The 57671-nt window shown below is 60.7% G+C and carries 52 protein-coding genes (1 of these 52 running past the window's edge); 26 read left to right on the top strand and 26 right to left on the bottom strand.

Translation table 11 applies throughout. The features are described from left to right. From bufB to BW33_RS21820, 7 genes are all read right to left on the bottom strand, one after another. Positions 1-145: the start of an MNIO family bufferin maturase gene (bufB, locus tag BW33_RS21850; protein ID WP_047601147.1), read on the bottom strand. 743 nt of this gene lie to the left of the window's left edge; the window shows 145 of its 888 coding nt (coding positions 1-145); its start codon is at positions 143-145; the stop codon falls past the left edge of the window. A gap of 25 nt (positions 146-170) precedes the next feature. After that, positions 171-479, bottom strand: coding sequence for a BufA1 family periplasmic bufferin-type metallophore (locus BW33_RS21845; RefSeq protein ID WP_047601146.1), 309 nt, complete (start codon positions 477-479; stop codon positions 171-173). Between the two features lie 269 nt (positions 480-748). After that, a complete protein-coding gene (locus tag BW33_RS21840) occupies positions 749-1450 on the bottom strand; it encodes an ABC transporter ATP-binding protein (protein WP_047601145.1) in 702 nt (233 codons plus the stop codon). Next, positions 1451-2218 (bottom strand): high-affinity branched-chain amino acid ABC transporter ATP-binding protein LivG, encoded by a 768-nt coding sequence (gene livG / locus BW33_RS21835; protein ID WP_025110759.1) that lies wholly within the window; start codon positions 2216-2218, stop codon positions 1451-1453. Further along, positions 2215-3471: a high-affinity branched-chain amino acid ABC transporter permease LivM gene (locus BW33_RS21830; RefSeq protein WP_007969481.1), complete on the bottom strand. Its 1257-nt coding sequence runs from the start codon at positions 3469-3471 to the stop codon at positions 2215-2217. Before BW33_RS21830 ends, livG begins: the two co-directional genes overlap by 4 nt. Then, positions 3468-4391 (bottom strand): high-affinity branched-chain amino acid ABC transporter permease LivH, encoded by a 924-nt coding sequence (livH, locus tag BW33_RS21825; RefSeq protein WP_047601144.1) that lies wholly within the window; start codon positions 4389-4391, stop codon positions 3468-3470. The genes BW33_RS21830 and livH overlap by 4 nt, the downstream gene beginning before the upstream one ends. Before the next feature lie 230 nt (positions 4392-4621). Beyond that, the gene (locus tag BW33_RS21820) at positions 4622-5749 is read right to left on the bottom strand and encodes a branched-chain amino acid ABC transporter substrate-binding protein (RefSeq protein ID WP_047601142.1); all 1128 of its coding nucleotides are present in this window, start codon (positions 5747-5749) and stop codon (positions 4622-4624) included. A gap of 352 nt (positions 5750-6101) precedes the next feature. Here BW33_RS21820 and BW33_RS21815 point away from each other — a divergent pair, with 352 nt between their 5' ends. Continuing rightward, a complete protein-coding gene (locus BW33_RS21815) occupies positions 6102-6422 on the top strand; it encodes a DUF2288 domain-containing protein (protein WP_047601141.1) in 321 nt (106 codons plus the stop codon). A 279-nt stretch (positions 6423-6701) separates the two neighbouring features. On the opposite strand, the gene BW33_RS21810 is transcribed toward BW33_RS21815, so the two are convergent. Continuing rightward, positions 6702-8900, bottom strand: coding sequence for a hypothetical protein (locus tag BW33_RS21810; protein ID WP_047601140.1), 2199 nt, complete (start codon positions 8898-8900; stop codon positions 6702-6704). A 196-nt stretch (positions 8901-9096) separates the two neighbouring features. Here BW33_RS21810 and BW33_RS28665 point away from each other — a divergent pair, with 196 nt between their 5' ends. Beyond that, positions 9097-9993 carry an NAD(P)-dependent oxidoreductase gene (locus BW33_RS28665; RefSeq protein WP_177327517.1) on the top strand — a complete coding sequence of 299 codons (897 nt, stop codon included), beginning with the start codon at positions 9097-9099 and terminating at the stop codon, positions 9991-9993. Here the strand turns inward: BW33_RS28665 and BW33_RS21800 are convergent. Both BW33_RS21800 and BW33_RS21795 read right to left on the bottom strand, forming a co-directional pair. After that, complete coding sequence (locus BW33_RS21800) at positions 9884-12166, bottom strand: putative bifunctional diguanylate cyclase/phosphodiesterase (RefSeq protein WP_047601139.1); 2283 nt, start codon at positions 12164-12166, stop codon at positions 9884-9886. The two genes, BW33_RS28665 and BW33_RS21800, sit on opposite strands and share 110 nt — an antisense overlap. Positions 12167-12313: 147 nt before the next feature. Beyond that, positions 12314-12682, bottom strand: a complete 369-nt coding sequence (locus BW33_RS21795; protein WP_047601137.1) for a YkgJ family cysteine cluster protein — start codon at positions 12680-12682, stop codon at positions 12314-12316. Between the two features lie 301 nt (positions 12683-12983). Here BW33_RS21795 and BW33_RS21790 point away from each other — a divergent pair, with 301 nt between their 5' ends. Beyond that, positions 12984-14333 carry a spinster family MFS transporter gene (locus BW33_RS21790; RefSeq protein WP_047601136.1) on the top strand — a complete coding sequence of 450 codons (1350 nt, stop codon included), beginning with the start codon at positions 12984-12986 and terminating at the stop codon, positions 14331-14333. A 150-nt stretch (positions 14334-14483) separates the two neighbouring features. Here BW33_RS21790 and rapA read toward each other — a convergent pair whose 3' ends face one another. Further along, positions 14484-17330, bottom strand: coding sequence for an RNA polymerase-associated protein RapA (gene rapA / locus BW33_RS21785; protein WP_047601135.1), 2847 nt, complete (start codon positions 17328-17330; stop codon positions 14484-14486). 251 nt (positions 17331-17581) lie between these two features. Between rapA and BW33_RS21780 the strand changes: the two genes are divergently transcribed. From BW33_RS21780 to ccoM, 3 genes are all read left to right on the top strand, one after another. Continuing rightward, positions 17582-17923 (top strand): hypothetical protein, encoded by a 342-nt coding sequence (locus tag BW33_RS21780; RefSeq protein ID WP_003222394.1) that lies wholly within the window; start codon positions 17582-17584, stop codon positions 17921-17923. 108 nt (positions 17924-18031) lie between these two features. Next, complete coding sequence (locus BW33_RS30045; protein WP_177327516.1) at positions 18032-18193, top strand: hypothetical protein; 162 nt, start codon at positions 18032-18034, stop codon at positions 18191-18193. Between the two features lie 148 nt (positions 18194-18341). Further along, a complete protein-coding gene (ccoM, locus tag BW33_RS30375; protein ID WP_003222396.1) occupies positions 18342-18455 on the top strand; it encodes a cytochrome c oxidase subunit CcoM in 114 nt (37 codons plus the stop codon). 953 nt (positions 18456-19408) lie between these two features. On the opposite strand, the gene BW33_RS21765 is transcribed toward ccoM, so the two are convergent. After that, positions 19409-20884: an inorganic phosphate transporter gene (locus tag BW33_RS21765; protein WP_047601133.1), complete on the bottom strand. Its 1476-nt coding sequence runs from the start codon at positions 20882-20884 to the stop codon at positions 19409-19411. 374 nt (positions 20885-21258) lie between these two features. Further along, a complete protein-coding gene (locus BW33_RS21760) occupies positions 21259-21459 on the bottom strand; it encodes a hypothetical protein (protein ID WP_003222398.1) in 201 nt (66 codons plus the stop codon). A gap of 654 nt (positions 21460-22113) precedes the next feature. On the opposite strand from BW33_RS21760, the gene pcaR reads away from it, so the two are divergent. The 11 genes from pcaR (at position 22114) to pcaC (ending at position 33127) form a co-directional block, all read left to right on the top strand. Beyond that, positions 22114-22956 carry a pca regulon transcriptional regulator PcaR gene (gene pcaR / locus BW33_RS21755; RefSeq protein WP_047601131.1) on the top strand — a complete coding sequence of 281 codons (843 nt, stop codon included), beginning with the start codon at positions 22114-22116 and terminating at the stop codon, positions 22954-22956. 300 nt (positions 22957-23256) lie between these two features. After that, entirely contained in the window at positions 23257-24603 is a 1347-nt protein-coding gene (locus BW33_RS21750; RefSeq protein WP_047601129.1) for an MFS transporter, read from the top strand. 264 nt (positions 24604-24867) lie between these two features. Next, positions 24868-25725, top strand: coding sequence for a CoA transferase subunit A (locus tag BW33_RS21745; protein ID WP_003222404.1), 858 nt, complete (start codon positions 24868-24870; stop codon positions 25723-25725). After that, complete coding sequence (locus BW33_RS21740) at positions 25725-26504, top strand: CoA-transferase subunit beta (RefSeq protein WP_027614392.1); 780 nt, start codon at positions 25725-25727, stop codon at positions 26502-26504. Before BW33_RS21745 ends, BW33_RS21740 begins: the two co-directional genes overlap by 1 nt. After that, complete coding sequence (gene pcaF / locus BW33_RS21735) at positions 26501-27706, top strand: 3-oxoadipyl-CoA thiolase (RefSeq protein WP_177327515.1); 1206 nt, start codon at positions 26501-26503, stop codon at positions 27704-27706. The genes BW33_RS21740 and pcaF overlap by 4 nt, the downstream gene beginning before the upstream one ends. Positions 27707-27743: 37 nt before the next feature. Further along, complete coding sequence (pcaH, locus tag BW33_RS21730; RefSeq protein WP_027614394.1) at positions 27744-28448, top strand: protocatechuate 3,4-dioxygenase subunit beta; 705 nt, start codon at positions 27744-27746, stop codon at positions 28446-28448. Between the two features lies 1 nt (position 28449). Then, a complete protein-coding gene (gene pcaG, locus BW33_RS21725) occupies positions 28450-29016 on the top strand; it encodes a protocatechuate 3,4-dioxygenase subunit alpha (RefSeq protein WP_047601126.1) in 567 nt (188 codons plus the stop codon). Positions 29017-29213: 197 nt separating this feature from the next. After that, the gene (locus tag BW33_RS21720; RefSeq protein WP_047601125.1) at positions 29214-30509 is read left to right on the top strand and encodes an MFS family transporter; all 1296 of its coding nucleotides are present in this window, start codon (positions 29214-29216) and stop codon (positions 30507-30509) included. A 46-nt stretch (positions 30510-30555) separates the two neighbouring features. After that, on the top strand, positions 30556-31920 hold the full coding sequence (locus BW33_RS21715) for a 3-carboxy-cis,cis-muconate cycloisomerase (RefSeq protein WP_047601124.1): 1365 nt from the start codon (positions 30556-30558) through the stop codon (positions 31918-31920). A 12-nt stretch (positions 31921-31932) separates the two neighbouring features. After that, entirely contained in the window at positions 31933-32724 is a 792-nt protein-coding gene (pcaD, locus tag BW33_RS21710) for a 3-oxoadipate enol-lactonase (protein ID WP_047601122.1), read from the top strand. Between the two features lie 10 nt (positions 32725-32734). Further along, positions 32735-33127, top strand: coding sequence for a 4-carboxymuconolactone decarboxylase (pcaC, locus tag BW33_RS21705; protein ID WP_027614399.1), 393 nt, complete (start codon positions 32735-32737; stop codon positions 33125-33127). Between the two features lie 93 nt (positions 33128-33220). Here pcaC and BW33_RS21700 read toward each other — a convergent pair whose 3' ends face one another. The 7 genes from BW33_RS21700 to emhA form a co-directional block, all read right to left on the bottom strand. Beyond that, complete coding sequence (locus tag BW33_RS21700; RefSeq protein WP_047601121.1) at positions 33221-34039, bottom strand: methyltransferase domain-containing protein; 819 nt, start codon at positions 34037-34039, stop codon at positions 33221-33223. A 21-nt stretch (positions 34040-34060) separates the two neighbouring features. After that, positions 34061-34417 carry a DUF1641 domain-containing protein gene (locus BW33_RS21695; protein WP_047601120.1) on the bottom strand — a complete coding sequence of 119 codons (357 nt, stop codon included), beginning with the start codon at positions 34415-34417 and terminating at the stop codon, positions 34061-34063. A 26-nt stretch (positions 34418-34443) separates the two neighbouring features. Continuing rightward, entirely contained in the window at positions 34444-35634 is a 1191-nt protein-coding gene (locus tag BW33_RS21690) for an NAD(P)/FAD-dependent oxidoreductase (protein ID WP_047601119.1), read from the bottom strand. Between the two features lie 188 nt (positions 35635-35822). After that, entirely contained in the window at positions 35823-37082 is a 1260-nt protein-coding gene (locus BW33_RS21685) for an OprD family porin (protein ID WP_047601118.1), read from the bottom strand. A 364-nt stretch (positions 37083-37446) separates the two neighbouring features. After that, a complete protein-coding gene (gene emhC, locus BW33_RS21680; RefSeq protein WP_047601116.1) occupies positions 37447-38907 on the bottom strand; it encodes an efflux RND transporter outer membrane subunit EmhC in 1461 nt (486 codons plus the stop codon). Next, entirely contained in the window at positions 38904-42053 is a 3150-nt protein-coding gene (gene emhB / locus BW33_RS21675; RefSeq protein WP_047601115.1) for an efflux RND transporter permease subunit EmhB, read from the bottom strand. The genes emhC and emhB overlap by 4 nt, the downstream gene beginning before the upstream one ends. A 3-nt stretch (positions 42054-42056) precedes the next feature. Beyond that, complete coding sequence (emhA, locus tag BW33_RS21670; RefSeq protein ID WP_047601113.1) at positions 42057-43211, bottom strand: efflux RND transporter periplasmic adaptor subunit EmhA; 1155 nt, start codon at positions 43209-43211, stop codon at positions 42057-42059. A 267-nt stretch (positions 43212-43478) separates the two neighbouring features. On the opposite strand from emhA, the gene emhR reads away from it, so the two are divergent. Next, positions 43479-44111, top strand: coding sequence for an efflux system transcriptional repressor EmhR (emhR, locus tag BW33_RS21665; RefSeq protein WP_045122322.1), 633 nt, complete (start codon positions 43479-43481; stop codon positions 44109-44111). A gap of 215 nt (positions 44112-44326) precedes the next feature. Here emhR and BW33_RS21660 read toward each other — a convergent pair whose 3' ends face one another. The 3 genes from BW33_RS21660 to BW33_RS21650 are packed head-to-tail and all read right to left on the bottom strand — an operon-like array spanning position 44327 to position 46899. Further along, a complete protein-coding gene (locus BW33_RS21660) occupies positions 44327-45376 on the bottom strand; it encodes an alkene reductase (RefSeq protein ID WP_047601112.1) in 1050 nt (349 codons plus the stop codon). Positions 45377-45406: 30 nt separating this feature from the next. Then, positions 45407-46573, bottom strand: coding sequence for an MFS transporter (locus tag BW33_RS21655; RefSeq protein WP_047601111.1), 1167 nt, complete (start codon positions 46571-46573; stop codon positions 45407-45409). A 5-nt stretch (positions 46574-46578) separates the two neighbouring features. Beyond that, positions 46579-46899 (bottom strand): ArsR/SmtB family transcription factor, encoded by a 321-nt coding sequence (locus tag BW33_RS21650; RefSeq protein WP_003222436.1) that lies wholly within the window; start codon positions 46897-46899, stop codon positions 46579-46581. 169 nt (positions 46900-47068) lie between these two features. Here BW33_RS21650 and BW33_RS21645 point away from each other — a divergent pair, with 169 nt between their 5' ends. Then, a complete protein-coding gene (locus tag BW33_RS21645; protein ID WP_047601110.1) occupies positions 47069-47641 on the top strand; it encodes an acyl carrier protein phosphodiesterase in 573 nt (190 codons plus the stop codon). Positions 47642-47722: 81 nt separating this feature from the next. Here the strand turns inward: BW33_RS21645 and BW33_RS21640 are convergent, their stop codons facing one another. Both BW33_RS21640 and olsB read right to left on the bottom strand, forming a co-directional pair. Beyond that, positions 47723-48517: a lysophospholipid acyltransferase family protein gene (locus BW33_RS21640; protein ID WP_047601108.1), complete on the bottom strand. Its 795-nt coding sequence runs from the start codon at positions 48515-48517 to the stop codon at positions 47723-47725. Continuing rightward, the gene (olsB, locus tag BW33_RS21635) at positions 48517-49272 is read right to left on the bottom strand and encodes an L-ornithine N(alpha)-acyltransferase (protein ID WP_047601107.1); all 756 of its coding nucleotides are present in this window, start codon (positions 49270-49272) and stop codon (positions 48517-48519) included. The genes BW33_RS21640 and olsB overlap by 1 nt, the downstream gene beginning before the upstream one ends. A 153-nt stretch (positions 49273-49425) precedes the next feature. Here olsB and BW33_RS21630 point away from each other — a divergent pair, with 153 nt between their 5' ends. The 5 genes from BW33_RS21630 to BW33_RS21610 all read left to right on the top strand — a co-directional run bounded on the left by BW33_RS21630 (position 49426) and on the right by BW33_RS21610 (position 53719). After that, the gene (locus BW33_RS21630; RefSeq protein WP_047601106.1) at positions 49426-50307 is read left to right on the top strand and encodes an acyl-CoA dehydrogenase family protein; all 882 of its coding nucleotides are present in this window, start codon (positions 49426-49428) and stop codon (positions 50305-50307) included. 137 nt (positions 50308-50444) lie between these two features. Continuing rightward, on the top strand, positions 50445-51524 hold the full coding sequence (locus BW33_RS21625) for a serine hydrolase domain-containing protein (protein ID WP_047601105.1): 1080 nt from the start codon (positions 50445-50447) through the stop codon (positions 51522-51524). After that, the gene (locus BW33_RS21620) at positions 51521-51826 is read left to right on the top strand and encodes a hypothetical protein (protein ID WP_047601103.1); all 306 of its coding nucleotides are present in this window, start codon (positions 51521-51523) and stop codon (positions 51824-51826) included. Before BW33_RS21625 ends, BW33_RS21620 begins: the two co-directional genes overlap by 4 nt. 143 nt (positions 51827-51969) lie before the next feature. Next, on the top strand, positions 51970-52560 hold the full coding sequence (locus BW33_RS21615; RefSeq protein ID WP_047601102.1) for a YceI family protein: 591 nt from the start codon (positions 51970-51972) through the stop codon (positions 52558-52560). Between the two features lies 1 nt (position 52561). Then, positions 52562-53719 (top strand): phospholipase D-like domain-containing protein, encoded by a 1158-nt coding sequence (locus BW33_RS21610; protein ID WP_047601100.1) that lies wholly within the window; start codon positions 52562-52564, stop codon positions 53717-53719. A gap of 104 nt (positions 53720-53823) precedes the next feature. Here the strand turns inward: BW33_RS21610 and bglX are convergent, their stop codons facing one another. Then, on the bottom strand, positions 53824-56115 hold the full coding sequence (gene bglX, locus BW33_RS21605; RefSeq protein ID WP_047601098.1) for a beta-glucosidase BglX: 2292 nt from the start codon (positions 56113-56115) through the stop codon (positions 53824-53826). Between the two features lie 258 nt (positions 56116-56373). Between bglX and BW33_RS21600 the strand changes: the two genes are divergently transcribed. Continuing rightward, complete coding sequence (locus BW33_RS21600; protein ID WP_007963199.1) at positions 56374-56982, top strand: LemA family protein; 609 nt, start codon at positions 56374-56376, stop codon at positions 56980-56982. 13 nt (positions 56983-56995) lie between these two features. Continuing rightward, the coding region (locus tag BW33_RS21595; protein WP_047601097.1) for a TPM domain-containing protein at positions 56996-57671 on the top strand (676 nt) is incomplete at its 3' end.

Here is a 57671-nt window from a genome sequence, read left to right as displayed (position 1 = left end):
CGTGGACTTCGAAGAAACCGATGTCCGGTCGGGTGCCGAGCACTTCACGAAAGTGCCCGGTCTTGAGCCCCAGCCCCGCGCGGGACGGGAGCCCGCAGAGGGCTGCCCGAGTGCGCGGTGGGACAGGTTCGCTGGTTGAGAACATGAGCGTCACTCGGGCAGGCAATGGATCAGGACTTGGCTTTGAAGGCTTCCATCTGACCGAAACCGGTCGGCGAGGTCTTGCTCTCGGTGGTCGCGCAGGTGCCTTTTGGCACGAACTTCCACGCGTTGGCCTGGTAGTCCATCTTCGCTGTGCCGGCACACGTGGTGCCTGCGCCCGCGGCGCAATCGTTGTGACCCTTCATGGCCACGCCGAAGCATTTTTCCATGTTGCTGTTGTCGGCGGCATTGGCGCTGGAAACAGCGGTCATGCTCAGGGCGGAACCAAGAGCCAGAACCAGTGCAGCGGCGGACAGGGTACGAGTGGTAGCAGTCATGATGTTTCTCCAGATTTGAGCTTGGGTTTTACAAGCGAAGTGCGCTTGCTTGTCCCACTAGAGAACGCTCATGGCGATGCGTTACAGCGCAGCCGGAAATTTTCAGAAAAAAATGCAAGACCCTGTAGGAGCTGCCGCAGGCTGCGATCTTTTGATCTTGCTTCTAAAAGGCGAAGTCAAAAGATCGCAGCCTGCGGCAGCTCCTACAAGGGATATTCGTAAAGTACAAAAAAACGGCCCGAAGGCCGTTTTTTATTGGGCAAAAGGACTCAACCGCCGAGGTACGCCTCGCGCACTTTCGGGTCGGTCAGCAGCGCTTCACCGGTGCCTTGCATCACCACGCGGCCGTTCTCCAGAACGTACGCACGGTCAGCGATTTTCAGCGCCTGGTTGGCGTTCTGCTCGACCAGGAACACCGTCACACCGTCCTTGCGCAGCTGTTCGATGATGTCGAAGATCTGCTGGATGATGATCGGTGCCAGGCCCAGCGACGGCTCGTCGAGCAGCAGCAGTTTAGGCTTGCTCATCAACGCCCGGCCGATGGCGAGCATCTGCTGTTCGCCGCCGGACATGGTGCCGCCGCGCTGGTTGAAGCGTTCTTTCAGGCGCGGGAACAGGTCGAGAACCTTGTCCATTTGCTCCTGATAGTCGCCCTTGTCGGTGAAGAAACCGCCCATGGACAGGTTTTCTTCAACGGTCAGCCGGGCAAACACCCGACGGCCTTCCGGCACCACCGCGATGCTCTTGCGCATGATCTGCGACGAGTCCTGGCCGACCAGTTCCTCACCCATGTAGCGGATGCTGCCGCTGTGCGCCTGCGGCGAACCGCAAAGCGTCATCAGTAGCGTGGACTTGCCGGCACCGTTGGCGCCGATCAGGGTCACGATCTCGCCCTGACGGACTTCGACGTTGACGCTGTGCAGGGCCTGGATCTTGCCGTAGAAGGTGGAAACGTTTTCGAACTGCAGCATTTACGCTTCCCCCAGGTAGGCTTTGATCACTTCAGGATTGTCGCGGATCTGTTCCGGCGTGCCGTCAGCCAGAGGCGTGCCCTGGTTGATCACGACGATGTGGTCGGAAATGCTCATGACCAGTTTCATGTCGTGTTCGATCAGCAGCACGGTGACGTTGTGCTCTTCACGCAGCACGCTGATCAGCGCCTTGAGGTCTTCGGTTTCCTTCGGATTCAGACCGGCGGCCGGTTCGTCGAGCATGAGGATCCGCGGGCGGGTCATCATGCAGCGGGCGATTTCCAGACGCCGTTGCTGACCGTAGGCCAGGGTGCCGGCGGTACGGTTGGCGAACTCTTTCAGGTTGACCTTTTCCAGCCAGTATTCGGCATATTCCATGGCCTCGCGTTCGCTCTTGCGAAACGCCGGGGTCTTGAACAGGCCGGCCAGGAAGTTGGTGTTCAGGTGACGGTGCTGGGCGATCAACAGGTTCTCGACCGCCGTCATGTCCTTGAACAGCCGCACGTTCTGGAAGGTGCGTACCACGCCCTTGAGGGCGATCTTGTGCCCCGGCAGACCCTGGATCGGCTCGCCGTCCAGCAGGATGCTGCCGCCCGATGGCTGGTAGAAACCGGTCAGGCAGTTGAACACGGTGGTCTTGCCCGCGCCGTTCGGCCCGATCAGTGCCACCACTTGTTTTTCCTTGACGGTCAGGGCCACGCCATTGACCGCCAGCAAGCCGCCGAAGCGCATGCTCAGGTTTTCGACTTTAAGAATCTCGCGGCTCATTTTCGCAACTCCATGTGTGGGCGTTGCATCGGCAGCAGACCTTGTGGACGCCAGATCATCATCAACACCATCAGCGCACCGAACATCAACATCCGGTATTCGCTGAACTCACGCATCATTTCCGGCAACAGGATCATCACCACGGCCGCGAGAATCACGCCCAGTTGCGAGCCCATGCCACCCAGCACGACGATGGCTAGGATGATCGCCGACTCGATGAAGGTGAACGATTCCGGCGTCACCAGACCCTGACGGGCGGCGAAGAAGCTACCGGCGAAACCGGCGAAGCTCGCCCCCAGGGTGAACGCCGACAGCTTGATGATCGTCGGATTCAGGCCCAGCGCACGGCAGGCGATTTCGTCTTCACGCAACGCTTCCCACGCACGACCGATCGGCATGCGCAGCAGGCGATTGATGATGAACAGCGCTGCCAGCGCCAGCAACAGGGCAACCAGGTAGAGGAAGATCACCTTGTTGATCGAGTTGTATTCGAGGCCGAAATATTCGTGGAAGGTTTGCATGCCTTCCGCCGCTTTGCGTTCGAAGGTCAGGCCGAAGAACGTCGGTTTCTCGATGTTGCTGATGCCGTTCGGGCCGCCGGTGATGTCGGTCAGGTTACGCAGGAACAGACGAATGATCTCACCGAAACCGAGGGTCACGATTGCCAGGTAGTCACCGCGCAGACGCAACACCGGGAAGCCCAGCAGGAAGCCGAACGTCGCCGCCATCAGGCCGGCAATCGGCAGGCAGATCCAGAAGCTCAGGCCGTAGTAGTGCGACAGCAACGCGTAGCTGTAGGCGCCGACGGCGTAGAAGCCGACGTAACCCAGGTCGAGCAGACCGGCCAGACCGACGACGATGTTCAGACCGAGGCCGAGCATCACGTAGATCAGGATCAGCGTGGCAATGTCCACCGCGCCACGGGAGCCGAAGAACGGCCACACCAGTGCACCGAGGATCAGCGCAATGATGATGTAGCGTTGCGTGGTCGGCAGGGTCAGGAAGTTGCTGGCCTTGGCAGGGATCAACGGCAGGCCCGGCGAGGATTTCCACGCCTTGCTGATCTGCTGGTTGAACAGCACGCGCAGGAACATCAGCACCGAGCACACGGCGATGGTCGCCAGAATGGCCGGGCTGGTGCCGTGCACTTCGAGGTTGATGCCGACGATGGTCAGTTTCAGACCGAGTACCGGGTAGGCCACGGCCCACACCAGCAAGGCACTGAACAGTGCCTGTTTAAGATTCCTAGTCATACTTTCTCAACCTCCGGACGGCCCAGAATGCCGGTCGGACGGAACAACAGCACCAGAACCAACAAGCCGAAAGCCACGACGTCCTTGTACTGGTCGCCGAAGATATCGGCACCAAAGGCCTCAGCCACCCCAAGCACCAACCCGCCGAGCATGGCGCCGGGGATGCTGCCGATCCCGCCCAGTACCGCGGCGGTGAAGGCCTTGAGACCGACGAGGAAACCGGCGTTCGGGTTGATCACGCCGTACTGCATGCTCAGCAGCACAGCCGCAACGGCTGCCAGCGCAGCACCGATGACGAAGGTCAGGGCGATGATGTTGTTGGTGTTGATGCCCAGCAGGTTGGCCATCTTGATGTCTTCGGCGCAGGCGCGGCAGGCGCGACCCAGGCGAGAGCGGGAGATGAACAGCGTGAGGCCGAGCATGGCGATCAGGGTCACCACGAACACCACGATTTGCATGTAGGAAATCAGCACTTCATGTGCACCACCTGGCCCGATGGAGAAGTTGCCGGGGATCAGGTTGGGGATGGATTTGTCCTTGGAGTCTTGCGCGAGCAGAACCGTGTTCTGCAGGAAGATCGACATACCGATCGCGGAAATCAGCGGGATCAGACGGTTGCTGCCGCGCAGGGGGCGGTAGGCGATCCGTTCGATGCTGTAACCGTAGGAGCTGGTGACGACGATGCTCGCGATGAACGCGGCGGTCATCAACAGCGGGACGTTGTCGATTCCCATCATGGCCAGCCCGGCGATGGCGATGAACGCCACGTAGGAACCGATCATGTACACCTCGCCGTGGGCGAAGTTGATCATTCCAATGATGCCGTAGACCATCGTATAGCCGATGGCGATCAGGGCATACGTGCTGCCAATGGTCAGGCCATTAACCAGCTGTTGGAAGAAGTGATAGATGTCAGGCATTACAACGCTCCTAAAAACCTGATACGCATTTCACTGGTGGAGTCATTTTCCCGCCCGGCCCCGTGGATCTTTATCCACTTCGAATCCGGGTTTTGCCAGCGAACCGCTGATGACGGTTTTGAGATTTTCAGGTGGGGAGACTGGCGGATCACGCCAGTGCGGCCCATACATTCGTAAAACAAAGCCCACGGCACGCCGTGGGCTTTATTGGCAGTCAGTCAGGGCGCGCCTTACTGAGGCGAAACTTCAGTTTTCGGTTTGCCGAAGTGCCACTCGTAAACCACAAACTTGAAGTCCTTCAGGTCGCCCTTGGCGTCGAAGCTCAGGTCGCCGGTCGGGGTCTTGAAAGTGCCCGCGTGAATGGCTTCGGCCACTTTCGCTGCGTCTTCGGACTTGGCTGCCTTGATGCCTTCGGCAATCACTTCAACCGCCGAGTAGGAAGGGAACACGAACGGGCCGCTCGGGTCTTCTTTCTTGGCTTTGAAGGCATCAGCCAGGGCGACGTTGGCCGGATCCTGGTCGAAGGATTTCGGCAGGGTCACCAGCAGGCCTTCGGAGGACTCCTTGGCGATCTGCGAAATGGAGTCGTTACCCACGCCTTCCGGACCCATGAACTTGGCTTTCAGGCCCTTTTCCTGGGATTGACGCAGGATCAGACCCAGCTCCGGGTGGTAGCCGCCGTAGTAGACGAAGTCGACGTTGGCTTGCTTGAGTTTGGCGATCATCGAGGAGAAGTCCTTGTCGCCGGCGTTGACGCCTTCGAACACGGCGACTTTCACGCCTTTCTTCTCCAGGGTCGCTTTGACTGCGGTGGCGATGCCTTCACCGTATTGCTGCTTGTCGTGCAGTACGGCAACGATTTTCGGCTTCACGTGGTCGGCGATGTAGTTACCGGCGGCAGGGCCCTGGGCGCTGTCCAGACCGATGGTGCGGAAGACCATTTTGTAACCACGGGCGGTGATGTCCGGGCTGGTGGCAGCCGGGGTGATCATGATCACGCCTTCGTCTTCGTAGATGTCCGAAGCAGGCTGAGTGGAGCTGGAGCACAGGTGACCGACCACGAACTTGACGCCGTCGTTGACGACCTTGTTCGCGACCGCTACGGCTTGTTTAGGATCGCAGGCATCGTCGTATTCAACGGCTTCGAGTTTCTTGCCGTCGACGCCGCCCTTGGCGTTGATCTGCTCGATGGCCATTTTCGCGCCACTGAACTGCATGTCGCCGTATTGGGCTACAGGACCGGTTTTAGGGCCGGCGATACCGATCTTGATGGTGTCAGCGGCGAACGAATGGCTGGCAACCCCGGCCAGAACCATAGCGGCAAACAGTTTGGAAATCTGCTTAGTAGCCTTAGTCATAGTGCTCCACTCTTACTGTTGTAATTTTTTTGAGTTCTGGCGCCGTAGCAGCAGAACCGGGTCAGATATCTTTGCGATACCCTCCGGAAATGCCCCCGGCAACTGTACCGGTACAGTGTAGAGCGCCGGTTGTTGGCCTGGGAAGCAGGCGCCGAGGGGCAAAACTTGTGGGTGTCGCATTTTTGAATGAAAAAGACAGAATTGCGGCGGGGCTTTCGGGGGGCTTATGCCCCAAACAGCAGCATTCCTTGGCGTTCCTGCTCTTTTCGTTCGGTGAAGCCTTTTGCAACCGGGTTTTTCTGCCGAACCACCGACGTTATCATTCGCGTCGATTTCTTTTCCGGACAGTCCCATGAATCAAGAACCTAGCACCCTCTATGCCAAGCTGCTTGGTGAAACCGCATCAATTACCTGGAAAGAGCTGGAGCCGTTCTTCGCCAAGGGTGCCCTATTGTGGGTCGACCCGGCCCTGGATTTGATCGCCGCCGCCGAGGCCGTGGCCTCGGATGATGGCGAGAAAGTCGCCGCCTGGCTGGCCGAAGACAAGGTCGCCAAGCTGTCTGAAACGCGGGCGCTGGATATTTTCGAGCGTGATCCGCAGTTGTGGGCGGTGGTGGTGAGTCCGTGGATTCTGATCCAGGAAAGGGCAGTCGATTCCGATGTTGCACCTTGATGGTGCGAACGATTGTCAGTGGAAAGTGTGTAGCGGAGTAGCGTGATGGCACGTTGCCGTAGAGAAAGGCCACAAGCGTGGGTGGCATCACGGTGACGTAAACGTAACGGGAACAGTTTATTGAGCAGCCTGAGGGCTGCTTAATTGTTTCTGGATATTGGCAATGAAGGTTTTGCAGTGTTTAAAGTGGCCTCTTCGCGAGCAGGCTCACTCCCACATTTGGAATGCATTCCCCAGTGGGAGCGAGCCTGCTCGCGAATGGGGCGACTCGGTCTTCAATCAGACCGAGTAAGTCTTCCCGGTATGGTTATTCAGGGAAATAACCTTGGTCTTGCCGATCCGGTGACGGTAGATCTCGCGCAGGTACTTGATCGACTTCTTCACGCAATCGCGCGACAGGCGAATGTCGTTGATCGAGACGAACTTGTCCTTGTCGTTGATCAGTTCGCGGTACTTCTTCTCGTACATCGGTTTGATCGCATACCAGTTGGTATCGAGGATCTTCGCCGGGTTTTCGAACTCGTTGAGCAAGTCGTCGATGCGGTCTTCGTCGAAGTCTTCGTTGATGATGAAGTCGAGGATCGAGTTGTCCAGGGTCTCATCGAAACGGTACGGGGTCTTGGCGAAGCAGCGCTTGATGAACGCCACGATCAACGTCAGGAAGTCGTCCGACAGGCACGGGCTCTTGGCGATCAGGGTGGTCAGCGACAGGTTGGCCGAAGCGCCGATCACCAGCGCATAGCGCTTGAGCGTGGTGTTGGGGAACAGGCTGTTGAGGTGGGTCTTCAACCGGTTCAGATCCATGTAAGACAGCTTGTAGTCTTTGGGCAGCGAGACGATCGACACCACCGACGAGCAGTTCTTGAAGAAGTGCAGGTCGTGCAGCGCGGCGGCGTCGTAGCCGGAATTCTTGTACTGCTCCAGCGAGGCGCGATAGCGCTTGGATTCGATCGGCAGCAGGCTGATGCCTTCGATCGCCTGGGTGACTTTGTTGAAGTGCGGCAGGTCGATCGAGCGGAAGAACAGGTCGTCGATGTTCAGACGCTGCGGCTCTTTGTCGAAGACCTTGAACTTGTCGCTGCTCGGCGGCGGGGTTTCCGGCACCACCGATTCGGCGTAGGCAATCGCCACCGGGCCGGCCAGGCTCATGAACAAGTCGTTGGCATCGAGGCGAATGGTTTCGCCGATGTCGATGCCGGCGCGCCGGAAGTAGTTCTGGTCGTAGTCGGTGGTCACCGCCTGCGCCGTCAGGATGTTGAAGATCTGCTGCGAGATGTACTGGTTGGCGTGCTTCTCCATCGCATTGACATCAATGTTCTGGATGTTGCCGTCATCGCTCTCTTCGGCGTAACGCATGATGTCGTTGGAGATCAGCATCATCGCGTTCCATGGGCGGATACGGCCCATGACGCTGGCTTCGCTGCTGTCTTCATTGGCGAAGTTGTAGGAGAAATCCCATTCCTCCGACAGGTATTTGCACAACAGGCGTCCGGCGTTGATGTGCAGCGCCTCGGACATTTCACTGCGGTGATCGGAAATGTTCGGCAGCACGCAGATGCCGCTGGTGAAGATCGGCTCGAACACGAACGAATGCCCGCTCTTGCCGTCATGCTCGTCCATCGGCTTGGTGTCGAACGTCTTGTTCATGTACGAGTGCTGCTGGGCCAGACCGAATTCCGAAGCCATGCCCGAACCGGTACCGCCGCCGGCACTGAAGATCGAGAAGTACAGGCGTGACTGGTTGGCCTTGATGCCGCAGCTGTCGATCAGGTACGAGTGGATCATTTTCCAGTCAGGGCTGGAGAAGCGTTGGGTATCCTTGTTGAGGATGATCTTCGCCAGGTACTGACCGAGGATCGGCGCGTTACCGGCGCCACCGGCGTGGACTTCGGACAAGTCCATGATCTTCATTTTGCTGTAGTCACGCAGGAAGCCGCTTTTCTCGCCCTTGCGCGAGAAACGGATGCGTCCGGCGATGTCCTTGTCGAGGTCGCCGAGCATCACCAATGGCTCGACGAGGAACACCGGTTTGCTCGACTTGTTCGGGCCGATCCGCAGATTCTGCTTGATCCACTGGGCTGGGCTGTAGCCCTTGTCGGCCAGACGCCGATCTGCCGCGCGGTCTTCGTTGTTGAATTCATTGAGGTAGAACTTGCGCGCGTTGTACACCAGCTCCGCGACGTCGAGGGCGATGTTCGAGCCGCAGCGACCGAGGCCGATCAGGCACACCGACGGAAATTCCTGATCGTTGTGCTGTTCGTTGTCGCCTTCCAGGTGCGGCGGGCGCGGGAACACCAGATCACGCAGGCCATCGAGGTTGTCGAGGATGCGGTCGGTATTGGTTTCGGTGTAGTACAGATATTGCTGAGTGCCCAGCGGGCGCGACGGAGGCAATGGCTTCGATGATGACGGGCTGTTTGCGGCAGGGCTCAGGGTCAGATCGGATACCGCAGTGGCGGGATTGTTTTTAGAAGTCATTGTGCGCCATATACCTGGACTGGTTGGTCCGCTGACCAGTGTCAGCGAGCCTCACGGAATAAGATCTCGCGTCTTTTTATTGCGCGAATTTGGCCCGGGCGTCAGGGGTTTGGCCTGATTGTCGCGCGGGGGAATCCTTTCCTGATCGCTCATGAATCGGCCATTATTCAGTGATCTTTAATCGAAAAGAGGCAAAATGATGTCAACGCTACCTTCGTTGGGTTTTGCCGGAATCGGCTTGATGGGCCTGCCGATGTGCCGCCGTTTGCTGGCGGCGGGTTACCCGCTGACCGTGTGGAACCGCAACCCGGCCAAGTGCGCGCCACTGGTCGAAGCCGGCGCCCGGCAGGTGGCGAGTCCCGCAGAACTGTGTGAACACGCGGACGTGGTGATGCTCTGTCTGGCCGACACGGCGGTGGTGCGTGAGGTGGTGTTCGGCGCCGCTGGTGTTGTTGAAGGCGCGAAAAAGGGCCAGTTGCTGGTGGACTTTTCCAGCCTCGAACCGACCGCTACCCGCGAGATGGCAACCGAGTTGGCCGACAAGACCGGGATGAGCTGGCTCGATTCACCGGTGTCCGGCGGCGTGGTGGGGGCCGAGGCCGGCAGTCTGGCGATCATGGTCGGCGGTGCAGCAGCGGATCTGGATCGGGTGCGCCCGGTGCTGCTCAACCTTGGTCAGCGCGTCACGCACATGGGTGGCATCGGCGCCGGGCAAGTGACCAAGGCCTGTAACCAGATGATCGTCGCCTGCAATGCGCTGGTGATTGCCGAGGTAGTGGCGCTGGCCGAACAGGCCGGAGTCGATGCGCGCCTGATTGCCGAGGCGCTGGCCGGTGGTTTTGCTGATTCGAAACCGTTGCAGATCCTCGCCCCGCAAATGGCCGAGAGCCGTTTTGAACCAGTGAAATGGCACGTGCGCACGCTGCTCAAGGATCTTGATACCGCGGTCAAATTCTCCCGCGAACAAGGCTCGGCAACGCCGATCAGCGGATTGGCCGCACAACTGATGCGCCTGCATGGGGCGCAAGGCTTTTTGCAGAAGGATCCAGCGACAATGGTACAAATGTACCGTGCGCCAGACTCAACGGATTGACCGCATGTGAGTGTTTACGCTGATTGATTTCCTCCAGCACCGGGCGTAACTCGTCCAGCGGCACCGGGCGGCTCAGCAGGTAGCCCTGAATGAAATCGCAGCCCGAGCGCTCAAGAAATTCGTACTGCTCCAGACTTTCCACGCCCTCGGTCACCACCTGCAGATGCAGGGTGTGGGCCATGACGATGATCGCCTGGACGATTTCCATGTCGGCGGTCGCCCTGGGGATGTCGAGGATGAAGGAACGGTCGATCTTCAGTGTGTTGAGCGGCAGGCGCTTGAGGTAGGCCAGCGATGAATAGCCGGTGCCGAAGTCATCGATCGACAGCGACACCCCGAGGGCGCGGATCTGCCGCAGCAACACCAGGGTGTTGGCGATGTTGCCCATCAACGCGTTTTCGGTGACTTCCAGTTCCAGCCGTTCGGGCGCGACGCCAGCGGTGCGCAGCGCACTTTCGATTTCATCGGCGAGTTCTTCCCGGGCAAGGTTGAGCGGCGAGCAGTTCCAGGCGATTTTCAGTTCGTCGCAGCCGTGGCGCGTCAGTTCGCCAAGGTCGGTGCAGGCTCTGCGCAGCACCCAGTTATCCAGTTCGGCAATCAGGCCGTTGGTTTCGGCAATCGCGATGAAACGATCCGGGGCCAGCAAGCCATGCACCGGGTGTTGCCAGCGAATCAGCGCTTCGAGTTTGGTCACCCGCCCGGTTTTCAGTTCGAAGATCGGCTGGTAGTAGAGCATCAGCCCGTTTTCCTCACGCAGGGCGTGGCGCAGTTCTTCTTCCAGTTGCAGTTCGAGGCTGGCGCGGGTCTTCATGTTGGAACTGAAAAAATGCAGGCCGTTACGCCCGGCACCCTTGGATTGATACAGTGCCAGATCCGCGTGCTTGAGCAGTTCTTCGCAGGTGGTGCCGTCGTCGGGGAACAGACTGATGCCGATACTGGTGGTCATCACCATGCGCCGCCCGGCCAGTTCGATCGGCTCCTTCATTTTCTGCATGATCCGTTGCGCCATGCTGCGCGCCTCTTCGCGCTCATTCAGACCGATCAGGATGCAGAATTCGTCACCGCCGAAGCGCGCAACCACGTCTTCATGGCTGCGCACCGAGCCTTTGATGTGATTGGCGATGACTTTGAGCAGAGCGTCACCGGCGTCATGGCCGAGGCTGTCGTTGATCCTTTTGAAGTGGTCGATGTCGAGAAACATCACCGCGAGCATGCCGCCTTCGCTGGTTTTCTGGTTGAGTTTCTCGGCGAAGATCTGGTTGAAACCGCGGCGGTTGATCAGGTTGGTCAGGGCGTCGTAGTTGGCCACTTGTTGCAGCGACATCCGCGCCTGATCGAGCTGGCTGAGCAGGGCGTTGACCCGGCGCAGGTCGTGCTCCTTGCTTTGCAGTTTCTTGTCGGCCAGTGCCGCGCTGATCGCGCTGCCGAGAATCAGCAGGATGATCAATGCGACTGTCAGGCCCAGTTGCAGGTAATTGGTTTCGCCGCTCAGGGTCGGTGCGACGCCCTCGGGCAACACCAGATGCAACGCGGCCATGCCGGTGAAATGCATGCTGATGATGCCAGCGCCGAGGATCATTGCGGCGGTGTATTTGAGCAGTTGATGAAACCGTCCACTGCCTTCACGTAGATAACCGGCGACCCACAGCGCGGCGAAGCTGGCGCCGATGGCAATCAGGATCGACAGGCAGAACAACAGCGGCTGGTAATACGCGGTGGCTACCGAATGCATCGCCGCCATGCCGACGTAATGCATGCCGGCGATGCCCAGGCCAATAACAATGGCGGTTTTCAGGTATTGCATCAGCGAGGGATGAGGCTCGCTCAGAGTGTGCATCGCCAGCCACGAGGCGAGCAGGGCGATCACCAGGGAAAACAGGGTGGTGGCCAGTTCGTAATGGATTTCCAGCGGCGCCTGGAATGCCAGCATGGCGATGAAGTGCATGGCCCAGATGCCGCCGGCCAGGCAAGTGGCACCGATCCAGCGCCAGACCCGTTGCGAACCCGGATCTTCGGCGTGGCCAACCCGCTCGGCCATGTCGAGGGTGGCAAAACTCGCGGCGCAGGCGACCAGATAGGCCACCAGCACCAGCAAGGGATTGTGTGTGCAATCGAGAATGACCTGCCCGCTCTCCGGCAGCTCGGTAACAAACTGCAAACCAAGCCACTCCATAGCATCCCCGTCTCTGAAGTCGTCCCTGCTGCCTCAGCAACGCAGGCGAATGACTGGAGTATAGAGGCGGTTTTTATCGTGCAAGCGGTAGTGGCATATTGGCGCCAACGATTTCGGCATGAGCCTTATAGCGATTGGCGCTAAACCTCAGGCGCTTTGCTCGTAAGGGATCTGATTCCAGTCAGGCTCAAGCGGTGGCAAGCCGAAGCGGGCGCGTGCCTTGTCGCAATCGACATTCTGTTCGCCGTTTTCCCAGGACGATTCGAATTCGCGGCAGGGGCTGGAGCGTTGCTCATAAATCGAGCACTGCACGTTACTGCCCACCTCACCGACCAACGCCGTACAACGCGGCGATTTGCAGTCGGTGCCGTTCATCGCCACCCGACTGGGGCTGATCTGCGTTACCAGTTCATCGGGCACTGTGCCGCCGGAGGAGGCGCATTCACCCCAGAAAAAAGACACGCGAAAATGGGAACAGCAGGCACCGCAATTCAGACACGGACTGACTTCGGACATTAGGAGGGCATCAAAGGGGTTGATCGGCGAATCCGGACGGATCCGGCGGCTATTCTAGGCTTCGCCAAGAACTTGGGAAGGGGGGTGCGAAAGTATTTTTTTGTAGCCGGGTTTTGCCGCAAAACCCCCGGTTTACGGGGGATTGCTGACTTATCAAGGGCTTACGTTTCTTTACAGTGCCATGGCTCATTATCAGGCTGACGAATGATCACAGACAGCGTCGGCAGGCGTGTCTAGATTGCAGGTTCCGGGCTCGGATGCGTCGGCAGTGAAGCCCTCATAACAATAAAGAGACGGACCCATGCAGAACTCGACCCAAGCGGCGAATGCCTGGCGCATTCTGTTCCTGTTGTTCCTTGCCAACCTGTTCAATTTCTTCGACCGCACCATTCCGGCGATCATCATCGAGCCGATCCGCATGGAATGGCACCTCAGCGACTTTCAACTGGGGATCGTCGGCACCGCGTTCACCCTGGTTTATGCGATCGCCGGCCTGCCGTTGGGGCGCATGGCCGATACCGGTTCGCGCAGCAAACTGATGGGCTGGGGCCTGGCGACCTGGAGCGCGCTGACGGCGGTCAACGGTCTGGTCGGCAGCTTCTGGAGTTTTCTGCTGGTGCGCATGGGCATCGGCATTGGCGAGGCCAGTTATGCACCGGCGGCCAACTCGCTGATCGGTGATCTGTTCCCGGCGCACCGTCGTGCGCGGGCCATGGGTATTTTCATGCTCGGCCTGCCGTTGGGCCTGCTGCTGGCGTTCTTCACCATCGGCGCGATGGTCAAGGCATTCGACAGCTGGCGCGCGCCGTTCTTTATCGCGGCGGTGCCGGGACTGATCCTCGCGGTGTTCATGTTTTTCATCAAGGAACCCAAGCGCGGCGCGGCAGAAACCGTCCAGGTGTCTCAGGAGAGAGTCGACAAGCCCATCCGCCGGGTGCTCGCGGTGCCGACATTCTTGTGGCTGGTGATGGCCGGTTTGTGCTTCAACTTCGCCACCTATGCCTGCAACTCGTTTCTGGTGCCGATGCTGCAGCGCTACTTCCTGATGCCGTTGCAGGAAGCGGCGGTGGCGACCGGGGTGATTGTCGGTATCACCGGGTTGATCGGCCTGACCCTCGGCGGCTGGATTGCCGACAAGATTCACCAGCGGGTCGCCAACGGTCGGCTGCTGTTTGCCGGCTTCAGTCTGATCATCTCGACCCTGTGCACAGCGTGGGCGCTGCATGCCGGACGGGTCGAGATCGGCGTGTTCGTCGCGGTGTTCAGCGTCGGCTGGCTGTTTGCCTATAACTTCTATACCTGCGTGTACACGGCGATTCAGGACGTGGTCGAACCACGCCTGCGGGCCACGGCGATGGCGCTGTTCTTTGCCGGGTTGTACCTGCTAGGCGGCGGCTTGGGGCCGGTGGTGGTGGGAGCCTTGTCCGATCACTTTGCCAAATCGGCGATGCTCTCGGCGGGGGCTGAGCAGATGACCGAGGCGTTCAAGGCTGTGGGGCTGCATGACGCGATGTATCTGATTCCGGTGGCGCTGTTCTTCACCATGGTGTTTCTGTTTCTGGCAGCGCGCTGTTTTGTGCGGGATGCGCAGCGGATGAAGGAGGGGTTGGTGGCGGTGGTTGAGCCAGAGGTTGCAGCGGCGACAGCTTAAGATCAAAAGATCGCAGCCTTCGGCAGCTCCTACAGAGGAGCGCATTCCAATGTAGGCGCTGCCGAAGGCTGCGATCTTTGTTTTTGCCCCTGAACAAAAAGGCCCGCATCGCTGCGGGCCTTCTTGTTTTCAGCGCTGAAGCAGGGCGGTTTAACCCGCCACCAACACCCGGATCGCTTCCAGACGCAGTGCCGCTTTATCCAGCATCGCCAGACCCAGTTCACGTTGCTTGCGCAACGCATCCAGTTCGCTGTCGCGTACGGTCGGGTTGACCGCTTGCAACGCGGTCAGGCGCGCCAGTTCTTCCTCGGTGTCCGCCGCCAGACGACGACGGGCCTCGGCCACGCGCTCGGCGTGACGCGGGGTGATCTTGTCTTCACCGGCGTTGATCCGTGGCGTCAGTTGATCGCGCTGAGCCTGGATGAACTTGTTGGCGCTGGCGCGTGGCACGCTTTCCAGTTGATCGTTCAAGGTTTCGAACGAGACGCGGGCCGACAGATCGTTGCCGTTGGCGTCGAGCAGGCAGCGCAGGGCGGCCGGTGGCAGGTAGCGGCCCAGTTGCAGCGAACGCGGGGCAACCACTTCGCTGACGTAGAGCAGTTCCAGCAGCACGGTGCCCGGCTTCAGTGCCTTGTTCTTGATCAGCGCGACGGCGGTGTTACCCATCGAACCGGACAGCACCAGATCCATGCCGCCCTGCACCATCGGGTGTTCCCAGGTGATGAACTGCATGTCTTCGCGCGACAGCGCCTGGTTGCGGTCGTAGGTGATGGTCACGCCTTCGTCGTCGCCCAGCGGGAAACTGGCGTCGAGCATCTTTTCGCTCGGCTTGAGGATCAGGGCGTTTTCCGAATGGTCTTCGCTGTCGATGCCGAACGCGTCGAACAGGGTTTCCATGTAGATCGGCAGGGCGAACTGATCGTCTTGCTCAAGGATGTCCTCGACCAACTGATCGCCTTCGCCCGAACCGCCGGAGTTGAGTTCCAGCAGACGGTCGCGACCGGTGTGCAGCTCAGCTTCCAGACGCTCGCGCTCGGTGCGCGCTTCGTCGATCAGCGCTTGCCACTCACCGTCGTCGGCTTCTTCAAGCAGCGGCAGCAGGCGCGGGCCGAACTGATGCTGCAAGGCGTTGCCGGTCGGGCAGGTGTTGAGGAACGCGTTCAGCGCTTCGTGGTACCACTGGAACAGGCGCTCCTGCGGGCTGGTTTCCAGGTACGGCACGTGCAGTTCGATGATGTGCTTCTGGCCGATCCGGTCGAGACGCCCGATACGTTGCTCGAGCAGGTCCGGGTGCGACGGCAGATCGAACAGCACCAGGTGGTGGGCGAACTGGAAGTTGCGACCCTCACTGCCGATTTCCGAGCAGATCAGCACCTGTGCGCCAAATTCTTCGTCGGCGAAGTAAGCGGCGGCGCGGTCTCGCTCGAGGATGTTCATGCCTTCATGGAACACCGTGGCCGGGATGCCGGAACGCACGCGCAGGGCGTCTTCCAGGTCCATCGCAGTTTCGGCGTGGGCGCAGATCACCAGCACTTTGGTGCGCTTGAGCATTTTCAGCTGATCGATCAGCCACTCGACACGCGGGTCGAATTTCCACCAGCGCTCTTCTTCGCTGGCGTCCGGCTGAGCCTGGAAGCTGACTTCCGGGTATAGCTCGGCGTGATCGCCCAGCGGCAGTTCGAGGTACTCGTCCGGGCATGGCAGCGGGTACGGGTGCAGTTTGCGCTCCGGGAAACCCTGCACCGCGGCGCGGGTGTTACGGAACAGCACGCGGCCGGTGCCGTGGCGGTCGAGCAGCTCGCGTACCAGACGGGCACTGGCTTCGGTATCGCCATCGTTGACCGCGGTCAGCAGGGCTTCGCCTTCGTTGCCGAGGAAACCGTGGATGGTCTTGTGAGCTGCGGGCGACAGACGCCCCTTGTCGAGCAGTTCCTGAACGGCTTCGGCCACCGGGCGATAGTTCTCGCTCTCGGCGCGGAACGCGGCCAGGTCATGGAAACGGTTCGGGTCGAGCAGGCGCAGACGGGCGAAGTGGCTGTCCTGACCGAGTTGTTCCGGGGTCGCGGTGAGCAGCAGCACGCCGGGAATCACTTCAGCCAGTTGTTCGACCAGCGAATACTCAGGGCTGGCCTTGTCTTCGTGCCACACCAGGTGGTGGGCTTCGTCGACCACCATCAGATCCCAGCCGGCGGCGAACAAGGCGTCCTGCGCCTTCTCGTCTTCGACCAGCCACTCCAGGGCAACCAATGCCAGTTGGGTGTCTTCGAATGGGTTGGTGGCATCGCTTTCGATGAAGCGTTCTTCGTCGAACAGCGCAACCTGCAGGTTGAAGCGGCGGCGCATTTCCACCAGCCACTGGTGTTGCAGGTTTTCCGGCACCAGGATCAGCACACGGTTGGCGCGGCCCGAGAGCAGTTGGCGATGGATCACCAGACCGGCTTCGATGGTTTTCCCCAGACCCACTTCGTCTGCCAGCAGAACCCGTGGCGCGATACGGTCGGCGACTTCACGGGCGATGTGCAGTTGGTGCGCGATCGGTTGCGCACGCACGCCACCCAGGCCCCAGAGCGAGGACTGCAATTGGCGGCTGGTGTGTTCCAGGGTGTTGTAGCGCAGGGAGAACCACGGCAGCGGGTCGATCTGCCCGGCGAACAGACGGTCGCTGGCCAGACGGAACTGAATGAAGTTCGACAGCTGGGTTTCCGGCAGGGTGACGGCTTCGTTCTGCCCGTTGAGACCGTGATAGACCATCAACCCGTCGACATCGTCGACTTCGCGCACGGTCATCTTCCAGCCTTCGAAGTGAGTAATGGTGTCACCCGGCGAGAACCGCACGCGGGTGAGGGGCGCATTCCGTAGCGCGTACTGGCGGGTTTCGCCAGTGGCCGGGTAAAGCACGGTCAACAAGCGGCCGTCCTGTGCCAGAACGGTGCCTAAACCAAGCTCTGCTTCGCTGTCACTGATCCAGCGTTGCCCCGGTTGATACTGCTGCGCCATGCTGCCTGACTCCCACCTTGAAAAAGCGGGCTATCTTAACGGAATGCAGGCTTCAGGGCCAAAGATTACTGGGTAGGAGCTGCCGCAGGCTGCGATCTTTTGATCTTCGGGAACGCTTGCGTTCTACGGTGTTCCATTAAAGATCGCAGCCTTCGGCAGCTCCTGCAGTGCCAACCAGGTCACAAGTTTGCGACCAGTGGCTCAAGGCGCCTTTGCCGCAGCCGATAGCCTGCTGACAGGAGACCCTTTATATGCTGCCACCGATGCTCCCCCTGAGCGCTGTGCCGATCACTTCCCAGCAGGATCCGATTCGCCAGCGGCCGGATATTCCTCCGGTGGTGCCGGTGCAGGAAAGCTCCAACGAAAGCACGATCGATCTGCAAAAGCGCGATCCGGAAGAGGATCGACTGCTGGCGCGCGAAGAACAGCGCCGCCAGCAGGAGCGTGATCGTCGCCGTCGCGAAGCCGACGAAGATCCGGAAGAACACCTCGCCGTGCCGGGCACCGAGCTGAATGCCGACAACACGGTGCCGGTGGTGCCGCTGATGGAGGATCAGCCGCGTCAGGGCTTGTGGGTCGATATCGAGATCTGAGTCCGGAGGTTTACACGAATTGTTGTAGAGCGCTGGCGTCAGGCGGCATGATTGGCGCAGCCCTGCCGCCGATGTGGCAGTTTGATTCTTTCAAGTGATGCACCCGCCATGAGCCAAGACGACAAACTGATCGACCTCAGCACCGAGCGCGCCAAGCGTGTGCATGACCTCAACGAGAAACGCCTGAACGAAGTGCGCAAGGCCTTCGAACAGGCAATGCCGTTGGGAAAAGCCAAGAAAAAGTCGAAAAACAAGCCGAAAAAGCGTTGATCTCCCCCTGCATCCTTTGATGCAGGTCAGTTATTTTCCTGCCTTTACCTTCTGTGTTGACCGGACTTGATCCTGGTCAATTTCTGCGCCTGCGCGATTGGTTAACTTAGCTCCATCGCAGCAAAGCAGGGGCCAGGAGGCCACAGTCATGTTTTTCGATAACGTGGTGTTTGCCGGGGTTCTGACCGTAGGTCTCATGGTTCTGTTTTTTGCAGGGTTTGGATTTTTTATCTGGAAGGATGCGAATAAGCGCAAGAAGTAGTCTTTCTGGGTTTGATGAGCACGCAAGGCATTTTGGGCGACTTCGGTTGCCCTTTTTTTTGTGTTCTTGGCGGCCTTTGGGCCGACCATGTTGTGGGTTGTTGGGTGTGCATATCCGTTGTTTCGGGTGCTGTCGCTGACGGTTTCGCTCTTACAGCGAGTCCCTTTTGACAAACGCCTCAAAAGGAACCAAAAAGTCTTGCCCCAACGTTCGGCCCGCTCGCTAAGGCTCGGGGTTCCTTCGCTGCGGGATCCATCCGGGCGCATCGCCTCCGGTTTGCTTCGCTGCACCTCCTCTCGCTGTGTTTGGCTTCGCCAAACGGTCGCTGCGCTCCCACCCCCGGATGAATCCCTCCACTCAGCCTGCCGACGGGGCCTTGAAGATCAATAGCTGCAGCCGAGCTAACGCTCATCCTGTTGAGTGGGGCGGCTTTGCCGCATGGGTTGTGCGCTTTCAGCCTGCTGGCGATGGCTGAACGCATCCAGTCCCATGTAGGAGCTGCCGAAGGCTGCGATCTTTTGATCTGGCTCTGGCTCTGGCTCTGGCTCTGGCTCTGGCTCTGGCTCTGGCTCTGGCTCTGGCTCTGGCTCTGGCTTTTGATGTGGCTTTTGATCTCCAGCCCCTTCGGCAGGCCGAGCTTAGGTGCCCATCAGGGGGTTAGGCGCGTCGCGCCATGCGGCGAAGCCGCATACATCGAGAGGAGGTGCAGCGAAGCAAACCGGAGGCGATGTCCCCTGATGGACACCGTAGCGAGGGAACACTGAGCCTCAGCGAAGTGCCGTACGCCGGGGCAAGACTTTTTGGTTACTTTTGAGGCGTTTGTCAAAAGTGACCCGCCGTAAGGGCGGAACCGTAATCAGCAACACCCGCAGCAACGGATATGCTCACAAAACCAAACCCAAAAAAAAGGCGCGATCCTCAAGAATCGCGCCTTTCTCATGTGCTGCGGTCTATCAGCTACCCAGCGCTTTGGACGCCAACCAGAACAACCCGGCCGACAACGCCACAGTCGCCGGCAAGGTCAGAACCCACGCCAGCAAGATGGTGCGAACAGTCCCACCCTGCAGGCCGCTCTTGTTGGCGACCATGGTGCCAGCCACGCCCGAGGACAGCACGTGAGTGGTCGATACCGGCAGACTGAAGATGTTGGCCATACCGATCAGACTGGCGGTAGTGATCTGCGCCGACATGCCTTGGGAATAGGTCATGCCTTGCTTGCCGATCTTCTCGCCGATGGTCAGTACCACGCGTTTCCAGCCGACCATGGTGCCTAGGCCGAGGGCCAGGGCGACCGCCAGAATCACCCAGAACGGGGCGTATTCAGTGGTGGTGGTCAGGTCTTTGCGCAGCTTGTCCAGGTCAGCCTTTTCACGGGCTTCAAGGCCCGGCAGCTTGCCGACTTTCTTCGCGGTGTCGTCCAGGCACAGCAGGTAACGACGGACTTCGATGCGGCTTTCCGAGGACAGCGAATGGTAGTCCGCTACACCTTTAAGGGTGCCAAGCAGGGCGTCGATGGTCGGTTCGGTCTGCTGCGGGTTGCAGCGGAATTTCTCCGGCAGGTCGCCTTCAACGCTTTTGCCCAGGGCCAGGAATTCGCCCAGGGAATCGGCATTGCGCTTGTAGAACTGGCTCAGGTGCAGAGTCGCGTCGCGGGTGCGCTCGATCTGGTAGGTGGTGCTGCTCAGGTCGAGGACGAACTGCGCAGGGACGATACCGATCAATACCAGCATGATCAGGCCGATGCCTTTCTGACCATCGTTGGAGCCGTGTACGAAGCTCACGGCCATGGCCGAGATCACCAGGACCAGGCGGTTCCAGAACGGCGGGTGTTTCTTGTCGTCGATCTTGCGGCGCTGTTCCGGGGTCTTGTGCATCTTCGACAGCGGGCGCCACCACTTGAGGCCGATCAGGATCAGCGCGGCGATCAGGAAACCGGCCATTGGCGAGAACACCAGCGAGGCGCCGATGTCGATCGCTTTCTGCCAGTTCACGCCGTCGGCCAACGGGATGTTGTTGATCAGGGCGTTGGCCAGGCCGACACCGAGGATCGAGCCGATCAGGGTGTGGGAACTGGAGGCCGGGATACCGAAGTACCAGGTGCCCAGGTTCCAGGTGATCGCCGCGGCGAGCAACGAGAACACCATCGCCAGACCATGGCCGGTATTCACATTGATCAGCAGTTCTACCGGCAGCAGGTGAACAATGGCATACGCCACGCCAACGCCGCCCAGCAACACGCCGAGGAAGTTGAACACACCGGAGAAGAACACCGCCAGGTGAGGCGGCATGGCTTTGGTGTAGATAACAGTGGCTACCGCGTTAGCGGTGTCATGAAATCCATTGATGAACTCGAAGGCGAGGACAAACGTCAGGGCGAGCAAGAGGCTCACAAGCACCCAAGCATCCAGTCCGCTGAATAAATCGATCATGAAGGTTTTCTGACCCGGTCATAAGGGGGCGCGATTATGCCAGAAAAGACTGGAAATCGATCCCCTACCTGCTCATCGGTAGCAATCAATGTCGAATTAAATTGTTGCAAGGTGCAAAGCCCCAGCGTGATGCAGGGTTTTTCAACTCCTTGATTAGCTTGAAAAAACCTTCAGGCAGCAGGCAATTTGTCGAGCGCGCGAGGGCCTCAAACGCTTGTGTGAAATATCTCTGAAACGAGTCAGACACGCTCCTTTCCCGTGCAGGACGGTGGAGGTGGGCCGCCGCCCGCGGGTAGCGGGCGCACAAGGCACGGTCGGGTCACCGCTTGTAGCCGGTGGCGACGCAGACTCTCGAAAAACTCAGGATCGCCCGTTCATGGCTCTTCGGTTTTGAGTTCTTCTTCCATCTTTTTCAGTTCTTGCTGGAAAACCTGATCCTGAACGGTCGGGCGTTTACGCCATGCCTTGCGTTCCGGTTCGGGTTGAGCGGCGTAGGTGGTGACTTCCCCGCCGTAAACTTCCTTGTAACGTTGTTCCTGGCGCTCAAGTTCCGCGCGCAGTTCGTCTTTCGTCACAGTGCTACCTGTTTGAGTTGAGATAAATATCTGGTGAAACGCACGGCAACGAGTCGATTGAACACGTCCACCGAAGGGCAATGCCGGTTCAGGCATTGGGGTTATCGGCAGGGCGATCAAGACTTCCATGTTGCAGGCGGCTACGGCACCAGATTAAAACTGACGCAGCATCAGTTTCCTGTTTCAGCAAGCGCGCTGGCGGTGCATGAATAATGAGCGTCAGGCGCTGGCCGGGGCTGACGGCAATAGGCATCGGGTCAGCGGGCGGCACCCTCGGCCAATGAAAACGCGGCGCCACTGAGGTGCATTATAGCGGTCGAATCGGGAATGACTATCTTTGCCAAGTTAAAAACGGTTCGGGATGTGTGATCGTTTTGTTACTGACAAGTTTTATCGCTAGTTGAAATTCGCCGAAACCTTTTAAGGGCACGCGTTCAGTTTCTGGCGCCATTAAGTCGAACAACTAAGGGGCCATGCAAAGTTTGACGAACAGGTCAGGCGAACGATTGAAGATGCCGTGAAGGACACCGGTTCACGGATTGCGATAATCGGTCGGCGGTTCGATAATCGCCCAATCTTGGTGTCTCGACTCTTGTGCATCTGCTGGCGAGCCGCTTGTATAGCCATTGATCCGTGCCGGAAAAAGGACAAGAAATGAACGATCAAATGCGCAACTCCTTCACCTCCGTGGCGCCGCCGATCGTCGCTTCGCCCGCCAAGCGTATCCAGGCATTGACCGGCGATCCGGATTTCATGACTTCGCTGGCCCGCGGTCTGGCGGTGGTGCAGGCGTTTCAGGAGCGCAAGCGACACCTGACCATCGCCCAGATCAGCCACCGCACGGAAATTCCCCGCGCCGCCGTGCGCCGTTGTCTGCACACCTTGATCAAACTGGGTTACGCCACCACCGATGGCCGTACTTACTCGTTGCTGCCCAAGGTGCTGACACTCGGCCACGCGTATCTGTCTTCGACGCCGCTGGCGGTGTCGGCCCAGCCGTACCTCGACCGCATGAGCGAGCAACTGCACGAAGCCTGCAACATGGCGACGCTCGAGGGCGACGACATTCTGTACATCGCCCGCTCGGCGACCACGCAACGGCTTATCTCGGTGGACCTGTCGGTGGGCGGGCGTCTGCCGGCCTATTGCACATCGATGGGCCGCATCCTTTTGGCGGCGCTGGACGACACCTCGCTGCGCGAATACCTCGACCATGCCGAACTGGTGGCCAAGACCAGCCGCACGCTGCACACCCCCGAAAGTCTGCTCGAATGCCTGCAAGAAGTACGGCGACAGGGCTGGTGCATCGTCGATCAGGAACTCGAACAAGGCCTGCGTTCGATTGCCGTGCCGGTCTACGACGCGTCGGGCCAGGTGGTGGCGGCGCTCAACGTCAGTACCCACGCCGGGCGCGTCAGTCGCACCGAGTTGGAACAACGTTTCCTGCCGGGCCTGCTCAGCGCCAGCCGTGACCTTAGCGCGCAGCTGTTCGCCTGATGAAGCTGTTCGATAAACGCACAGTGTTGCGTTTATCGAATTGACGCTAAAAGCCCCGGATCATTAATGTCGCGGCAGCGTCATCCGGCGCTGAGCACACGACTCAGTCTCAGCCCGGACTGCCGACTCCCATAATAATGACAAGAGGCAACTCCCCATGCGCACGTTCCCCGACTGTCGCCGCTTCAACCCGTGTTGTCGGGTTCATCGCAACATCTGATTCCAGCCTTCTATTCTTGTGTCCGTGCCGCTCTTTGGCCGGCCGCCGTTCGACTGCGTTTTTTGCGTGGAATAAAAATAATGAACCAGCCTCAGTCCGCTGTAGGTAACTGCCTCGACGTGCAGACCTTCATCAATGCCCAACCGATCTCGCGCTATCAGTGGCGGGTGGTGATCCTGTGTTTCCTGATTGTGTTTCTCGATGGCCTCGACACGGCGGCGATGGGTTTTATCGCCCCGGCACTGTCCCAGGACTGGGGCATCGACCGCGCCAGCCTCGGCCCGGTGATGAGCGCCGCGTTGATCGGCATGGTCTTCGGCGCACTGGGTTCCGGCCCACTGGCTGACCGCTTCGGGCGCAAAGTGGTGCTGGTTGGCGCGGTGCTGCTGTTCGGCGCTTTCAGTCTGGCTTCGGCCTACAGCACCAATGTCGAACAATTGCTGGTGCTGCGTTTTCTCACTGGCCTCGGATTAGGCGCCGGCATGCCCAATGCCACCACGCTGCTCTCGGAATACACCCCGGAGCGCAAGAAATCCTTGCTGGTGACCAGCATGTTCTGCGGCTTCAACCTCGGCATGGCCGGCGGCGGTTTCATTTCGGCGAAACTGATCCCGGCGTTCGGCTGGCACAGCCTGTTGCTGATCGGCGGGATCCTGCCGTTGATCCTCGCGGTGGTGCTGCTGTTCTGGCTGCCGGAGTCGGCGCGTTTTCTGGTGGTGCGCAATCGCGGCACCGACAAAGTACGCAAGACCTTGTCGCCGATCGATCCGGTCGCCGTCGCGCAGGCCTCGAGTTTCAGTGTGCCGGAACAGAAAACCGTCAAGGCGCGCAACGTGTTCGCGGTGATTTTCTCCGGCACCTACAGCGTCGGCACCTTGCTGCTGTGGCTGACCTACTTCATGGGGCTGGTCATCGTCTACCTGCTGACCAGTTGGCTGCCGACCCTGATGCGTGACAGCGGCGCAAGCATGGAGCAGGCGGCGTTTATCGGCGCGTTGTTCCAGTTCGGCGGGGTGTTGAGTGCGGTCGCTGTGGGATGGGCGATGGACCGCTTCAATCCGCACAAGGTCATCGGCACGTTCTACCTGCTGGCCGGGGTGTTTGCCTACGCGGTGGGGCAGAGCCTGGGCAACATCACGTTGCTCGCGACTTTGGTTTTGGTGGCGGGGATGTGCGTCAACGGCGCGCAATCGGCGATGCCTTCATTGGCGGCACGGTTTTATCCGACCCAGGGGCGCGCGACCGGGGTCTCGTGGATGCTCGGGATTGGCCGTTTTGGCGCGATTCTCGGGGCGTGGATGGGCGCGACGTTGCTGGGCCTGGGCTGGAACTTCGAGCAGGTGCTGACGGCGCTGGTGATTCCGGCGGCGTTGGCGACGACGGCGGTGGTGATTAAAGGCATGGTCAGTCATGCGGATGCGACCTGATATCGCGGTTTAAGCCGAAAAGATCGCAGCCTGCGGCAGCTCCTGCAGGAGACGCATTCCAACGGTAGGAGCTGCCGCAAGGCTGCGATCTTTTGGCGATCAACACGGAACGATAGGGTGGTAACAATCTGTTCGATAAACGAACACTCAGTCGATTATCGGATTGTTTGGCGATTTTCAGCGGCTTAATCTGCAGTGACTCCGGCGCTGAACCTCGCGCCTTTTTCTCACTGGCGATTCACTACAAAAACGGGAGCCTGCTCCATGGCTGAGATCCTTTCGCTGCACGACGCGGTGAAGCAATTCGTCAACGACGGCGACACCGTCGCGCTCGAAGGCTTCACTCACCTGATCCCTACGGCGGCAGGTCATGAAATCATTCGTCAGGGCAAGAAAGATCTGACCCTGGTGCGGATGACGCCTGACCTGATCTACGACCAACTGATCGGTGCCGGTTGTGCACGCAAGCTGATCTTTTCCTGGGGCGGCAATCCGGGTGTGGGTTCGCTGCACCGTCTGCGCGACGCGGTCGAGAAACAATGGCCGCATGCGCTGGAAATCGAAGAACACAGCCACGCCGACCTGGCCAATGCCTACGTCGCCGGCGCTTCCGGCCTGCCGTTCGCCGTGCTGCGAGCCTACGCCGGTTCCGACCTGCCGAAGGTCAACCCGCTGATCAAATCCGTGACCTGCCCGTTCACCGGTGAAGTGTTGGCGGCGGTGCCGTCGGTGCGTCCGGACGTGACCGTGATCCACGCGCAGAAAGCCGACCGTCAGGGCAACGTGCTGTTGTGGGGCATTCTCGGGGTGCAGAAAGAAGCGGCACTGGCGGCCAAGCGCTGCATCGTCACCGTCGAGGAAATCGTCGACAACCTCAACGCACCGATGAACGCTTGCGTGCTGCCGACCTGGGCCTTGAGCGCGGTTTGCCACGTACCCGGCGGCGCGCATCCGTCCTACGCTCACGGTTACACCGAACGCGACAATCGTTTCTATCAGGCGTGGGATCCGATCGCCCGCGACCGTGAGACGTTTACCGCGTGGATCAACGAATACATCCATGGCTGCGCTGACTTCAGCGAGTTCCAGGCCAAGTTGGCCGCTGCTTCGGAGGCCAAGTAATGACTTACACCACCAATGAAATGATGACCGTCGCTGCGGCCCGTCGCCTGAAGAACGGCTCGGTGTGCTTCGTCGGCATCGGCCTGCCGTCGAAAGCCGCCAACCTCGCGCGCCTGACTTCGTCGCCGGACGTGGTGCTGATCTATGAATCGGGCCCGATTGGCGCCAAGCCTAGCGTGCTGCCGCTGTCGATCGGTGATGGTGAGCTGGCGGAGACCGCCGACACCGTGGTACCGACCGGTGAGATTTTTCGCTATTGGCTGCAGGGTGGGCGCATCGACGTCGGGTTTCTCGGCGCCGCGCAGGTCGACCGTTTCGGCAACATCAACACCACCGTGGTCGGCGATTACCACGCGCCGAAAGTGCGTTTGCCGGGTGCCGGTGGCGCGCCGGAGATCGCCGGTTCGGCGAAGAGCGTGTTGATCATCCTCAAGCAGTCGGCGCGTTCGTTCGTCGACAAGCTCGACTTCATTACCTCGGTCGGTCATGGCGAGGGTGGCGATTCGCGCAAGCGTCTGGGCCTGCCGGGTGCTGGCCCGGTCGGGATCATCACCGACCTGTGCATCATGGAACCGGAGCAGGGCACCCACGAATTCGTGGTCACCGCCCTGCACCCGGGCGTGACCCGCGAGCAAGTGGTTGCCGCCACCGGCTGGGCGATCCGCTTTGCCGACAACGTTGAAACCACGGCTGCACCGACCGAGGTCGAACTGACTGCACTGCGCGATCTCGAAGCGCGCACCGCCGCCGCCCACGGCCAGGCACCGGGAGAAGCATGATGCGTGACGTGTATATCTGCGACGCGATTCGTACCCCCATCGGCCGGTTCGGCGGTGGTTTGTCCGCCGTACGCGCCGATGACCTGGCCGCTGTGCCGATCAAGGCGCTGATGGAACGCAATCCCTCGGTGGACTGGAATGCAATCGACGAAGTGTTCCTCGGCTGCGCCAACCAGGCCGGCGAAGACAACCGCAACGTGGCGCGCATGGCGCTGTTGCTGGCGGGTCTGCCGGAGAGCGTACCGGGCGTGACCCTCAACCGTCTCTGCGCTTCGGGCATGGACGCGATCGGCACCGCGTTTCGCGCCATCGCCAGTGGCGAGATGGAGCTGGCGATTGCCGGCGGCGTCGAGTCGATGTCCCGCGCGCCGTTCGTGATGGGCAAGGCGGACGCAGCGTTCTCGCGCAACATGAAACTGGAAGACACCACCATCGGCTGGCGTTTCATCAACCCGTTGATGAAAGCTCAATACGGCGTCGATGCGATGCCGCAGACCGCCGACAACGTCGCCGACGACTATAAAGTGTCGCGTGCCGACCAGGACGCTTTCGCCTTGCGCAGTCAGCAACGCACTGCCGCTGCACAAGCGGCGGGCTACTTCGCCGAGGAAATCGTCGAAGTGCGGATCGCCCACAAGAAGGGCGAAACCGTGGTCAGCCAGGACGAACATCCACGCGCCGACACCACGCTTGAAGCGCTGACCAAACTCAAACCGGTCAACGGCCCGGACAAGACTGTCACCGCCGGCAATGCGTCGGGCGTCAACGACGGTGCTGCCGCGCTGATTCTCGCTTCGGCGCAAGCGGTGAAAAAACACGGTCTGACTGCCCGCGCCAAAGTGCTCGGTATGGCCAGTGCCGGGGTTGCACCTCGGGTGATGGGCATCGGCCCGGTGCCGGCGGTGCGCAAACTGATCGAGCGCCTCGGCGTGGCGGTCAGCGATTTCGACGTGATCGAACTCAACGAAGCGTTTGCCAGCCAGGGCCTGGCGGTGCTGCGTGAATTGGGGCTGGCCGACGATGCGCCGCAGGTCAACCCGAACGGTGGCGCGATTGCCTTGGGTCATCCGCTGGGCATGAGCGGCGCGCGACTGGTGCTGACCGCGTTGCATCAGCTGGAAAAGTCCGACGGCAAGAAAGGTCTGGCGACCATGTGCGTCGGCGTCGGGCAGGGTCTGGCCCTGGCCATCGAACGCGTCTGACGCAGCGCGTCGACTGATAAGAACAGAGGAAAGCGAAATGACTGACAAGCCTGGCTACCGTCGTCCGCAGGAAGGCACCCAGCCTGAATACCTGCACCCGACGTATCAATCCACCAACCTGCGCTCGCCATCCAAGCCGTTGGTGTTTCTGCCGCATTCGTTGTCGGAGATCACCGGCCCGACCATCGGTGCCGAACGCGTCGCCGAGAAGGACAACGACCTGACCGCCCAGCACGACGGCGAGCCGTTGGGCGAGCGCATCATCATTCACGGCCGTGTGCTCGACGAAAACGGTCTGCCGGTGCCGGGAATTCTGGTGGAGATCTGGCAGGCCAACGCCGCCGGCCGCTACAACCACAAACGTGACCTGCACGACGCACCGCTGGACCCGAACTTCACCGGCACCGGCCGCACCGTGACCGACGCCGACGGCTGGTATCAGTTCCAGACCATCAAGCCCGGCGCCTATCCGTGGGGCAACCACCACAACGCGTGGCGTCCGGCGCACATCCATTTCTCGCTGTTCGGGCCGAGCATCCTCACCCGTCTGGTGACGCAGATGTACTTTCCCGGCGACCCGCTGCTGGCCTACGACCCGATCTACAACTGCGTGCCGGACACCTCTGCGAAGGAACGTCTGATCGCCGCTTTCGATCTGGAAAAAACCATTCCGTCCTACGCCCTCGGCTATCGCTGGGATATCGTCTTGCGTGGCCGCGACGCCACGCCGATGGAGAAATAAGATGACGCTGACTGCCACCACGTCCCACACCGTCGGGCCGTACTACCACATCGGCCTGACCTGGCTGAACCGCGAAAACCTCACGGTCGAACAAACCCTCGGCGAGCGCGTGGCGATCACCGGCCAGGTTGTTGACGGCAACGGCGATGTGGTCAACGACGCGATGCTCGAAGTCTGGCAGGCCAACGCCGCCGGCAAGTACGCGCACCCGGAAGACGAGCAGGACAAACCGCTGGACCCGCATTTCGAAGGTTTCGGCCGGGTGCCGGTGGACGCCGAAGGGCGCTTCCGTTTCACCACGATCAAACCGGGCACGGTCGAAGGCCTGAAGGGCTCGACCCAGGCGCCGCATCTGGTGGTGCTGGTGTTTGCCCGTGGCCTGGTCAAGCACTTGCTGACGCGGATCTACTTTGAGGGCGAGCCGGCGAACGTCAATGATCCGCTGCTGGAGTGTGTGCCGGCCGAGCGTCGCGCTACGTTGCTGGCGAAGCCGGATGCGGCGGGGGTTTATCAGTGGAATGTGATTTTGCAGGGCACTGAGGCTGAGACGGTGTTCTTCGATTACTGAAGTACACCCCAAAACCCTGTAGGAGCGAGCCTGCTCGCGAAAGCGGTGGGTCAGCCAGGATAAATGTCGTCTGACACCTCCTCTTCGCGAGCAGGCTCGCTCCCACAGGGGGAGAACTGTGTTGCAGATGGAACTGTGGAACGGGATTGTTGCGAAGTGTGTCTAGACTCTCACCTGTCCCTTCAGAGTAAAAAACAATGACCACTACCACCGCTCATTACACCGGCGAGGAGCGCAGCAAGCGCATCTTCGCCATTGTCGGTGCCTCGTCCGGCAACCTCGTCGAATGGTTCGACTTCTATGTCTATGCCTTCTGCGCGATCTATTTCGCTCCGGCGTTTTTCCCCTCCGACAACCCGACGGTGCAACTGGTCAACACGGCCGGGGTGTTCGCTGCCGGGTTCCTGATGCGCCCGATTGGCGGCTGGATTTTTGGCCGGGTGGCGGACAAGCACGGGCGCAAGAATTCAATGCTCATCTCGATTCTGATGATGTGCTTCGGCTCGCTGCTGATCGCCTGCCTGCCGACCTACAAGGACATTGGCGTCTGGGCGCCAGTCCTGCTGTTGTTTGCACGCTTGCTGCAAGGCTTGTCGGTCGGCGGCGAGTACGGCACCACCGCAACCTACATGAGCGAAGTCGCGCTCAAGGGCCAGCGCGGCTTTTTTGCCTCGTTCCAGTACGTGACCCTGATTGGCGGGCAACTGCTGGCGGTGTCGCTGGTGGTGATCCTGCAACAGTTCCTCAGTGAAGATGAACTGCGTGCTTACGGCTGGCGGATTCCTTTTGTGGTCGGTGCGGTGGCGGCGGTGATTTCGCTGTTCCTGCGTCGCTCCCTGAAAGAAACCACCAGCAAGGAAATGCGCGAGAACAAGGACGCCGGCAGCATCCGCGCGCTGTTCCGTGATCACAAGGCCGCGTTCATCACCGTGCTCGGTTACACCGCCGGTGGCTCGCTGATTTTCTACACCTTCACCACGTATATGCAGAAGTACCTGGTGAACACTGCCGGCATGCACGCCAAGACTGCCAGCTACATCATGACCGGCGCGCTGTTCCTGTATATGTGCATGCAGCCGCTGTTCGGCATGCTTGCCGACAAGATCGGCCGACGTAATTCGATGCTCTGGTTCGGCGCGCTCGGCACGCTGTTCACCGTGCCGATCCTGCTGAGCCTGAAAAGCATCAGCAGCCCGATTCTGGCCTTTGTGCTGATCACCGTGGCGCTGGCAATCGTCAGTTTCTACACCTCGATCAGCGGCCTGGTGAAGGCCGAAATGTTCCCGCCGGAAGTCCGCGCCCTCGGTGTCGGTATGGCCTATGCGGTGGCCAATGCGATCTTCGGCGGTTCGGCGGAATACGTGGCCCTGAGCCTGAAAGCCGGGGGCATGGAAAACGCGTTCTACTGGTACGTCACGGTGATGATGGCGGTGGCGTTCCTGTTCAGCTTGCGCCTGCCGAAACAGGCGGCGTACTTGCACCACGATCTGTAAACCGATGTGCGCGGGCCGCATTGGCCCGCGCCGGCAAGGACTGTTTATGACTCAGCGACCGGGCAATCAATTGTTCGATGCCTACTTCACTGCCCGCGACATGCGCGACGTGTTCTGCGATCAGGGCCGAGTGCAGGCAATGCTCGATTTCGAAGCGGCACTGGCTCGGGCCGAAGCGCGCGTCGGGGTGATTCCGGCGTCTGCCGTTGCGCCGATTGCCGCCGCCTGCAATGCCGGTCTGTATGACTTCGCGGCGCTGGGCGAGGCGATTGCCACGGCCGGTAACTCGGCGATCCCACTGGTCAAGGCGTTGGGCAAGCAGATCGCCGCAAGCAGTGCCGAGGCCGAGCGCTATGTGCACCTGGGCGCTACCAGTCAGGATGTGATGGATTCCGGGCTGGTCCTGCAATTGCGTCAGGCGCTACAACTGATTGAAAGCGACTTGGCAGCGCTTGCCGATTCGCTCGCCACCCAGGCCAAACGTCATGCGGCGACGCCACTGGCCGGGCGCACCTGGCTGCAGCACGCCACGCCCGTCACCCTCGGGATGAAGATCGCCGGATGGCTCGGCGCGGTGACCCGCAGCCGTCAGCGTCTGCGCGAACTCAAGCCACGGCTGCTGGTGCTGCAATTCGGCGGCGCTTCCGGCACCCTCGCGGCGCTCGGCGAGCAAGCGCTGCCGATCGCCCAGGCGCTGGCCGAAGAGCTGCAACTGAGCCTGCCTGAACAACCTTGGCACACCCAGCGGGATCGCATCGTCGAGTTCGGCGCGGTACTCGGTTTGATCGCCGGCAGCCTGGGCAAACTCGGGCGCGACGTCAGTCTGTTGATGCAGACCGAAGCGGCGGAAGTGTTCGAGCCGTCGGCGCCGGGCAAGGGCGGTTCGTCGACCATGCCGCACAAGCGCAATCCGGTGGGCGCGGCGGTATTGATCGGCGCGGCGACCCGGGTGCCGGGGCTGGTCTCGACGCTGTTCAGCGCCATGCCGCAGGAGCACGAACGCAGTCTCGGTCTGTGGCATGCCGAATGGGAAACCCTGCCGGACATCTGCTGCCTGGTGTCCGGTGCGCTGCAACAGGCGCGCCTGCTGGCCGATGGCCTGGAAGTCGATGCCGAGCGCATGGCGCGCAATCTCCAATTGACCCAAGGGCTGGTGCTGGCCGAAGCGGTGAGCATCGTCCTCGCGCAACGGGTCGGTCGCGACACCGCGCATCACCTGCTCGAACAATGCTGCAAACGTGCGGTGGCCGAACAGCGCCACCTGCGTGCGGTACTCGGCGACGAGCCGCAAGTGACCGCCGAACTGAGCAGCACCGAACTGGATCATCTGCTCGACCCCGCGCATTACCTCGGCCAGGCGCAAGCCTGGGTCGAGCGCGCAGTGGCCGAACACAACGCATTGTCTGTCTGAAAGGAGAGGGCTGTGGCTTTCGTTCAACTCGCCGATGGCGAACTGCACTATCAATTGGATGGGCCGGTCGATGCGCCGGTACTGGTGCTGTCCAACTCGCTGGGCACCGACCTGCACATGTGGGACGCTCAGATACCAGCGTTCACCGAGCACTTGCGGGTGCTGCGTTTCGACACCCGTGGTCACGGCCAGTCGTTGGTGACGCCGGGGCCGTACAGCATCGAGCAACTGGGACGCGACGTGCTGGGTCTGCTGGATGCGCTGCACATCAAGCGTGCGCATTTCTGCGGACTGTCGATGGGCGGGCTGATCGGTCAGTGGCTGGGGATCAATGCCGGTCATCGTCTGCACAAACTGATCGTGTGCAACACCGCCGCGAAAATCGGCGATCCATCGGTGTGGAACCCGCGCATCGAAACCGTGCTGCGTGATGGCCCGGCAGCGATGGTCGCACTGCGTGACGCGTCGATTGCCCGTTGGTTCACACCTGATTTTTCCGCGGCCAATCCGGCGGCGGCGAAGAACATCACCGACATGCTCGCGGCGACTTCGCCTGAAGGCTATGCAGCCAATTGCGCGGCAGTGCGCGATGCCGATTTCCGTGAGCAACTGGCCTCGATCAACCTGCCGCTGCTGGTCATCGCAGGGACCGAAGATGCGGTGACGCCGCCATCCGGCGGGCATTTCATTCAAGAGCATGTGCGCGGCGCCGAGTACGCCGAGTTCCATGCCGCGCACCTGTCCAACGTGCAGGCGGGTGCCGCTTTCAGTGATCGTGTGTTGGCGTTTCTGAACGCTCAGTGAGGGGAAGTTTGTGGACGAGAAACAACGTTACGACGAAGGCCTGCAAGTACGCCGTGCGGTATTGGGCGATGCTCACGTCGACCGCAGCCTGAATGCGCTGACCGAGTTCAACTCGGAATTCCAGGAGATGATCACTCGTCACGCCTGGGGCGACATCTGGACCCGCCCGGGCCTGCCACGGCATACCCGCAGCCTGATCACCATCGCCATGCTGATCGGGATGAACCGCGAGGCCGAGCTGAAACTGCATTTGCGTGCGGCGGCCAACAACGGTGTGAGCCGGAGCGAGATCAAGGAAGTGATCATGCAGAGCGCGATTTATTGCGGGATCCCGGCGGCGAATGCGACGTTTCATCTGGCGGAGTCGGTGTGGGATGAGCTTGGGGTTGAATCCCGGGAGTAAGCATCGGAATCAAAAGATCGCAGCCTGCGGCAGTTCCTACATTTGGAATGCGTTTTCCTGTAGGAGCTGCCGCAGGCTGCGATCTTTTGATCTTCAAACTCTGGCGACAATGAAAATCCGCTTGAACGGAAACAGTGTCTGCCCGTTTTCCTCCGGCGGGTAATGCTTATGCACCCGCGTCAGGAAGTGATAGATAAACCGCGCCTGTTCCTGAGACGTCAGCGCCTGCATCACCGGCCGCAGCGCCGAGACCTTCACCCAGTCGTACACCGGCGACTTGCCGTCAACCACCTGCAGTTGCTCGGTTTCCCAGATATCCAGCGACGTGGTCAGCGGCTCCAGCAAGCGGTAGTAATCCTCCAGTGCCAACAACGGCCGCGCGGCCATGCGCTGGCGCAGTTCTGGTGTGCCGATGGGGGTGTGTCCCGTTCCGGCATGGTCGAGCGTGTCGAGCATCAGTCGATACCACAAGGCATCGCGCCAGTCCGGCATGTGCACCGCCAGACAGCCGCCGGGGTTCAGATGACTCAGCAGGCGCGGCAGCAGGTGTTTATGATCGCCAATGAAATGCAGCACCGCCGCCGCGAGCAGCAGGTCGGCGGGTTGCCTGGGTTGCCAGTCGAGCAGGTCGCACTCTTGCCATTGGGCGTTGATCGGCAGGCGCCGGGCCTGATCAAGCATCTGCCGCGAGCTGTCGACGCCCAGCAGCTGCGCACGCGGCCAGCGCTGGGCCAGCACCTGCGTGGCAATGCCGGTGCCGCAGCCCAGGTCATAAATGCGTTTGGGGTCGTGCAGATCGACACTGTCGAGCAATTCGTTGACCGGGCGTTGCCTGAGACGGGAAAACTGCTGGTACGCCTTGGCGTCCCAGTGGGTGCAGGCGTTCCCTGCCGTTTCGAGTTTGGCGCGCATGAGGAGGTCCTCTCTGGCGGATTACAGTTGTCGTCCAATGACGTTGAGGGTTTTCAGGACAACGGCCACGCCTTTGCGTGTGTCCTCTTCATTCAGCAGTTTGAGTAACGCCAGAGTGCCCGGCGCCGCTGACTGTGCCGATACTTCGGCGTTGGCCACGCGCACTGCATTACTGACTGCCCAGGTGGCGGCAGTGCTGCTCTCGAACAATCGCGCGAGTTTTTCCACCATGGCCGCGTCGAGCAGATCGGCGATATCGGAAACCAGTGAAAGCAGGTCGACAATATTCTCCAGGCGCCCGCCGTCGATTAACGGCTGCAGTTTTGCCATCAGGGCAGTGAACCCGGGCGTGGCTGACATTTCCTCGGGCATGTTCATGAGCAATCACTCCTCCCTGTGCAGAGTCAAAGCATTCCCCGGGCCACCGCCCAGTAAAGACCGCGATTGAAACCGTTTCTGAGCAGACCGCCCAATTTGGTCGGGGGTGTCGGCAATACATCGTGGGCGTAGTCGTACCAGAGTGGCATCCCGGCATTCAGGCCCATTTGTGCTACCGCCTGAACCCGACCGTCGTATACCGAGTTGGGTGCGCCAAGTCGGATCTGGGCCGTGATGTTGTTGGCGATCACCGGCGCCTGGTTATGACAGGCGCCGCCTGCCTTGCTGACCGGCAGATCGACGGTGTCGCCGATCACGTAGACATTCTCCAGACCGTAGACCTGCAGCGTTTCGTGATTGGTCGGCAGCCATCCTTCATCATTGGCGGCTTGCGAGATGCCGCACTCACGCACCACCTCGACGGCCTGGATTGGCGGAGTAGCCATCAGGATGTCGAAGGGTTGCGCATCGCCCTCGGCTGAGTAGGCGAGTTTTGCATCGGGATCCACATGGCTCAGGGTGAAGCCGCGCTGAAAATGAATGTTTTTCCGGGCAAAAATGCTCGGCAGGATTTCACCCGTGGGGCGCTGCAAGAACAGACAATTGCGCAATAGCTGGGCAACTGTCGGGTAGGTGTAGATGATTTCCACTTGCTCGCGAACGCCCCGGCGACGCAACAAATCATCCAGCATCAATGTCGTTTCCACGGGCGCGATTCCGCATTGGTGCGGGACGTTCGGTGTCTGCGGGAAGGACACGGTAATGAAAATCCGGCCTTTTTCGATGGTGTTCAGGCGTTGCGCCAGCTGCCGGGCAGGAAGGTATTGATAGAAGTGGTCGCCGGCTTCTTGCAGACCCGCGATTCGTTCCGGCGCCGGCACGCAGCCGGTGGCGATCACCAGAAAATCATAGTCGAAGCGCTTGCCGGTTCGGGTGCTCAATTGCTGCCCGGAAAAGTCGAAACGGGTGACTTCTTCAACGTGGAAACTGATTTCCGGGCGCAACAATGAGCGCTCCGGACGTTTGAGTTCCTCTTCGAAGAACTGATTGAACGCCACATACATGAACGCAGGTTTGTAGTAATGATCGGGGGAACTGGACAGCAATGTAATCGAGACGTCGCCGCGTAGAACTTCGGGATACAGCTTGCCGACCAGTTGATTGGCCAGCATGGTTCCACCTACACCGCCACCGACGATAACTATTCGCTTGCTCATACCTGACCTCCGTGGCCAAGGCAGCTTCGCGTACAGCATCCGGAGATAACGGAAGAAAACTAAGGGCTCCTACAGCAGGCTGGAGAATTTACACGCTCTGATGACTGTATCTGTGACTCGACAAATCGCCAGTCCGGGCTGACCAGTGGTTGATGCCGGCGTCACTCATGCAGCGCCGGCGTGCGGGTTCAGAGCAGGCTGATCGGATAGCTGATGATCAGACGGTTCTCGTCGAACTCGTTGTTGCTGAAGTCGCGGCGTATGGTCGAGTTGCGCCAGCGCACATTCAGGTCGCGCAGGGTGCCGCTCTGCACGGTGTAGCCCAATTCCGATTCGCGGCCCCATTCCTTGCCGTCGGTGATCGTTCCGGTGTGTACGTTGTCGCCGCTGATGTAGCGGTTCATCAGGGTCAGGCCGGGGATGCCCAGGGCGGCGAAGTTGTAGTCGTGGCGCACCTGCCAGGAACGTTCCTGAGCGTTGTCGTAGCTTGCGTTGTAACTGTCGTTGGCCAGGGTGCCGCCGCTGGTGCCATTGACGCGCATCCAGGCGCTGTCGCCAGTGAGCTTTTGCAGACCGACGTAGAAGGTGTTGCCGCCGTAGCGGGCCGAGAACATTCCCGACCAGGTCTTGTTGTCGAGTTCGCCGGCGCGGGCGCTGCCGTCGTCCTTGCCGTAGAAGAAACCGAGGTTGGCGCCCAGCGTCCAGGCACCGAGTGGCTGGCTGTGAATCAGGTTGACGTATTGCTGGCTGTAGATGTCCTTGAGTTCGGCGTTCCACAGGCCGATCTGTGTGCGTTTTTCGTTGAACTGGTATTCACCGCCCTGAAAGTTGAAGCGATCGGAGGTGAACGCCGCTTTGCCGAACATCGACATGTCGCTCATGCTGCTGTCGTCGCGCGGGCTGTTGGCGCGGAACTGCCCGCCGTAAAGGGTCAGACCGTTGATTTCCTTTGAGGTGATCTGGCCGCCACGGAAGGTTTGCGGCAGCGAACGGCCGTCGTCCGAACGCAGGATCGGTAGCACCGGCATCCATTCGCCAACCTTGATTTCGGTCTGCGACAGTTTGGCCTTGAACGCCACGTTGGTACGGCCGAAGTTGTCCGCCGGCCGCCCGTCGTGATCCAGCGGCAGCAATTGCGTGCCACCGGTGCCTTTACCGCCATCAAGCTTCACTGAGTACAGGCCGAGCACGTCCATGCCGAAGCCGACGGTGCCCTGGGTGAAGCCGGATTTGGCGTCGAGAATGAAGCTCTGCGTCCACTCTTCAGCCTTGCCCTGGGCCTTGGTCGGGTTGGTGAAGTTACGGTTGATGTAGAAGTTGCGAAGGTTCAGGTTGGCGCTGGCGCCTTCGACAAAACCGGCTTCTTCGGCTGCGGCGGGGAGGGCGACGCCGGTCAGGGCCAAGGCGATCAGGCCGGGGAGGGCGTACGGCGCAGTTGGATGAGTCATCGCAGGGTCTCTTGTTATTTTTTTAGGTCGAACAGATCCGTTGCCGCCACTTTCGGGGCAGGCACGAGCTTGCAGAATCAGGGATGAAGCGGCGGCGATCAGCCGGACGGGACAGGGCGCGGGAGCATGGTGTCGAACCTGTTGTTATTGGTTTTGTGGAGCGAATGGTGCGGGGCGCGGTGGGCGGGATTCAATCGGGGAAAGCAGGTTTTGGGCGATTATCGAACAGCAAAAGATCGCAGCCTTCGGCAGCTCCTACATTTGGCATGCGTTCACCTGTAGGCGCTGCCGAAGGCTGCGATCTTTTGATTTCCAGGCAACAAAAAGCCCGCCTACTGGCGGGCTCCTTGTGTTCACCGGATGATCAGAACAGCTTCATCTTCGGTGCTTCTTCTTTCAGCGGTTCGTTCTGCGCGGTTTGCGCATTCCAGCCACCACCCAGGGCCTTGTACAGGTTGACCGCACTGGTCAGCTGCGCGAGGCGGTCGGTGATCAGTGCCTGTTGCGCGCTGAACAACTGACGCTGGGCGTCGAGGAAGGTCAGGTTGCTGTCGACACCGATGCGGTAACGACGCTCGGCCAGGCGGTAGTAATCCTGGTTGGCCGCGACGAAGTCACGCTGCGCTTGCAACTGCTCGGTGTAGGTCTGGCGGGCGGCCAGGCCGTCGGCGACTTCCTGGAAGGCGGTTTGAATCGACTTCTCGTAGTTCGCCACGCCAATGTCCTTCTGGATCTTGGCGTAGTCGAGGCTGGCGCGCAGGCTGCCGGCGTTGAAGATCGGCAGGTTGATCTGCGGCTGGAACAGCCAGGTACCCGAACCACCCTTGAACAGACCGGACAGGTCCGGGCTCAGGCTGCCCGCGTTGGCGGTCAGGCTGATGCTCGGGAAGAACGCTGCACGGGCGGCACCGATGTTGGCATTGGCCGCTTTCAGGTTGTACTCGGCTTGCAGGATGTCCGGACGACGCTGCAGCAGGTCCGAAGGCAGACCGGCCGGTACATCGCTGAGCAGGTCATCCGACAGCGGTTTGGCCGTTTGCAGATTGGCCGGGATGCCGGTGCCGAGCAGCAGCGTCAGGCTGTTTTCGTCCTGAGCCACCTGACGGGTGTACTTGGCCAGTTGCGCCCGGGCGTTTTCCACCGAGGTGCGCGACTGCGCCAGGTCCAGCGCCGAGGCCACACCGACTTCGTTGCTGCGGCTGGTCAGCTTGTAGCTTTCTTCAAAGGCACCGAGGGTGTCTTGCGTCAGCTTGAGCAGTTCCTTGTCGGCCTGCCAGGTCATGTAGGCGTTGGCCACACTGGCCACCAGACTGATCTGGGTGCTGCGGCGCGCTTCTTCAGTGGCGAAGTACTGTTGCAGCGCTTGTTCGCTCAGGCTGCGCACTCGACCGAACAGGTCGAGTTCGTAGGCGCTGATGCCGACGGTCGCGGTGTAGGAGCTGCTGATGTTTGCTTCACCGGTCTGCGACGCACGGGCCGGAACCCGCTGGCGGCTGCCGCTGGCATTGGCCGAAACCGCCGGGAACAGGTCGGCACGCTGGATGCGGTATTGAGCCGCATAAGCGTCGATGTTCAGCGCCGCGACACGCAGGTCGCGGTTGTTTTCCAGCGACACCTGAATCAGCTGTTGCAGGGCCGGGTCATGGAAAAACTGCTTCCAGCCCTGCTCGGCAGCCGCTTGCGCCGGCGCCTGGGCCGGCGAGTACGCCGGGCCCTGCGGGTACTGGCCCGCGACCGGTGCTTCAGGCTGCTGATAATCGGGGATCAGCGAGCAACCGCTCAGCACGAAGGCGGCGACTGCGATGGAGAGTAGCGACTTGCTCATTGGCCAGCCTCTTTAGGAGTTTCAGTCGTCTCGTCCGGGTCGGCGATTTTACGCTGGCCTATGGACGAAACCGTGACGAAGAACAGTGGGACCCAGAAGATCGCCAGGATCGTGGCCGTGAGCATACCGCCAATCACGCCAGTACCGATCGCGTGCTGGCTACCCGAACCGGCACCGGTGGAGATCGCCAACGGTACTACACCGAGGACGAACGCCAGCGAGGTCATGATGATTGGTCGCAGACGCATGCGGCACGCTTCGATCGCCGCATCGCGCAGACTGCGCCCTTGTTCATGCAGCTCTTTGGCGAACTCGACGATCAGAATGGCGTTTTTAGCCGCAAGACCGATGGTCGTCAACAGGCCCACCTGGAAGTACACGTCGTTGGACAGACCGCGCAGGCTGGTGGCCATCAACGCACCGATGATCCCCAGCGGTACCACGAGCATGACCGCGATCGGAATCGACCAGCTTTCATACAGCGCCGCCAGACACAGGAACACCATCAGCAGCGACAGGGCGTACAGCGCCGGCGCCTGCGAACCCGACAGACGTTCCTCGTAGGACAGACCGGTCCAGGAAATACCGACACCGGCCGGCAGCTTCTTGGCAATCGCTTCGACTTCGGCCATCGCTTCACCGGTGGAGTAACCCGGCGCCGGAGAACCGAGCACTTCCATCGCTTCGACGCCGTTGTAACGGGCCAGTTTCGGCGAACCGTAGATCCACTCGCCCTTGGCAAAAGCAGAGAACGGCACCATGGTTCCGGCGTTGTTGCGCACGTACCACTTCTTCAAGTCTTCAGGGCTCATGCGCGCCCCGGCCTGACCTTGCACGTACACCTTCTTCACCCGACCACGGTCGATGAAGTCATTGACGTAGCTACTACCGAAGGAGATCGACAGGGTGCTGTTGATATCGGAGAGGCTCAGACCCAGGGCCTGGGCTTTCTCATCGTCGATTTCCAGGTGGTATTGCGGCTCGTCGTTCAGACCGTTCGGACGCACCTGGTAGAGCACCTTGCTCTGCGCGGCCATGCCGAGGAACTGGTTACGGGCTTCCATCAGTTTTTCGTGACCGATGCCGGCGCGGTCCTGCAGGAACACGTCGAAACCGGTGGCGTTACCCAGCTCCAGTACCGCCGGCGGGGCGAACGCAAACACCATCGCATCGCGGAAGCTGAAGAAATGTTGCTGCGCACGCTGTGCCAGGGCAAACACGCTGTTGCCCGAATCACGCTCGTGCCATGGCTTGAGCATGATGAACGCGAGGCCCGAGCTCTGCCCACGACCGGCAAAGTTGAAGCCGTTCACGGTAAACACCGAGGACACCGCGCCCGCTTCTTTATCCAGCAGGTAGGTACGCATCTCGTCGATCACGACTTGAGTACGTTCGGCACTGGAGCCGGCCGGGGTTTGCACCTGGGCGAACAGTACGCCCTGGTCTTCTTCCGGCAGGAACGCGGTTGGAATGCGGGTGAACAGCCAGATCATGCCGACGACAATCAGCAGGTACGCCAGCAGATACGGGGCTTTGCGCGACAGCATGTTGCCGACACCGCGCTCATAACTTCTGACACCGCGATCGAAATTGCGGTTGAACCAGCCGAAGAAACCTTTTTTCGGCGTGCCGTGGTCACCCTTGGCAATCGGCTTGAGCATGGTCGCGCAGAGCGCCGGGGTGAAGATCAGTGCAACCATTACCGACAGGGCCATGGCCGAGACGATGGTGATCGAGAACTGCTTGTAGATCACACCGGTGGAACCGCTGAAGAACGCCATCGGCAGCAGTACCGCCGACAGCACCAGGGCGATACCGACCAGGGCACCCTGGATCTGGCCCATGGACTTCTTGGTCGCTTCCTTCGGTGACAGGCCTTCTTCGGCCATCACCCGCTCGACGTTTTCCACCACGACGATGGCGTCGTCCACCAGCAAGCCGATGGCCAGCACCATACCGAACATGGTCAGGGTGTTGATGCTGAAACCGGCGGCGGCGAGGATGCCGAACGTACCGAGCAATACCACCGGCACGGTCATCGTGGTGATGACCGTCGCGCGGAAGTTCTGCAGGAACAGGAACATCACCAGGAACACCAGCGCGATCGCTTCGACCAGGGTTTCAACCACACCCTTGATCGACTCGGTCACGACCGGAGTGGTGTCATACGGGAACACCACTTCCATGCCTTGCGGGAAGAACGGCTTGAGGTCGTCAATCGTCTTGCGCAGCGCTTTGGCTGTGTCGAGGGCGTTGGCACCGTTGGCCAGTTTTACCGCCAGACCGGACGCCGGGCTGCCGTTGAACTGCGCAGAAATACTCGAGTTTTCACCGCCCAGACCGACGTCGGCCACGTCGCCGACACGAACCTGGGAGCCGTCCTGATTGACCTTCAGCAGGATCGCCTTGAACTGCTCGGCAGTCTGCAGACGGGTCTTGCCGATGATCGTGGCGTTCAGTTGCTGACCTGGCAGCGCCGGCAAGCCGCCGAGCTGACCGGAAGACACCTGGACGTTCTGCGCCGAGATCGCGGCGCTGACATCAGCCGGCGTCAGGTTGTACTTGTTCAGCTTGGCCGGATCGAGCCAGATGCGCATCGCGTACTGGGCACCGAAGACCTGGAAGTCACCGACACCGGCGGTCCGCGAGATCGGGTCCTGCATGTTCGACACGATGTAGTTGGACAGGTCGTCCTTGGTCATGCTGCCGTCACGCGACACCACGCCGATCACCAGCAGGAAGTTCTTCACTGCCTTGGTGACGCGGATACCCTGTTGCTGCACTTCCTGCGGCAGCAGCGGGGTGGCCAGGTTCAGCTTGTTCTGAACCTGAACCTGCGCGGTGTCGGAGTTGGTGCCTTGCTCGAAGGTCGCGGTGATGGTCATGCTGCCGTCAGAGTTACTTTCCGAGGACACATAACGCAGGTTGTCGATACCGTTGAGTTGCTGCTCGATCACCTGGACCACGGTGTCCTGCACGGTTTGCGCCGAAGCGCCCGGGTAGGTCACGGAGATCGCGATGGCTGGCGGTGCAATGCTCGGGTACTGGTTGATCGGCAATTTGAGGATCGATAGTGCCCCGACCAACATGATCACCAGGGCAATTACCCAGGCGAAAATCGGACGGTCGATAAAAAATTTCGACATGAGTTACTCCCCTTTGCCGCCAGCGGCTTTGTCAGCTGCTTGAGCGGGGGCCGGGTTCTTGGCTACGTTGGTCGCTTCGGTCGGGTTGACCTGGGCACCTGGGTGAACGTATTGCAGACCTTCGGTGATCAGACGATCGCCGGCTTTCAGGCCATCCTCGATCAGCCACTGGCTGCCAACGGTACGGCTGGCCTTGAGCTGACGCAGTTCAACCTTGTTGTCCGGGCCGACAACCAGTGCGGTCGGGGTACCCTTGAGGTCACGGGTCACGCCTTGTTGCGGCGCGAGAATGGCCGCGGCGTTGACCCCGGCCTGCAACTGAGCACGGACGAACATGCCTGGCAGCAGGGTGTGATCCGGGTTCGGGAACACGGCGCGCAAGGTCACGGAACCGGTAGTCGGATCAACCGATACTTCGGAGAATTCCAGCTTGCCGTCGAGCTTGTACTGGCTGCCGTCCTCGAGGGTCAGCTTGACCGCTGCCGAGTTGTCGCCGGCCTTCTGCAGGCGACCGCTTTCCAGCTCGCGGCGCAGTTCCAGCAGCTCAACCGAGGACTGAGTGACGTCGACGTAGATCGGGTCCAGTTGCTGGATCGTCGCCATCGCGTCGGCCTGACCATTGCTGACCAGCGCGCCTTCGGTCACCGAAGAACGGCCAATGCGGCCGGAGATCGGCGCGTAGACCTTGGTGTATTTCACGTTGATCTGCGCACTCTGCAGCGACGCTTCCGATTCCATGCGATTGGCGACGGCGGTGTCGTATTCCTGGCGGCTCACGGCCTGTTCATCGACCAGTTGCTTGTAGCGGTCGGAGATCGACTTGGTCGAACGCAGGCTGGCTTCAGCGCTTTTCAGGGTCGCTTCATAGACGGCCGGATCGATCTGATACAACTGCTGGCCGGCTTTGACGTCGCCGCCTTCCTTGAACAGACGCTTGAGAATGATGCCGTTGACCTGTGGTCGAACTTCCGCGATGCGGTACGCACTGGTGCGCCCCGGCAGTTCCGACGTGAGGGTGAAGGCTTGTGGTTGCAGGGTGACGACGCCGACCTGAGGAGGCGGAGCGGCTGGAGCCGCTTCTTCCTTTTTACATCCGCTGAGCAGCGATGCCAGGGCGACGGCAGTGACCAGAGCGGTAACAGCTGGCTTGAATTGCATGAAGATCCTCGGGTCAGGCGCGCGCATTGCGCACAAGAAGTGTGAAAGGTTAAAAAAATCGGGTCGAGTGGATAAGTAGCTTGCTAAGGAATATACTTACGTTCATGGTTGTTTGTAAATAGCCCGGGGGCGCACCCACTCTGTTACAAAATGCGTCGCAAGGTTTGAAATTGTAGGCCGGGGAGCCGATTCGTGAGAGATCAGCCCCCTCTTTATTCAGCGGATATTCAGCCATCCCTGAAACATCCCGTTTGAGGTTTTACTGCCATGGTCCGTCGTACCAAAGAGGAAGCTCAGGAAACGCGCAGCCAGATTCTCGAAGCGGCCGAGAAAGCGTTTTATGAAAGGGGCGTGGCCCGCACGACCCTGGCGGATATCGCGACGCTGGCCGGCGTCACGCGCGGTGCCATCTATTGGCATTTCAGCAATAAGGCTGATCTGGTGCAGGCGATGCTCGACAGCCTGCATGAACCGCTGGATGAATTGGCCAAGGCCAGCGAGAGCGAGGACGAACTCGACCCGTTGGGGTGCATGCGCAAGCTGTTGATTCATCTGTTCCATCAGGTAGCCCTGGATCCGAAGACCCGTCGCATCAACGAGATTCTGTTTCATAAGTGCGAATTCACCGATGAAATGTGCGATCTGCGCCAGCAGCGCCGCACGGCCAGTCTCGATTGCAACCTGCGCATCGGTCTGACCCTGCGTAATGCGGTCAATCGCGGCCAGTTGCCGGAAGATCTCGACACTGCCCGGGCGGCCATCAGCATTCATGCGTATATCGATGGCCTCCTGTATGGATGGCTATTGGCGCCGGACAGCTTTCAATTGCATGCCGAAGCCGAGCGCTGGGTCGATACGGGGCTGGATATGCTGCGCCTGAGCCCCAGCCTGCGCAAATGAAACAAAACGCGTAATTGGCACAGGTTATGTCAATCGGCCTGCTTTTTGATACACCCGAACCGCGAGTTTAAACGTAGCGGGCTACGGATTTTGTAGGGATTTTGTGTCGTCCCTGTGAAGGAATGTTAGCGGCCCCCTACCGGGCGCCCAAGAAAAAGCCCCGGCTCTTGCGAGTCGGGGCTTTTGCGTTTCTGCTGCTTCGTACTGAATAACGCTTACAGCGTCGGATAATCGAGATAACCGACCGGGCCCTTGCCGTAGAACAGCTCAGGACGAGCATCGTTCAGCGGCGCGTCGGCCTTCAGACGTGCTGGCAGATCCGGGTTGGCAATGAACGGTACGCCGAACGCCACCGCATCAGCCTTGCCTTCTGCCAGCCAGGCATTGGCGCTGTCCTTGGTGAAGCGTTCGTTGGCGATGTACGCGCCGCCGAAAGCTTCTTTCAGCTGTGGGCCGAGGCTGTCGGCGCCTTCTTTCTCGCGGGAGCAGATGAAGGCGATGCCGCGCTTGCCCAGCTCGCGAGCCACATAAGTGAAGGTCTCGGCCAGATTGTCGTCGCCCATGTCGTGGGAGTCGGCGCGAGGTGCCAGATGCACGCCGACACGGCCGGCGCCCCAGACGTCGATCGCAGCGTCAGTCACTTCCAGCAGCAGACGTGCACGGTTCTCCAGGGAGCCGCCGTAGTTGTCGGTGCGCTGGTTGGTGCTGCTTTGCAGGAACTGGTCGAGCAGGTAACCGTTGGCGCCGTGGATTTCCACACCGTCGAAGCCGGCTGCTTTAGCGTTTTCGGCACCGGTGCGGTAGGCCTCGACGATCTCGGCGATTTCAGCGGTTTCCAGAGCACGCGGAGTCGGGTAGTCGGCCAGTGGGCGAACCAGGCTGACGTGACCTTCAGGCTGGATGGCGCTCGGCGCGACCGGGGTTTCACCGTTCAGGTACGACGGGTGCGAGATGCGGCCGACGTGCCACAGTTGCAGGACGATCTTGCCGCCGGCAGCGTGCACGGCTTTGGTCACGTTGGTCCAGCCGCGCACCTGGTCGTTGGACCAGATGCCCGGAGTGTCCGGGTAGCCAACGCCCATCGGCGTCACCGAAGTGGCTTCGGACAGAATCAGGCCGGCGGAGGCGCGTTGCACGTAGTACTCGGCCATCAGCGCGTTCGGTACGCGGCCCTCATCAGCGCGGCAACGGGTCAGCGGGGCCATGATGATGCGGTTGGACAGCTCAAGGTCGCCCAGTTTGATCGGATCGAAAATAGTTGCCATGTGTACAACCCTCGTCAGTTAAGTGGTTAATCAGTGGGTAGCAGGGGCCAGGCCGGCATCGCCGTTCTGACGGAAAGTGATCAGGGTCACCAGCAGCGCGAGCACGGCCAGTGCGGCGGCGGCCAGGGGCACGCTGGTCAGGCCGAAACCGTGGGCGATGACGCTGCCGCCGACCCAGGCGCCCAAGGCGTTGCCGATGTTGAAAGCGCCGATGTTCAGGGTCGACACCAGGTTCGGTGCGGCTTTGCCGAAGGTCACCACGTTGACTTGCAGCGCCGGGACGGCGGCAAAGGATGCGGTGGCCCAGAGGAACAGGGTGATCTCCGTCGGGATCAGCGCAACGCTGGTCCAGCTCAGCACGGTGGAAACCACCGCCATCGCCACGAACACGCCAATCAGTGTCGCGCCGAGACGCTTGTCCGCCAGTTTGCCGCCGATGATGTTGCCCACCGTCAGACCGAGGCCGATCAGCAGCAGGGTCCAGGTCACGCCTTTTGGCGAGACACCCGTGACATCGCCGAGCAGCGGCGCGACGTAGGTGAAGAGGGTGAACATCGACGCGGCGAACAGCGCGGTCATGCTCAGCGACAGCCAGATGCCGGCACCTTTGAGGGCGGCGAGTTCGGCGCGCATGTCGAGTTTTTCCTCGTCACGCTTGGCCGGCAGGAAGCGCATCAGACCGATCAGCGCCACCACACCAATCACGGTCACCGCCCAGAAGGTCGAACGCCAGCCGGCTTCCTGGCCCAGCGCGGTACCCAGCGGTACACCGAGCACGTTGGCCAGGGTCAGGCCGGTGAACATCAGCGCCACGGCCGACGCCCGTTTGTTCGGCGCCACCAGCCCGGCAGCTACCACAGAACCGATACCGAAGAACGCACCGTGGCACAGCGCGGTGATGACACGGGCAAACATCAGCACGTTGTAGTCACTGGCGATGGCACACAGCAGGTTACCGACGATGAAAATGCCCATCAGCGCTACCAGTGCGGCCTTGCGCGGCAGTCTGGCGGTGGCCAGTGCCATGAACGGCGCACCGATGGCCACGCCCAGGGCGTAACCGGTTACCAGCCACCCGGCGCCGGGAATCGACACACCGAGGTCGGCCGCCACATCGGGCAGCAGGCCCATGATGACGAACTCGGTGGTGCCGATGGCGAAGGCGCTCAAGGCCAGAATGAGTAGCGAGAGGGGCATTTGAATCAATTCCTTGTGGGAGCGCTGAGCTCTTTGACGATGGCGTCGAGGAACGCCTGGATCACGTCCTCGTTGCGTTTGAAAAAGTGCCACTGGCCGGCTTTCTGGCTGCTGATCAGACCTGCACGTTGCAGGGTCGCCAGGTGGGCGGAGACCGTCGACTGCGACAGGCCGCAGCGTTGATCGATCTGCCCGGCGCAGATGCCGTACTCGTGGTTGTGAATCTGCTCAGGAAACTGGGCTTTGGGGTCTTTCAGCCAGATGAGGATGTCTCGCCGTACTGGGTGCGCCAGGGCTTTTATTATTTCGTCGAGGTCGAGGTTCATGGCTTTGTGCTCGTGATGTGTAGCGCTATATCGCGATGAGGCGAACTTTAAATCGGTACTTCGCGATATACCAATATGAATTTGATCTGACGACCGCATAAATCGGTATATCGGGTTATAACGATACGTGTGCTGTAACGATGAAAGCGCGCAGTGATAAGCTGCGCCCATGAACTATCTCGCACATTTACACCTCGGAGGCCAGCACCCCGAGCAATTACTCGGCAGTCTGTATGGCGATTTCGTCAAAGGCCGGCTGCAGGGGCAATTTGCGCCGCAGATTGAAGCGGCGATTCAGCTGCATCGGCGGATTGATGTGTTCACCGATCGCCACCCCTTGGTGGACATCGCCCTCGGGCGTTTCACCGAGACCCGGCGGCGTTATGCCGGGATTGTCCTCGATGTGTTTTTCGACCATTGCCTGGCCCGCGACTGGACGCTGTACGCCGATCGGCCGCTGGAGCATTTCACCCGCGACGTTTACCGGGTGCTGTCGAATGAACGGCAATTGCCCGAGCGCCTGGCGAAAATTGCACCGCACATGGTTGCCAATGACTGGCTGGGTTCGTATCAGGAGTTTGAAGTGCTGGAGCAGGTGCTGCGCGGAATCTCCCGGCGTCTGACCCGGCCTGAGGAATTGGCGGCGGCGATGCAGGAATTGCGGCGCTTGTATGAGCCGCTGAGTGAGGATTTCCGTTTGTTCTACCCCCAGCTTCAGGATTTTGCTGCTTCACAGGGATAGCCAGGATCAAAAGATCGCAGCCTTCGGCAGCGCCTACAGGGGATCGGTGTAGAGCTGCCGAAGGCTGCGATCTTTTGTGTTTCAGGCAGCGATCAGTTCGCCTGCGCGGCGTGGCTCGGCCGGTTTGGCCACCTCACCAAACAACGCCTTCTGCACCGCCTGCTGCGCTTCGAACGCCAGCGCCGCACGCTCGCGGCCCTGACAGGCGATCGGCTTGAGCAGATGCACTTCGACATCGCCGCAGTCGTTGCTGAACAGACGCATCAGGTGCGACAGCAAATCATCGTCACCAATGAACGGCGCCAGCGCGTCGATTTCGCCATCGCGCAGATAACGGATCGCCACCGGTTGCAGCATCACCTCTGAATCGATGGCCGCCGACAGCAAGCGACCATGAAAGGTGCGCAGCGAACGGCCATCGGTGGTGGTGCCTTCCGGGAACATCAGCAGCGGATGTTGCGTTTGCAGGTGACGGGTCATCTGTTTGCGGATCAACTGGCTGTCGCCCGAACCGCGACGGATGAACAGACTGCCGGCCTTCGCCGCCAGCCAACCGGCCACCGGCCAGGTGCGCACTTCGGCCTTGGACAGAAACGACAGCGGCGTGAGCATGCCCAGCAGCGGAATGTCAGTCCATGACACATGATTGCTGACCCACAGCATCGGCTGCTTCGGCAACTCGCCGTGCACGGTCACGCGAAAGGGCAAGGCATGGCTCAGACGCGCCATGAAAAACCGCGACCAGCGCTGCCGACGTTGCATCGAGTGCGCCAGACCCAGACGTTCGAACACGCCGAAGACGCTGGCCATGGTCAAACCCAGCGCCACCACCAGCAGCACCCGCGCGATCCGCGCGTACACGCGCAACCGGCTCATCACACGGCCGCCTTGAAGTGCTTGGCGTAGCGCGGGCAAAGTTCGTCGCGCTTGAGCAGGATGAACACGTCGGCGACCTGGAAGTCTTCGTCCCAGCACGGCTCGCCGCAGATCTTCGCACCCAGACGCATGTAGGCCTTGAGCAGCGGCGGCATTTCGGCGATCACGTTCGATGGAATGTCCAGCGACGGCAGCGGCTTCTTCGGTTCGGCGCGCAAGTGTTCGGTGCACAGATAACGTTCGCGCAGACGCTGCATGATTGCGTGGGCCTGCACGCCGCCGTCCTGCATTGGAATGCTCGCGCAACCCATCAGGTAGCTGTAGCCGCCCTGATTCAACACTTCGGCCAGTTCCCCCCAGAGCACGGCGATGGTGCCGCCGTTGCGGTAGGCCGGGTCGACGCAGGTACGGCCGATTTCGAGGATCGGGCCTTGCAGATGGGCGAGGCCGTGCAGGCTGAATTCTTCTTCGCTGTAAAAACGGCCCAGACCGCTGGCAGCCGTGTGATCGAGCAAGCGGGTAGTGGCGACCAGACGCCCGGTGTTCAGGTCACGCACGCCGATGTGGCTGCAGTGAACATCATAGTCATCCATGTCCAGACCCAGTTCCGCGCCTTTCAGCTTGGCGTTGAACTCGCCGCTGAATACGCTGAAGCGCAAGGCCTGGGCTTGCTGCAAGGCCTCGGCGCCGATCAGGCGTTCGGCTTGCAGGCGGCGTTCATTGCCGGTGTCGCTGATGCGGGCGATCTGAGTCATTTGAATCTCCGTACGGGCCTTGAACCCGTCGTGGGTTGCAGCCGATCGACTTTCTTTATGCAGCCATGTTGTGCAAAGTCAGGCTATGTAGCCCCGGTGTCATCACCGTGAACGTTTGGTGATGCTTGTATGACAGCCCTCAAGGAGCCTCTTATGCCCTGGCCCAGCCTGCTCGAAAGTCATGAACGCCTGCCCGCGACGGCTGATCTGGCGGAAGGTTTCGCTACCTTGTTGCATCAATTGGGCAACGTGACGCCGTTCGAACTGGCGGTGGCCGGGGGGCGGCGGATGGCGACGCCGGGGCTGGCGTTTCTGGTGGGGTATCAGGCGGCGTTGCGCATGCTCTGGCCGAGCGCGCCGCCGAGTCTTGGCGCGTTGTGTGCGACCGAGCAGCGCAGCCTGCGCCCGGCGGACATGCAGACCCGTCTCAGCGATTTGCGCTTGAGCGGGCGCAAGGATTTCGTCACCGCCGGGGATGCGGCGGACTGGCTGTTGATCGCCGCGCGCAGTGAAGAACCCGGCGAAACGCCGCGTCTGAGTCTGGCGGTGGTCTATCCCGGCGAGCCCGGCGTGCGCGTGGAAAAACTCCCGGCGCTGCCGCTGATGCCGGACATCAGTCACGGTCGGCTGCATCTGGACGGCGCGCTGTGCGAGTTGCTCGCGGGGGATGGCTGGGATGCTTATGTGAAGCCGTTCCGCACCCTGGAAGATGTCTATGTGTTGAGCGCGATGACCGCTTGGCTGTATGGCGTCGGTCAGGACAGTGGCTGGTCGCAGACCCTGCAATTGCGCTTGCTGGCGCTGCTGGCCGGGTGCGCTGAGGCGAGCCGCCAGCCGCCGAACAATCCGGCCGGGCATGTGCTGTTGGGTGGGTTGTTTGCGCAGTTTGATGCGTTCAGACCCGAGATCGATCAGGCGTTGGCCGAGGGTAATCCGGAGTGGGCGCAGATGTGGCAGCGTGATCAGGGAGTGATGCAGTTGGCGGCCGGCGCCAGGGCAAAGCGCTTGGCCAAAGCCCTGCACATTGCCCTGTAGGAGCTGCCGCAGGCTGCGATCCTTTGATCTTTAAAAGCACAATCAACAGATCGCAGCCTGCGGCAGCTCCTACAGTGATCGGGAGATTGTCATTTTTCTGGGCCATGATCTTTGCACCCGTCGGTTGAGATTTTTCCATGATCAAAGGCCTGTCCCTGTTTCTGCTGTTGATCAGCTTCACGGTTCAGGCCGAGCAATGGCCCGGTGAGCAATGGCCGGTTGGCGCAAAAATCAGCGGCGCGGCGGTCGAGGCATTAGAGACCTACGCCTTCCCACCCCGCGACGACAACACCCGCCAAGGCGTTCGCACTGACGCGCTGCTGATCATCCGCGACGGCCAGTTGATCTACGAACGCTACGCCGGCCCGACCCGTGTCGAGACCCCGCACCTGACCTGGTCGATCAGCAAAAGCCTGATGGCCACGGTACTCGGCGTGGCGTATGGCGAAGGCCTGTTCAAACGGGATGATCCGGTTTCGAAGTTTTATCCGGCGCTGGAAAAACATCCGGCGATCACCGTGGCGGATCTGCTGCACTGGGCTTCGGGGCTGGACTGGCAGGAAGACTACGAATACGCGCCGCTGAAATCCTCGGTGGTGGCGATGCTCTACACCCGTGGGCACCGCGACATGCCTGCGTTCACCGCCGATCACGACGCTTATGCGCCACCGGGGCAGACGTTCCGTTACTCCAGTGGCGACAGCAATCTGCTGGCGGCGGCGCTTAAGAGCATGGTTGGTCCGCAGCGTTATCCCGACTATCCGTGGACTGCGTTGTTCGAGCCGTTGGGCATTCGTTCTGCCGCGTGGGAAACCGATGCCGGCGGCACGTTTGTCGCGTCCTCTTATGCCTATCTCACGGCGCGGGATCTGGCGCGGGTCGGTCTGCTGATGGCTCGCGATGGACGCTGGGGCGACCGACAATTGCTGCCCAAGGCTTGGGTCGCCTTCAACCGTGAGTCTTTTGCCGGCTACAAGACCCATCAGGACGAGGCGGTGCCCGGCGGCCACTGGTGGCTCAATCGCCCGGCGGATGGCGCCGCCGCGCCGTGGCCCGGCGCGCCGCCCGACACCTTCGCCGCCCTCGGTCACTGGGGCCAGGCGCTGTATGTGATCCCCAGCGAAAAACTGGTGATCGTGCGTTACGCCGATGACCGCGACGGCAGCTATCGCCACAACGAACTGCTCAAACGCGTGCTCAAGGCGGTGCAGCCATGAAGCTGTTGAAGCGGGTGTTGCTGCTGGCGCTGATCGTGCTGCTCGGCTGGATCTGGCTCGAACGGGAAAACCTCTGGGCATTTCCGGACATCATCAGTGCCTACACGGCGAAGGAATATTGTTCGTGTCGTTATGTAATGAACAACGATGCCGAATATTGCCGGGGCTATGTAAAACAGTGGTTGCCGACCAGCGGCTTTACCGATGACAGCGCCAGCAAAACCGTCACCGTCAGCGGCATGGGCCGCAGCAATCGCGCGCAGTGGCTGGGCGAACGGCAAGGCTGTCGTTTACAGCCTTAAAAGATCGCAGCCTGCGGCAGCTCCTACAGGCAATGCAAAATCTGCAGGAGCTGCCGCAGGCTGCGATCTTTTGATCTTGATGTTTGCAATAAACCTATGGCCGGTTAAGGTTCGTGCAGGTTTATCGCCCCCACGAGTATTCAATGTTCAACCGCTCCCTCTATAAAGCCTTCGCCAGTCTGCTGCTGGCCGCCGCCGCGCTGCCGGCGCAGGCCAACTGGTATCTGGATGGCGAGTCGTCACGGCTGTCGTTCGTCAGCACGAAAAACGCCCACGTTTCCGAAGTGCAGCGCTTCCTGGTGTTGCACGGCAAGGTCGATCCCAGCGGTCGCGCCGAGGTCGAAGTCGAGCTGGAGTCGATCAACAGCGGTATCCCGCTGCGCGACGAACGCATGCGCAAGGAGCTGTTCCAGATCGAGCAATTCCCCGAAGCGACCATCAGCACCCGGATCGACCTGCGTCCGATCAACGATCTGGCCCCCGGCGCGCAGCTGGAATTGCGCTTGCCGCTGACCGTCAACCTGCATGGCAAGCAACACGAATATCCGGCTGAGTTGCTGGCAACGCGGCTCGATGACCGGCGTTTTCAAGTGGTGACGCTGGAACCGCTGGTGATCAACGCCGAGGATTTCGACCTGGTGCCGGGCCTGGAAACCCTGCGTAACCTGGCCGGCCTGTCGGCCATCAGTCTGTCGGTGCCGGTGGGTGCGGTGCTGATTTTCACGGCGCGCTGACATGCGCGGCGCGGTGTTTCCATGGCGTGACGGCAACCGTTTCGAACTGTTGATCGACGGCCCGCATTTCTTCCCGCGCATGCTGGTGGAGATTGCCCGCGCCGAGGAGCAGGTCGAGCTGGAGCTGTATCTGGTGGAGGCAGGCGCTTGTGCCGAGGCCGTGGTTCAGGCGCTGGTGCAGGCTGCCGAGCGCGGCGTGCGGGTACGTTGTCTGTTCGATGACTACGGCAGCCTCGCGTTTACCCTGCACCTGCGTCAGCGCCTGACCAAGGCCGGGGTCGAGCTGCGTTTCTACAATCGCCTGAACTGGCGACGCTGGGTCGGCAACTTCTATCGCGATCACCGCAAGTTGCTGCTGGTCGATCAGCGTCTGGCGGTGGTCGGTGGCACCGGTGTCACCGATGAGTTCTGGACGCCGGGGCAGGACAGCAGCGAATGGCACGAGGTGATGGTGGAAATCAGCGGCCCGCTGGTGCTCGACTGGCAAGTGCTGTTCGACCGCCAATGGATCGCCAACCGCCATCGCCGGGCCTGGAAACCGTCCGCACATGTCGGCCTGCCACGCTTGCCCAAGGTTCCGGACATGGGCGAGGGCATGGGCCGTGTGGCCTATGCCGATGCCCGTCAGCATCGGGACATTCTGCAGTCGCTGTTTCGCGCACTGAACAGTGGGCAGAAACGCATCTGGATGGCCACCCCGTATTTCCTGCCGACCTGGAAAATCCGCCGCTCGCTGCGCAAGGCCGCTGCCCGGGGTGTCGACGTCCGGCTATTGCTGACTGGGCCGCGCACCGATCACCCGTCAGTGCGTTACGCCGGTCATCGTTACTACCCGCGCCTGCTCAAGGCCGGGGTGCAGATCTTCGAATACCAGCCGTGCTTCCTGCACCTGAAAATGGTGCTGGTGGACGAGTGGGTGAGCATTGGATCGTGCAACTTCGATCACTGGAACTTGCGTTTCAATCTGGAGGCGAACCTGGAAGCGCTGGACCCGTCGTTGACGGCAGCGGTGGTACAGAGTTTCGAGAAGGATTTCGGCCTGAGTCAGCAGGTCAGTCTGGAAGAGTGGCAGCGCCGGCCGTTGTGGCGGCGAGTGAAACAGCGGGTCTGGGGCTGGGTGGATCGGCTGGTGGTCAATATTCTCGATCGACGCGGATAAGGCAAAAGCAAGATCAAAAGATCGCAGCCTGCGGCAGCTCCTACAGGGTGTACACCCTCCCAATGTAGGAGCTGCCGCAGGCTGCGATCTTTTGCTTTTAACGGTTACAGCAATTCAAAGCTCTGCTGCGTCACGTCCTGCGAATCCAGGCCGATCTGCACATTGAACTTGCCAGGCTCCGCCGCGTACTTGAGCTGGGCGTTGTAGAACTTCAGGTCATCCTCGGTGATGGTGAAGTGCACGACCTTCTGTTCGCCGGCCTTGAGCATGATTTTCTGGAAGTTCTTCAGTTCCTTCACCGGGCGGATCATCGATCCGGTGACGTCCTGAATGTACAGCTGCACCACGGTTTCGCCGTCACGTTTGCCGGTGTTTTTCAGGGTGACACTGGCGTCGAGCTTGCCGGTGGCGTTCAGCGTGGTCGACGACAACGCCATGTCGCTCAGCGTGAACTGGGTGTAGCTCAGGCCATAACCGAACGGGAACAGGGGACCGGTGGTGTCATCGAAATACTGCGAGGTGTAGTTGCCCGGTTTGCCCGGCGTGAACGGCCGGCCAATGCTCAGGTGGTTGTAGTAGGTCGGGATCTGGCCCACGGAACGCGGGAAGGTCACCGGCAGTTTGCCCGACGGGTTGTAGTCGCCGAACAGCACGTCGGCGATCGCGTTGCCGCCCTCGGTGCCGCTGAACCAGGTTTCCAGAATCGCATCAGCCGACTGATTCTCTTCGAGAATGGTCAGCGGACGGCCGTTCATCAACACCAGTACCAGCGGTTTGCCGGTGGCTTTCAGGGCACGGATCAGCTCGCGCTGGTTTTCCGGGATGTTCAGGTCGGTACGGCTGGAGGACTCGTGGGACATGCCACGGGATTCGCCAACGGCGGCGACGATCACGTCGGCGTCCCTGGCCGCTTTCACCGCTTCGTCGATCAGCACATTGGCCGGGCGTGGATCATCGACCACTTCCGGGGCGTCGAAGTTGAGGAAGTTCAGGTAGTCGAGGATCTTCTTGTCGCTGGTGATGTTGGCGCCACGGGCGTAGATCAGATTCGCCTTGTTGCCGATCACCGAGCTCATGCCGTCGAACAGGGTGACCGACTGCGCAGGTTTACCCGCAGCGGCCCAACTGCCCATCATGTCGATGGGGGCCTTGGCCAATGGGCCGACCAGCATGACTTTCGCGTCTTTCTTCAGCGGCAGGGTTTCGTTCTGGTTCTTCAGCAACACCATGCTGCGCCGCGCCACTTCACGGGCTTCGGCGCGGTGCAGGCGGCTTTCGGCGTAGGTGTCTGCCGGATCATCCTCGGCCTTGCCGATACGCAGGTACGGATCCTTGAACAGGCCCATGTCGTACTTGGCGGCGAGCACTTCGCGCACGGCGTTGTCGATGTCTTTCTGTTCGATCTCGCCGGACTTGAGCAGCCCCGGCAGCTCTTTGCCGTACAGGGTGTCGTTCATGCTCATGTCGATGCCGGCCTTGATCGCCAGCTTCGCCGCTTCACGACCGTCGCGGGCGACGCCGTGCTTGATCAGTTCGAAGATCGCGCCGTGGTCGCTGACCGCCAGGCCCTTGAAGCCCCAGTCCTTGCGCAGCAGATCGTTCATCAGCCAGGTGTTGGCGGTGGCCGGAATGCCGTTGATCGAGTTCAACGCCACCATCACCCCGCCGGCACCGGCGTCGATCGCCGCGCGGTACGGTGGCAGATAGTCCTGGTACATCTTCACCGGGCTCATGTCGACGGTGTTGTAATCGCGACCGCCCTCGACCGCGCCATACAGGGCGAAGTGCTTGACGCTGGCCATGATGCTGTCGGCCGCGCTCGGCGTGTCGCCCTGATAGGCCTTGACCATCACTTTGGCGATGCGCGAGGTCAGGTAGGTGTCTTCACCGAAGCCTTCGGAGCTGCGGCCCCAGCGCGGATCGCGGGAGATATCGACCATCGGTGCGAAGGTGATGTCGAGGCTGTCGGCCGCGGCTTCCTTGGCGGCAACGCGCCCGGACTGGCCGATGGCGTCCATGTCCCAGCTCGACGCCAGGGCCAGCGGGATCGGGAAAATCGTACGGTGACCGTGGATCACGTCGTACGCAAAAAACATCGGAATCTTCAGGCGACTGCGCATCGCCGCGTCCTGCATCGGACGGTTTTCCGGGCGGGTGATCGAGTTGAACGTACCGCCGATATTGCCGGCGGCGATCTCTTTGCGGATCAGTTCGCGAGGCATTTCCGGGCCGATGCTGATCAGGCGCAACTGGCCGATCTTTTCATCGAGGGTCATTTGCTTCATCAGGTTGCTGATGAACGCGTCCTTGTTTTCCAGGGGTGCCGGGGTCGTGGCGGCCAATACTTGATGACTGGCCAGGCTGACGAACAGACCCAGCAAACACAGCTTCTTCATGAATATTTTTCTCAAGGGCCCAAGCGGCAATGCAATGCCGGCCAGCCAAAAGTTAGGGAGCGACTATTGTTGTTCGGGTGCAGGCTCAAAATTGCCGAGCCAAAAACGCCCGCCGACCGTCGGCAGCGTTTGCGCAAGGCCTCTTTTTAGCCCATCGGCCCGTTGCAATCCAGTGGCGCCGCCGATTATGCCCCAACCGCTGATGCAGAAGGTTTCACGGTCGGTTTTTTATGAAATATGCCAGGGAGCATCACTTTGATGAATGTCAGTCCAACCTACCGCTCGCGTCTGCAGGTCGCCACGCTGCTGGTACTCGCCACCTTGTTGACCGCCTGCGGCATCAACAATATCCCGACCCTCGACGAACAGGCGAAAGCCGCCTGGGGCCAGGTACAGAACCAGTACCAGCGCCGTGCCGACCTGATCCCCAACCTGGTGGAGACCGTCAGAGGCTACGCCAAGCATGAAGAAGCGACATTGACGGCGGTGGTCGAGGCCCGGGCCAAGGCGACATCGATCCAGGTCGATGCCAGCACCCTCGACAACCCGGAAAAACTCAAGCAGTTCCAGCAGGCCCAGGATCAGTTGAGCGGTGCGCTCAGCCGTCTGATGGTGGTCTCCGAGCGCTACCCGGATCTGAAGGCCAACCAGAACTTCCTTGCCCTGCAATCGCAGCTCGAAGGCACGGAAAACCGGATTGCCGTGGCGCGGCGCGATTTCATTCTGGCGGTGCAGAAGTACAACACCGAGATCCGCACGTTCCCCGGTCGTCTCTGGCACAGCGTGATGTACAGCGATCTGCCGATTCGCGAAACCTTCGAAGCCACCACCCCCGGTGCGGAAAAGGCCCCGGAAGTGAAGTTCTGACCCGAGGTTATTCATGCGTGTGTTGAAGATAGGCCTGGTGCTGATGCTCTGGCTGTTCGCCGTCAGCGCCCGGGCCGAGTTGACGTTCCCGGCGTTGAGCGGGCGGGTGGTGGACGAAGCGCAGATGATCGAGCCGTCGGTGCGCGCCCAGTTGAGCCAGCAATTGCAGGCTCACGAGCAGGCGACCGGCGAGCAGCTGGTGGTGGTCACGGTGCCTGATCTGCAGGGCACCACCATCGAGGATTACGGCGTGCAACTGGGCCGGCACTGGGGCATCGGCCAGAAGGACAAGAACAACGGCGCGCTGCTGATCGTTGCCCGTGACGAGCGCAAACTGCGCATCGAAGTCGGTTACGGTCTGGAGGATCGGCTGACCGATGCGCAAACCTCGGTGATCATTCATCAAGTGATCACCCCGGCGTTCAAGGCCGGCAATTTCAGCAAGGGCATCAGCGACGGCGTGGCGGCGATGTTGGTGGTGCTCGGCGGCAATCCGCTGGACGAGCCATCGACGGTGTACGAGTCGAACGGTGATCCGCAGAGCGATTTTGTCTCGCGCCACCCGCTGTTGTTCGTGTTTCTGGTGGTGTTGTTCATCCTGACCGTGTTTGTCTGCCAGATGCTCGGTATCCTTCCCGCCGGCCGGGGCGGCTCCGGCGGCGGGAAGGATACCGAGCATCTGGCAGACA

Origin of the sequence: Pseudomonas sp. RIT288 (assembly GCF_000631985.1) — a bacterium.
In the GTDB taxonomy this organism is placed as follows: domain Bacteria; phylum Pseudomonadota; class Gammaproteobacteria; order Pseudomonadales; family Pseudomonadaceae; genus Aquipseudomonas.
The sequence above is the reverse complement of the archived record's forward strand: the minus strand, read 5'-3'. Positions and strand labels throughout refer to the sequence as shown.

Excerpts from the sequence above, each read along its gene's own strand:
- BW33_RS21630 (WP_047601106.1), top strand. The coding sequence starts at position 49,426 with ATGCCCTGGCCCAGCCTGCTCGAAAGTCATGAACGCCTGCCCGCGACG.
- BW33_RS30045 (WP_177327516.1), top strand. The coding sequence starts at position 18,032 with ATGAGCCAAGACGACAAACTGATCGACCTCAGCACCGAGCGCGCCAAG.
- livH (WP_047601144.1), bottom strand. The coding sequence starts at position 4,391 with ATGCCTGACATCTATCACTTCTTCCAACAGCTGGTTAATGGCCTGACC.
- BW33_RS21610 (WP_047601100.1), top strand. The coding sequence starts at position 52,562 with ATGCGCGGCGCGGTGTTTCCATGGCGTGACGGCAACCGTTTCGAACTG.
- BW33_RS21700 (WP_047601121.1), bottom strand. The coding sequence starts at position 34,039 with ATGCGCGCCAAACTCGAAACGGCAGGGAACGCCTGCACCCACTGGGAC.
- BW33_RS21645 (WP_047601110.1), top strand. The coding sequence starts at position 47,069 with ATGAACTATCTCGCACATTTACACCTCGGAGGCCAGCACCCCGAGCAA.
- livG (WP_025110759.1), bottom strand. The coding sequence starts at position 2,218 with ATGAGCCGCGAGATTCTTAAAGTCGAAAACCTGAGCATGCGCTTCGGC.
- olsB (WP_047601107.1), bottom strand. The coding sequence starts at position 49,272 with ATGACTCAGATCGCCCGCATCAGCGACACCGGCAATGAACGCCGCCTG.
- BW33_RS21790 (WP_047601136.1), top strand. The coding sequence starts at position 12,984 with ATGCAGAACTCGACCCAAGCGGCGAATGCCTGGCGCATTCTGTTCCTG.
- BW33_RS21660 (WP_047601112.1), bottom strand. The coding sequence starts at position 45,376 with ATGGCAACTATTTTCGATCCGATCAAACTGGGCGACCTTGAGCTGTCC.
- pcaR (WP_047601131.1), top strand. The coding sequence starts at position 22,114 with ATGAACGATCAAATGCGCAACTCCTTCACCTCCGTGGCGCCGCCGATC.
- BW33_RS21840 (WP_047601145.1), bottom strand. The coding sequence starts at position 1,450 with ATGCTGCAGTTCGAAAACGTTTCCACCTTCTACGGCAAGATCCAGGCC.
- BW33_RS21830 (WP_007969481.1), bottom strand. The coding sequence starts at position 3,471 with ATGACTAGGAATCTTAAACAGGCACTGTTCAGTGCCTTGCTGGTGTGG.
- BW33_RS21740 (WP_027614392.1), top strand. The coding sequence starts at position 25,725 with ATGACTTACACCACCAATGAAATGATGACCGTCGCTGCGGCCCGTCGC.
- ccoM (WP_003222396.1), top strand. The coding sequence starts at position 18,342 with ATGTTTTTCGATAACGTGGTGTTTGCCGGGGTTCTGACCGTAGGTCTC.
- BW33_RS21715 (WP_047601124.1), top strand. The coding sequence starts at position 30,556 with ATGACTCAGCGACCGGGCAATCAATTGTTCGATGCCTACTTCACTGCC.
- rapA (WP_047601135.1), bottom strand. The coding sequence starts at position 17,330 with ATGGCGCAGCAGTATCAACCGGGGCAACGCTGGATCAGTGACAGCGAA.
- BW33_RS21780 (WP_003222394.1), top strand. The coding sequence starts at position 17,582 with ATGCTGCCACCGATGCTCCCCCTGAGCGCTGTGCCGATCACTTCCCAG.
- BW33_RS21695 (WP_047601120.1), bottom strand. The coding sequence starts at position 34,417 with ATGAACATGCCCGAGGAAATGTCAGCCACGCCCGGGTTCACTGCCCTG.
- BW33_RS21720 (WP_047601125.1), top strand. The coding sequence starts at position 29,214 with ATGACCACTACCACCGCTCATTACACCGGCGAGGAGCGCAGCAAGCGC.
- BW33_RS21745 (WP_003222404.1), top strand. The coding sequence starts at position 24,868 with ATGGCTGAGATCCTTTCGCTGCACGACGCGGTGAAGCAATTCGTCAAC.
- emhR (WP_045122322.1), top strand. The coding sequence starts at position 43,479 with ATGGTCCGTCGTACCAAAGAGGAAGCTCAGGAAACGCGCAGCCAGATT.
- BW33_RS21640 (WP_047601108.1), bottom strand. The coding sequence starts at position 48,517 with ATGAGCCGGTTGCGCGTGTACGCGCGGATCGCGCGGGTGCTGCTGGTG.
- BW33_RS21615 (WP_047601102.1), top strand. The coding sequence starts at position 51,970 with ATGTTCAACCGCTCCCTCTATAAAGCCTTCGCCAGTCTGCTGCTGGCC.
- BW33_RS21625 (WP_047601105.1), top strand. The coding sequence starts at position 50,445 with ATGATCAAAGGCCTGTCCCTGTTTCTGCTGTTGATCAGCTTCACGGTT.
- BW33_RS28665 (WP_177327517.1), top strand. The coding sequence starts at position 9,097 with ATGATGTCAACGCTACCTTCGTTGGGTTTTGCCGGAATCGGCTTGATG.
- BW33_RS21600 (WP_007963199.1), top strand. The coding sequence starts at position 56,374 with ATGAATGTCAGTCCAACCTACCGCTCGCGTCTGCAGGTCGCCACGCTG.
- BW33_RS21690 (WP_047601119.1), bottom strand. The coding sequence starts at position 35,634 with ATGAGCAAGCGAATAGTTATCGTCGGTGGCGGTGTAGGTGGAACCATG.
- BW33_RS21845 (WP_047601146.1), bottom strand. The coding sequence starts at position 479 with ATGACTGCTACCACTCGTACCCTGTCCGCCGCTGCACTGGTTCTGGCT.
- BW33_RS21655 (WP_047601111.1), bottom strand. The coding sequence starts at position 46,573 with ATGCCCCTCTCGCTACTCATTCTGGCCTTGAGCGCCTTCGCCATCGGC.
- pcaG (WP_047601126.1), top strand. The coding sequence starts at position 28,450 with ATGACGCTGACTGCCACCACGTCCCACACCGTCGGGCCGTACTACCAC.
- pcaF (WP_177327515.1), top strand. The coding sequence starts at position 26,501 with ATGATGCGTGACGTGTATATCTGCGACGCGATTCGTACCCCCATCGGC.
- BW33_RS21820 (WP_047601142.1), bottom strand. The coding sequence starts at position 5,749 with ATGACTAAGGCTACTAAGCAGATTTCCAAACTGTTTGCCGCTATGGTT.
- emhA (WP_047601113.1), bottom strand. The coding sequence starts at position 43,211 with ATGCAATTCAAGCCAGCTGTTACCGCTCTGGTCACTGCCGTCGCCCTG.
- BW33_RS21815 (WP_047601141.1), top strand. The coding sequence starts at position 6,102 with ATGAATCAAGAACCTAGCACCCTCTATGCCAAGCTGCTTGGTGAAACC.
- BW33_RS21795 (WP_047601137.1), bottom strand. The coding sequence starts at position 12,682 with ATGTCCGAAGTCAGTCCGTGTCTGAATTGCGGTGCCTGCTGTTCCCAT.
- BW33_RS21810 (WP_047601140.1), bottom strand. The coding sequence starts at position 8,900 with ATGACTTCTAAAAACAATCCCGCCACTGCGGTATCCGATCTGACCCTG.
- bglX (WP_047601098.1), bottom strand. The coding sequence starts at position 56,115 with ATGAAGAAGCTGTGTTTGCTGGGTCTGTTCGTCAGCCTGGCCAGTCAT.
- BW33_RS21765 (WP_047601133.1), bottom strand. The coding sequence starts at position 20,884 with ATGATCGATTTATTCAGCGGACTGGATGCTTGGGTGCTTGTGAGCCTC.
- BW33_RS21750 (WP_047601129.1), top strand. The coding sequence starts at position 23,257 with ATGAACCAGCCTCAGTCCGCTGTAGGTAACTGCCTCGACGTGCAGACC.
- emhB (WP_047601115.1), bottom strand. The coding sequence starts at position 42,053 with ATGTCGAAATTTTTTATCGACCGTCCGATTTTCGCCTGGGTAATTGCC.
- BW33_RS21685 (WP_047601118.1), bottom strand. The coding sequence starts at position 37,082 with ATGACTCATCCAACTGCGCCGTACGCCCTCCCCGGCCTGATCGCCTTG.
- BW33_RS21620 (WP_047601103.1), top strand. The coding sequence starts at position 51,521 with ATGAAGCTGTTGAAGCGGGTGTTGCTGCTGGCGCTGATCGTGCTGCTC.
- BW33_RS21650 (WP_003222436.1), bottom strand. The coding sequence starts at position 46,899 with ATGAACCTCGACCTCGACGAAATAATAAAAGCCCTGGCGCACCCAGTA.
- BW33_RS21800 (WP_047601139.1), bottom strand. The coding sequence starts at position 12,166 with ATGGAGTGGCTTGGTTTGCAGTTTGTTACCGAGCTGCCGGAGAGCGGG.
- emhC (WP_047601116.1), bottom strand. The coding sequence starts at position 38,907 with ATGAGCAAGTCGCTACTCTCCATCGCAGTCGCCGCCTTCGTGCTGAGC.
- pcaH (WP_027614394.1), top strand. The coding sequence starts at position 27,744 with ATGACTGACAAGCCTGGCTACCGTCGTCCGCAGGAAGGCACCCAGCCT.